This is a genomic window from Nonomuraea sp. NPDC049152 (assembly GCF_040648355.1).
Lineage (GTDB): Bacteria > Actinomycetota > Actinomycetes > Streptosporangiales > Streptosporangiaceae > Nonomuraea.
Window position 1 is genome coordinate 1 of sequence record NZ_JBEZDO010000036.1, and the last position, 57,157, is coordinate 57,157.

General features: G+C 70.9%; 48 protein-coding genes (1 of these 48 cut by a window edge). 37 read left to right on the plus strand and 11 right to left on the minus strand.

Annotation, left to right across the window (positions count from 1 at the left end):
* Positions 1-201 precede the first annotated feature (201 nt).
* Positions 202-816, minus strand: a complete 615-nt coding sequence (locus AB0B45_RS42705) for an aldo/keto reductase (RefSeq protein WP_358143289.1) — start codon at positions 814-816, stop codon at positions 202-204.
* 109 nt (positions 817-925) lie between these two features.
* Here AB0B45_RS42705 and AB0B45_RS42710 point away from each other — a divergent pair, with 109 nt between their 5' ends.
* A complete protein-coding gene (locus tag AB0B45_RS42710; RefSeq protein ID WP_358143291.1) occupies positions 926-2,002 on the plus strand; it encodes a class I SAM-dependent methyltransferase in 1,077 nt (358 codons plus the stop codon).
* Here the strand turns inward: AB0B45_RS42710 and AB0B45_RS42715 are convergent.
* Complete coding sequence (locus tag AB0B45_RS42715; protein WP_358143293.1) at positions 1,992-3,017, minus strand: zinc-dependent alcohol dehydrogenase family protein; 1,026 nt, start codon at positions 3,015-3,017, stop codon at positions 1,992-1,994. The genes AB0B45_RS42710 and AB0B45_RS42715 overlap by 11 nt on opposite strands.
* A gap of 1 nt (position 3,018) precedes the next feature.
* A complete protein-coding gene (locus AB0B45_RS42720; protein WP_358143294.1) occupies positions 3,019-3,849 on the minus strand; it encodes a helix-turn-helix transcriptional regulator in 831 nt (276 codons plus the stop codon).
* A 103-nt stretch (positions 3,850-3,952) separates the two neighbouring features.
* On the opposite strand from AB0B45_RS42720, the gene AB0B45_RS42725 reads away from it, so the two are divergent.
* The 7 genes from AB0B45_RS42725 (at position 3,953) to AB0B45_RS42755 (ending at position 15,194) form a co-directional block, all read left to right on the plus strand.
* A complete protein-coding gene (locus AB0B45_RS42725; protein WP_358143296.1) occupies positions 3,953-4,660 on the plus strand; it encodes an SDR family oxidoreductase in 708 nt (235 codons plus the stop codon).
* 35 nt (positions 4,661-4,695) lie between these two features.
* Positions 4,696-6,081 carry a glutamate--cysteine ligase gene (locus AB0B45_RS42730; RefSeq protein WP_358143298.1) on the plus strand — a complete coding sequence of 462 codons (1,386 nt, stop codon included), beginning with the start codon at positions 4,696-4,698 and terminating at the stop codon, positions 6,079-6,081.
* A gap of 69 nt (positions 6,082-6,150) precedes the next feature.
* Entirely contained in the window at positions 6,151-7,185 is a 1,035-nt protein-coding gene (locus AB0B45_RS42735; RefSeq protein WP_358143300.1) for a hypothetical protein, read from the plus strand.
* Between the two features lie 428 nt (positions 7,186-7,613).
* A complete protein-coding gene (gene lanKC, locus AB0B45_RS42740) occupies positions 7,614-10,181 on the plus strand; it encodes a class III lanthionine synthetase LanKC (RefSeq protein WP_358143302.1) in 2,568 nt (855 codons plus the stop codon).
* Positions 10,182-10,366: 185 nt separating this feature from the next.
* Entirely contained in the window at positions 10,367-12,961 is a 2,595-nt protein-coding gene (gene lanKC, locus AB0B45_RS42745) for a class III lanthionine synthetase LanKC (RefSeq protein ID WP_358143304.1), read from the plus strand.
* Positions 12,958-14,235 carry an MFS transporter gene (locus tag AB0B45_RS42750; protein ID WP_358143306.1) on the plus strand — a complete coding sequence of 426 codons (1,278 nt, stop codon included), beginning with the start codon at positions 12,958-12,960 and terminating at the stop codon, positions 14,233-14,235. Before lanKC (AB0B45_RS42745) ends, AB0B45_RS42750 begins: the two co-directional genes overlap by 4 nt.
* Positions 14,232-15,194, plus strand: coding sequence for an LLM class flavin-dependent oxidoreductase (locus AB0B45_RS42755; protein WP_358143308.1), 963 nt, complete (start codon positions 14,232-14,234; stop codon positions 15,192-15,194). The genes AB0B45_RS42750 and AB0B45_RS42755 overlap by 4 nt, the downstream gene beginning before the upstream one ends.
* A 78-nt stretch (positions 15,195-15,272) precedes the next feature.
* On the opposite strand, the gene AB0B45_RS42760 is transcribed toward AB0B45_RS42755, so the two are convergent.
* Positions 15,273-15,701, minus strand: a complete 429-nt coding sequence (locus tag AB0B45_RS42760) for a hypothetical protein (RefSeq protein ID WP_358143310.1) — start codon at positions 15,699-15,701, stop codon at positions 15,273-15,275.
* 103 nt (positions 15,702-15,804) lie between these two features.
* Positions 15,805-16,521: a PaaX family transcriptional regulator C-terminal domain-containing protein gene (locus AB0B45_RS42765; protein ID WP_358143312.1), complete on the minus strand. Its 717-nt coding sequence runs from the start codon at positions 16,519-16,521 to the stop codon at positions 15,805-15,807.
* A gap of 30 nt (positions 16,522-16,551) precedes the next feature.
* Here AB0B45_RS42765 and AB0B45_RS42770 point away from each other — a divergent pair, with 30 nt between their 5' ends.
* The 3 genes from AB0B45_RS42770 to ligD all read left to right on the plus strand — a co-directional run bounded on the left by AB0B45_RS42770 (position 16,552) and on the right by ligD (position 20,270).
* Positions 16,552-18,210, plus strand: a complete 1,659-nt coding sequence (locus AB0B45_RS42770; RefSeq protein ID WP_358143314.1) for an acyl-CoA dehydrogenase family protein — start codon at positions 16,552-16,554, stop codon at positions 18,208-18,210.
* Complete coding sequence (locus AB0B45_RS42775; RefSeq protein ID WP_358143316.1) at positions 18,207-18,953, plus strand: crotonase/enoyl-CoA hydratase family protein; 747 nt, start codon at positions 18,207-18,209, stop codon at positions 18,951-18,953. Before AB0B45_RS42770 ends, AB0B45_RS42775 begins: the two co-directional genes overlap by 4 nt.
* 147 nt (positions 18,954-19,100) lie before the next feature.
* Positions 19,101-20,270, plus strand: a complete 1,170-nt coding sequence (gene ligD, locus AB0B45_RS42780; protein ID WP_358143318.1) for a non-homologous end-joining DNA ligase — start codon at positions 19,101-19,103, stop codon at positions 20,268-20,270.
* 58 nt (positions 20,271-20,328) lie between these two features.
* Here the strand turns inward: ligD and AB0B45_RS42785 are convergent, their stop codons facing one another.
* Together AB0B45_RS42785 and AB0B45_RS42790 are read right to left on the minus strand one after the other, a co-directional pair.
* On the minus strand, positions 20,329-21,411 hold the full coding sequence (locus AB0B45_RS42785; RefSeq protein WP_358143320.1) for a hypothetical protein: 1,083 nt from the start codon (positions 21,409-21,411) through the stop codon (positions 20,329-20,331).
* Between the two features lie 67 nt (positions 21,412-21,478).
* A complete protein-coding gene (locus AB0B45_RS42790; RefSeq protein ID WP_358143322.1) occupies positions 21,479-21,922 on the minus strand; it encodes a nucleoside deaminase in 444 nt (147 codons plus the stop codon).
* 57 nt (positions 21,923-21,979) lie between these two features.
* Here AB0B45_RS42790 and AB0B45_RS42795 point away from each other — a divergent pair, with 57 nt between their 5' ends.
* Entirely contained in the window at positions 21,980-22,645 is a 666-nt protein-coding gene (locus AB0B45_RS42795; protein ID WP_358143324.1) for a hypothetical protein, read from the plus strand.
* Here AB0B45_RS42795 and AB0B45_RS42800 read toward each other — a convergent pair.
* Positions 22,630-22,965: a helix-turn-helix domain-containing protein gene (locus AB0B45_RS42800; protein ID WP_358143326.1), complete on the minus strand. Its 336-nt coding sequence runs from the start codon at positions 22,963-22,965 to the stop codon at positions 22,630-22,632. The genes AB0B45_RS42795 and AB0B45_RS42800 overlap by 16 nt on opposite strands.
* 39 nt (positions 22,966-23,004) lie before the next feature.
* Here AB0B45_RS42800 and AB0B45_RS42805 point away from each other — a divergent pair, with 39 nt between their 5' ends.
* From AB0B45_RS42805 to AB0B45_RS42850, 10 genes are all read left to right on the plus strand, one after another.
* Positions 23,005-24,465, plus strand: a complete 1,461-nt coding sequence (locus AB0B45_RS42805) for an LLM class flavin-dependent oxidoreductase (protein ID WP_358143328.1) — start codon at positions 23,005-23,007, stop codon at positions 24,463-24,465.
* A 3-nt stretch (positions 24,466-24,468) separates the two neighbouring features.
* Entirely contained in the window at positions 24,469-25,539 is a 1,071-nt protein-coding gene (locus AB0B45_RS42810) for a gamma-glutamyltransferase (RefSeq protein WP_358143330.1), read from the plus strand.
* A gap of 207 nt (positions 25,540-25,746) precedes the next feature.
* Positions 25,747-26,340: a DUF305 domain-containing protein gene (locus AB0B45_RS42815; RefSeq protein ID WP_358143332.1), complete on the plus strand. Its 594-nt coding sequence runs from the start codon at positions 25,747-25,749 to the stop codon at positions 26,338-26,340.
* A 74-nt stretch (positions 26,341-26,414) separates the two neighbouring features.
* Positions 26,415-27,683, plus strand: coding sequence for a Dyp-type peroxidase (locus AB0B45_RS42820; RefSeq protein WP_358143334.1), 1,269 nt, complete (start codon positions 26,415-26,417; stop codon positions 27,681-27,683).
* 66 nt (positions 27,684-27,749) lie between these two features.
* Positions 27,750-29,366 carry an FAD-binding protein gene (locus tag AB0B45_RS42825; RefSeq protein WP_358143336.1) on the plus strand — a complete coding sequence of 539 codons (1,617 nt, stop codon included), beginning with the start codon at positions 27,750-27,752 and terminating at the stop codon, positions 29,364-29,366.
* A gap of 120 nt (positions 29,367-29,486) precedes the next feature.
* Complete coding sequence (locus AB0B45_RS42830; protein ID WP_358143338.1) at positions 29,487-30,167, plus strand: EthD domain-containing protein; 681 nt, start codon at positions 29,487-29,489, stop codon at positions 30,165-30,167.
* Positions 30,167-31,660, plus strand: coding sequence for a GMC family oxidoreductase N-terminal domain-containing protein (locus AB0B45_RS42835; RefSeq protein WP_358143340.1), 1,494 nt, complete (start codon positions 30,167-30,169; stop codon positions 31,658-31,660). The genes AB0B45_RS42830 and AB0B45_RS42835 overlap by 1 nt, the downstream gene beginning before the upstream one ends.
* A gap of 11 nt (positions 31,661-31,671) precedes the next feature.
* Positions 31,672-33,252: a GMC family oxidoreductase N-terminal domain-containing protein gene (locus AB0B45_RS42840; RefSeq protein WP_358143342.1), complete on the plus strand. Its 1,581-nt coding sequence runs from the start codon at positions 31,672-31,674 to the stop codon at positions 33,250-33,252.
* A 133-nt stretch (positions 33,253-33,385) separates the two neighbouring features.
* A complete protein-coding gene (locus AB0B45_RS42845) occupies positions 33,386-34,441 on the plus strand; it encodes a transposase (protein WP_358143344.1) in 1,056 nt (351 codons plus the stop codon).
* The gene (locus AB0B45_RS42850; RefSeq protein WP_358143346.1) at positions 34,438-35,814 is read left to right on the plus strand and encodes an ATP-binding protein; all 1,377 of its coding nucleotides are present in this window, start codon (positions 34,438-34,440) and stop codon (positions 35,812-35,814) included. The genes AB0B45_RS42845 and AB0B45_RS42850 overlap by 4 nt, the downstream gene beginning before the upstream one ends.
* Here the strand turns inward: AB0B45_RS42850 and AB0B45_RS42855 are convergent.
* Positions 35,811-37,439, minus strand: a complete 1,629-nt coding sequence (locus tag AB0B45_RS42855; RefSeq protein WP_358143348.1) for an FAD-dependent oxidoreductase — start codon at positions 37,437-37,439, stop codon at positions 35,811-35,813. The two genes, AB0B45_RS42850 and AB0B45_RS42855, sit on opposite strands and share 4 nt — an antisense overlap.
* A gap of 163 nt (positions 37,440-37,602) precedes the next feature.
* Here AB0B45_RS42855 and AB0B45_RS42860 point away from each other — a divergent pair, with 163 nt between their 5' ends.
* Genes AB0B45_RS42860 through AB0B45_RS42895 form a run of 8 tightly spaced genes read left to right on the plus strand, consistent with a single transcriptional unit; the run spans position 37,603 to position 46,758 of the window.
* Positions 37,603-38,427, plus strand: coding sequence for a type 1 glutamine amidotransferase domain-containing protein (locus AB0B45_RS42860; RefSeq protein WP_358143350.1), 825 nt, complete (start codon positions 37,603-37,605; stop codon positions 38,425-38,427).
* Positions 38,428-38,429: 2 nt separating this feature from the next.
* On the plus strand, positions 38,430-40,016 hold the full coding sequence (locus AB0B45_RS42865; RefSeq protein WP_358143352.1) for a thiamine pyrophosphate-binding protein: 1,587 nt from the start codon (positions 38,430-38,432) through the stop codon (positions 40,014-40,016).
* A gap of 10 nt (positions 40,017-40,026) precedes the next feature.
* On the plus strand, positions 40,027-42,435 hold the full coding sequence (locus tag AB0B45_RS42870) for an AGE family epimerase/isomerase (protein ID WP_358143354.1): 2,409 nt from the start codon (positions 40,027-40,029) through the stop codon (positions 42,433-42,435).
* 2 nt (positions 42,436-42,437) lie between these two features.
* Complete coding sequence (locus AB0B45_RS42875) at positions 42,438-42,764, plus strand: STAS domain-containing protein (RefSeq protein ID WP_358143356.1); 327 nt, start codon at positions 42,438-42,440, stop codon at positions 42,762-42,764.
* A complete protein-coding gene (locus tag AB0B45_RS42880) occupies positions 42,761-44,791 on the plus strand; it encodes an alpha-amylase family glycosyl hydrolase (protein WP_358143358.1) in 2,031 nt (676 codons plus the stop codon). Before AB0B45_RS42875 ends, AB0B45_RS42880 begins: the two co-directional genes overlap by 4 nt.
* A complete protein-coding gene (locus AB0B45_RS42885; protein ID WP_358143360.1) occupies positions 44,788-45,093 on the plus strand; it encodes an anti-sigma factor antagonist in 306 nt (101 codons plus the stop codon). Before AB0B45_RS42880 ends, AB0B45_RS42885 begins: the two co-directional genes overlap by 4 nt.
* A complete protein-coding gene (locus AB0B45_RS42890) occupies positions 45,093-45,551 on the plus strand; it encodes an ATP-binding protein (RefSeq protein WP_358143463.1) in 459 nt (152 codons plus the stop codon). The genes AB0B45_RS42885 and AB0B45_RS42890 overlap by 1 nt, the downstream gene beginning before the upstream one ends.
* Positions 45,526-46,758: a SpoIIE family protein phosphatase gene (locus tag AB0B45_RS42895; RefSeq protein WP_358143362.1), complete on the plus strand. Its 1,233-nt coding sequence runs from the start codon at positions 45,526-45,528 to the stop codon at positions 46,756-46,758. The genes AB0B45_RS42890 and AB0B45_RS42895 overlap by 26 nt, the downstream gene beginning before the upstream one ends.
* Before the next feature lie 12 nt (positions 46,759-46,770).
* Here AB0B45_RS42895 and AB0B45_RS42900 read toward each other — a convergent pair whose 3' ends face one another.
* Entirely contained in the window at positions 46,771-48,108 is a 1,338-nt protein-coding gene (locus AB0B45_RS42900; protein WP_358143364.1) for an AAA family ATPase, read from the minus strand.
* A 189-nt stretch (positions 48,109-48,297) separates the two neighbouring features.
* On the opposite strand from AB0B45_RS42900, the gene AB0B45_RS42905 reads away from it, so the two are divergent.
* From AB0B45_RS42905 to AB0B45_RS42915, 3 genes are all read left to right on the plus strand, one after another.
* The gene (locus tag AB0B45_RS42905) at positions 48,298-49,101 is read left to right on the plus strand and encodes a helix-turn-helix transcriptional regulator (protein ID WP_358143366.1); all 804 of its coding nucleotides are present in this window, start codon (positions 48,298-48,300) and stop codon (positions 49,099-49,101) included.
* Positions 49,102-49,276: 175 nt separating this feature from the next.
* A complete protein-coding gene (locus AB0B45_RS42910) occupies positions 49,277-52,216 on the plus strand; it encodes an acyltransferase domain-containing protein (protein WP_358143368.1) in 2,940 nt (979 codons plus the stop codon).
* Between the two features lie 109 nt (positions 52,217-52,325).
* Positions 52,326-53,237, plus strand: coding sequence for a hypothetical protein (locus tag AB0B45_RS42915; RefSeq protein ID WP_358143370.1), 912 nt, complete (start codon positions 52,326-52,328; stop codon positions 53,235-53,237).
* On the opposite strand, the gene AB0B45_RS42920 is transcribed toward AB0B45_RS42915, so the two are convergent.
* Complete coding sequence (locus AB0B45_RS42920; protein WP_358143372.1) at positions 53,222-53,677, minus strand: group II truncated hemoglobin; 456 nt, start codon at positions 53,675-53,677, stop codon at positions 53,222-53,224. The genes AB0B45_RS42915 and AB0B45_RS42920 overlap by 16 nt on opposite strands.
* A gap of 143 nt (positions 53,678-53,820) precedes the next feature.
* Here AB0B45_RS42920 and AB0B45_RS42925 point away from each other — a divergent pair, with 143 nt between their 5' ends.
* From AB0B45_RS42925 to AB0B45_RS42940, 4 genes are all read left to right on the plus strand, one after another.
* Positions 53,821-54,819: an alcohol dehydrogenase catalytic domain-containing protein gene (locus AB0B45_RS42925; RefSeq protein WP_358143374.1), complete on the plus strand. Its 999-nt coding sequence runs from the start codon at positions 53,821-53,823 to the stop codon at positions 54,817-54,819.
* A 1-nt stretch (position 54,820) separates the two neighbouring features.
* A complete protein-coding gene (locus tag AB0B45_RS42930; RefSeq protein WP_358143376.1) occupies positions 54,821-56,101 on the plus strand; it encodes a ferritin-like protein in 1,281 nt (426 codons plus the stop codon).
* Between the two features lie 74 nt (positions 56,102-56,175).
* The gene (locus tag AB0B45_RS42935; protein WP_358143378.1) at positions 56,176-56,811 is read left to right on the plus strand and encodes a hypothetical protein; all 636 of its coding nucleotides are present in this window, start codon (positions 56,176-56,178) and stop codon (positions 56,809-56,811) included.
* Positions 56,808-57,157 carry the 5' portion of an NAD(P)-dependent alcohol dehydrogenase gene (locus AB0B45_RS42940; RefSeq protein WP_358143380.1) on the plus strand. It continues 757 nt past the right edge of the window, so 350 of the gene's 1,107 nt are visible here — the first part of the coding sequence; its start codon is at positions 56,808-56,810; the stop codon falls past the right edge of the window. The genes AB0B45_RS42935 and AB0B45_RS42940 overlap by 4 nt, the downstream gene beginning before the upstream one ends.

Sequence of the window (57,157 nt, forward strand, 5' to 3'; positions counted from 1 at the left end):
AGCCCACCGGCCCCGCAAGGCCGCCCTATGAGTTCAAGGGCGATCGTCAAGCATGTGGTGGGACGGAACCGTCAAGCATCACGTGGGTCTAGACACGTCGAAGCGAAGCAGCTATCGATCTTGAATGGAATACACGCGACTGGCAGACGTGACGGCAGAGATACAGGTCAATGGCCCTGTGCGGGCCGAATGGCGGCTCTTTCAGGCGGCAAGGGCGTACGAAGAATCTTCCCTGCATGAAGTGAACCGCTTGTTGTAGTGGTTCTGCATCGAGACGAACTTCGTCCAGCCGTTGGCCTCGGCGGTGTGCTGGGCCTTCGAGAACTGCCACGCCCACATGGACGAGGCGCCGATGTAGCGGGCCTTGCCGGCCTTGACCACGTCGTGCAGCGCCTCCATGGTCTCCTCGATGGGTGTCTCGTCGTCCCACCGGTGGATCTGGTACAGGTCCACGTAGTCGGTGCCGAGCCGCTCCAGCGAGGCGTCGATCGCCGCGTGGATGTGCTTGCGGGAAAGACCGCGGTCGTTGGCCGCCCTGCCGACGGGGAAGTAGACCTTCGTCGCGAGGACGTAGTCCTCACGCCGGGGGAAGATCTCGCGGAGCAGCCTGCCTGTCACGACCTCGCTGGCGCCCGAGGTGTAGACGTCGGCGGTGTCGAAGAAGGTGACGCCGGCCTCGGCCGCCCGCCGCACGATCGGTTCGGCCTGCTCCTGCGCGAGCACCCATTCCCACTCCTTGGGGTCGCCGTAGCTCATCATGCCCAGGCAGATCCTGGAGACCTTCAGCCCCGTCTTCCCAAGCCGCATGTAATCCATGGATGTCACTTTATGGGGGCTTGATGCCACGACTAGCGATCAGAACCAATTACCGGGAATGCACATCTAACCCGGAAACGACTCGGGGGCATACACAGGTGAGGTGTTCATGGTCTCGGTCAAGCGCGCAGCAGCCAGACTCCTGTTCGGATCCCGCTACGACAAGGTGCCATGGGGGCAGCGGGTCTACGTCCGACCTGGTGAGCGCCTCATCCGCGAAGCGCAGTGGCGCATCAGGATCGCGGGGGCGAAGACCGTGCCCCTCGCCGAATACCAGCGGAAGGTGCCGCTCGGGGAGATCGAGGAATTCCTCTCCTGCATGATGTGCGGCGAGTCGCACCAGCAGCCGATGTTCGAGCCGACGGGCGGAAATGGCTGGCGCTACCGAGTCGTCCGCTGCCCCTCGTGCGGCTTCCTCTACCGCAATCCCAACGTCAGGCCCGAACGGCTCGGCGACCTGTACGCCAACTCCTACAGCAGCTTCCTGACCGGCGCCTACGCCGCCAACAGGCAGCGCCGCTACCGCCTGACGATGGACGCCTTCTCCCCGGTGTTCGACGACGGCAAGGGCAGGCGGCTGCTCGACTTCGGCTGCGGCGCGGGACTGTTCCTCGAACTGGCCGAGCAGCGCGGCTTCGACGCCGTCGGCGTGGACCTGTCGCCCGACTCCGTCGAGCAGGCCAACGCCAGGCTGTCGCACGCCAAGGCCTACTTCGGCGCGCCCGAGGACGTGCCCGAGATCGCGGCGGGCGGGTTCGACGTGATCACGCTGTGGTCGGTGCTGGCGCACCTGCCCCGGCCGCTGGAGGACTTCGAGCGGTTCAGGAGCCTGCTGGCACCGGGAGGGGTGCTGCTGATCCTCACGGTGAACGCGGGCTCGCTGCTACTCAAGGCCTACGAGTCGGCGTGGAGCGGCTTCACCAAGAACCACCTCATGTTCTACTCCTCGCGCACACTGCCGACGCTGCTGCGCCGTACCGGCTTCGCGGGCGTGGCGTACGCGCCGCACTACGGCGACACGATAGAGGCGGGCACCACGCAGCTGCCCGAGGCGATGCGCGCCAGGCTGCGGCGCGCCGTGGAGAGCAGCGACGGCGGCAACATGATGCGGGCCCTGGCCTTCGCCGACGCCAAGGCGATCGAGAAGTGGGGCGGGCCGCTGGAGGTCCGCGGGCTCAAGGAGTGATCATCGTCATGCCCGGGACCGACCCGATCGAGGCCAGCGCCTTGCCCGCGTCGGCCAGGCCGATCGTGCGGGTGACGAGCTGGTCGGGGTGGAGGATCCCCGCCCTGATCAGCTCCAGCATCGGCCCGTAGGCGTGGGCCGCCATGCCGTGGCTGCCGAGCAGGCGCAGCTCGTGGGCGATCACTCTGCCCATCGGCAGCGGCGTGCGCTCGTCCGGCAGCAGGCCCACCTGCACGTGGCGGCCCCTGCGACGCAGGCTCTCGATCGAGGCGGCGGCCGCCGAGGGGCTGCCGAGCGCGTCGATGGACAGGTGAGCGCCGCCCCTGGTCAGCTCCATCACCTGGGCGGCGGCATCGCCTGAGGAGGCGTTGACGAAGTGGGTGGCGCCGGCGCGCTCGGCCAGGTGGAGCGCGTCGCCGCTGACGTCGACGGCCACGACTCTGGCCCCCGCCGCGGTGGCGATCATGATGGCCGACAGGCCCACGCCGCCGCAGCCGTGCACGGCCACCCACTCGCCCGGCTTGGCCTCGCCGACGTGCGCGACGGCGCGGAAGGCGGTGGCGAAGCGGCAGCCGAGGCTGGCCGCCGTGGTGAAGGCCATCTCCTCGGGCAGCGCGATGAGGTTGACGTCGGCGTGGTCGATGGCGACGTAGTCGGCGAAGGAGCCCCAGTGGGTGAAACCGGGCTGCGTCTGGCGCTCGCACACCTGCTGCTCGCCCGCGGCACAGGCCGCGCACGAGCCGCACGCGCAGATGAAGGGGACGGTGACCCTGTCACCCTCGTGCCACTCGCGCACGTCGGAGCCGACCGCCGCGACCACGCCCGCCAGCTCGTGTCCCGGCACGTGAGGGAGCGAGGTGATGTCGGGGTCATGGCCCTGCCAGCCGTGCCAATCACTCCTGCACAAGCCCGTCGCCGCCACCTCGATCACCACGCCGTGGGCAGAGGGGGAGGGGTCGGGCGCCTCCCGCAGGTCGAGATCGCCGCCGAACAGGTCGAACATCACCGCGCGCATCTCATGAGCTTAGAGTGACCTCCCGCAACCTGCGCAAGGCCTGGTGAGAGGCAGAACCGGGTTCGGTGGTGTACAGGACGAGCCGCAGGTCCTCACGGTCGGGAACCGGCAGGACCTGGCAGATCGCGTCGATCACGCCGACGACGGGGTGGGTGAACTGCTTGCGCTGCTCCCTTCGCACCCGCACCTCGTGCATCGCCCACAGCCGCGCGAACTCGGGGCTGAGCGCCAGCATCTCGGCGACCAGCGTCTGGATGGCCGTGTCGTCGGGATAGCGGCCCGCCGCCCAGCGCAGGTCGGCCACCGACGCTCGGGCGAAGCGGCTCTTCTCCTCGTCGCTCAGGTGCTCGGCCAGATCGGGGGAGCTGAAGACCCAGCGGATGACGTTCATGTTCTCGATCGGCTGGCTGTCGAGGTCGCCCATGAGCGTGCTGGCCAGCGGGTTCCACGCCAGGATGTCGTACCTGGCGTCGAGGACGTAGGCGGGCACCTCCTCGAGGAAGGCGATCAGGTGCATGATCGGCTGCGGCACGTCGCCGCGCCTGCGCGCGGGCTCCAGCGTCTGCCCCGTCAGGTGGAACAGGTGCGCGCGCTCGTCCGTCGACAGCATCAGCGCCCTGGCCAGCGCGTTGAGCACCTGCCGCGAGGGGTGCGGGCCCCTGCCCTGCTCCAGGCGGATGTAGTAGTCGATCGACATGCCCGCCAGTTGCGCCACCTCCTGCCTGCGTAGTCCGGGGGTACGGCGGCGCTCCCCGCCGGGCAGGCCCACCTCGCCCGGCGTCACCCGCTCCCTGCGGCTGCGAAGGAATCCGGCCAGCTCTTCACGGTTCATACCGGCCAGTCTTCATCAGGTCCGCGACGCGTGGGTGGTACCGCCGATCCCAGCCTCCTCAGGTCTCTCCCGCCCCGTCACCGATCGCGCGAGGGTGCAGGACATGACCACAGCACTCATCACAGGCGCCAACAAGGGCATCGGCTTCGAGATCGCCAAGCAGCTCGGCGAGCGCGGCATCACCGCGATCGTCGGAGCGCGCGACGAGGAGCTCGGCAGGGCCGCCGCCGAGCGGCTCGGCCAGCCGTACGTCAGGGTGGACGTCACCGACCCAGCCGGCGTGCAGACCGCCGCGAAGTGGATCGAGCAGGAGTACGGCGCGCTCGACATCCTCGTCAACAACGCGGGCATCACTGTCTGGCAGGAGGACGCCAGGCCCAGCGTCACCTCGGCCGACGTCCTCCGCCAGGTGTACGAGGTGAACGTGTTCGGCGTCGTCACCGTCACCAACGCGATGCTGCCGCTGCTGCGCCGTTCGGCGGCGGGCAGGATCGTCAACATGTCGAGCGAGCTCGGCTCGCTCACGATGGCCATGGACCCCGAGACTCCCTGGTGGCCCTTCAACCTGGTCGCCTACAACTCCTCCAAGACCGCGCTCAACATGGTCACCGTGTCGTACGCCAAGGAGCTGCTGGAGACCCCGATCAAGGTCAACGCGGCCAACCCCGGCTACTGCGCCACCGACCTCAACGCCAACACGGGATTCCGTACGCCGGCGCAGGGCGCGTCGATCGCCGTCCACCTGGCCACACTCGAGGCCGACGGGCCCAGCGGCACTTACCTGCAGGACGACGGCCCGATTCCCTGGTGAGGTGTGGACCCTTGCCGCTCGGACAGTAAGGGGGCATGGGACAAGAGGTTGACAAGGAGCGGTTCTCCGAGGCCGAGTACACGCGCTTCGGCGAACGCCTGACCGAGCAGCTCGCCGAGCTTCGCGAGAGGCTCAATAGACCGGGCTTCGGGGACGGACCCGCGACGATCGGAGCCGAGCTCGAACTCTTCCTGATCGACCGGCGCGGACTGCCGCTGCCGCGCAACGCCGAGGTGCTGGAGCTGCTCGGCGACGATCGGCTGACCGTGGAGCTCGGCCGCTACAACGTGGAGGCCAATCTCACACCGCTGCCGCTGGCCGGGCGCCCCTTCGAGCTGCTGGCGGCGGAGATGCAGGAGTTGACGAAGGCCGTCGACGGCGCGGTCGGCGAGCTGGACGGCGGGGGAGCGGTGCCGATCGGCATCCTGCCGACGCTCGGCACCGGCGACTTCACCCAGGCCGCCATCAGCGACGAGGCCCGCTACCGGGCGCTGGCCAGGGGGATGCGGCGGCTGCGGCTCGAGCCGTTCATCGTCAGGATCGACGAGCTGGAGCTGGAGGTGCAGGACGTCGTCCTGGAGGCGGCCAACACCTCCTGGCAGGTGCACCTGCGCACCCCCGCCTCCTCCTTCGCCAGGACCTACAACGGGGCCCAGCTCGCCATCGGCCCCGTGCTCGCCGCCTGCGGTAACTCGCCGTTCTTCCTCGGCAGGCGGCTGTGGGAGGAGACCAGGATCGCGCTGTTCGAGGGCGCGGCCGACGACAGGGACGTCGGCCGCCGCTTCCGCAGGGACGGCCGCGTCACCTTCGGCTCCGACTGGGTGCGTGAAGGGGCCTATGAGCTGTTCGAGTGGTACGTGCGCGACTACGACCCGGTGATCCCCTCGCTGTCGTCCGAGGGGGAGCTGGCCGAGCTCAGGCTCCACCTGGGCACGGTGTGGCAGTGGAACAGACCCGTGTTCGACCCCGTCGACGGCGGCCACCTGCGCATCGAGTTCCGCGCCCTGCCTGCCGGGCCCACCTGCGCCGACATGGCCGCCAACACCGCCTTCCTGCTGGGGCTCACGCTCGCGCTGGCCGAGAAGGACCTGACCGAGCTGCCGTTCGGCGACGCCTACCAGAACTTCTACCGGGCGGCCATGAACGGCCTGCAGGCCAAGCTCACCTGGGAAGGGCGCGAGGTGCTCGCCGCCGACCTGGTGCTGTCGCTGCTTCCCGAGGCCAAGGCGGCGCTGCTCAAGGCGGGCGTCCAGCCGTCCGACGCCGACCTCGACATCATCGCCCAGCGGGTACGGCTGGGCCGTACGGGAGCGGTGTGGCAGCGGGAGGCCATGGCCGAGCTGGGAGGTGACAGCGAGGCGATGGTGAGGCGGTACCGCGAGAACGCGCTAACCGGCCTTCCCGTGCACATGTGGCGTTAACCGAACCAGAGACCCCTTGCGTTCGTCAAACTATCCCAAAGGAATAGTAAAACGAGGGTCGAGGGGAACATGGCTTCCAAGGGGATGGTCCCGGCCGACAAGGCGCCTTTCACGCTGCGCAGGGCGACGGGGACCCTGGCAGAGGGCGCGGCCAAGCTGGCCGCCGACATCGGAGCCGCCGCGGTCGAGGCCGTGCTGGCGCAGGCCAACAGGAAGGCGGTGCGCAGGGGGGCGGCGGGCGCGCTCGGCACGATGCAGCCGAGGCCCGCCGACTGGTACGCCTTCGACGAGAAGGACAACGACACCACCGACTGGTATCCCCAGGGCCTGACCTGCGGGGAGGACTCGGGCTCCGCCGGGGTGCCGGTCTTCGTTGCCAGCTGGTACTTCAAGCCGGAGGCGCCGGTGCCCGAGCGGGGGATCAGGGTGACGTTCATGAGCCCCGTCACCCTGCGCTACCAGCACGCGCTGCTCGTGGAGGCCAAGCCCGACGGGTCGTACGGGCCCATCAACATCCACGCGGGCGGCGTCGCGTGGTACGGCGACCAGCTCTACGTCGCCGACACCACGCGGGGGCTGCGGGTCTTCGACCTGAACCACATCCTCGACCTGCGGACCGCGCAGAACGACCTCGGGGACGCCGCCCGCATCGGGCGGGCCGGCGGGAAGTTCCACGCCTTCGGGTACCGGTACGTGATCCCCCAGACGGACTTCTGGCGGGTGGTGTCGCAGGGGGCGCACTTCTCGTTCGTCGCCGTCGACCGCAGCACCACCCCGCACGCGCTGGTGTCCGGCGAGTACGTCGAGGACGCGCCCACCGGCAAGGTCGCCAGGTGGGACCTCCCGCTGACGGACGGGGTGCCGAGGGACGCCTTCGCCATGCCGCACGCCAAGATCCAGGGGGCGGTGTCGTCCGGCGGGAAGTGGTACCTCAGCCAGGCGGCCGACGCACGCACCAACGGCAAGCTCATCGTGGACGCGGGCGGGACGGTGACGGTCCGGCCGTTCCCCATCGGGCCGGAGGACCTGACGGTGTCGGGCGGGCGCGTCTGGAGCGTCACCGAGTTCAGAAACCGCCGCGTCATCTTCGGCGTCCCCCTCTAAGGCTGCGACGTCCCAGGCGTCATCGACCGGTCCTCGTATAGGCAGCCTCTCACGCCCCCTGTCTAGCTGCGGGAATGCCACAGATGACGGCTGTTGGGGCCGACCTTGCCGACAGGCCGGCGCGGGTCGGTCGCACTACCAGCGATCTGCCCGGGGGTGGCACCCGCTTCCTGGCGCATGGCGACAGCTCCTGGCCGCCCACATGAAGGGGCTGTCGTCGCTGTGAACTCCTCGACGAGCTCCGCGGCCCGGGAGCGAGCGCGGCGCGCGGCCGTCGCCGGCAGGCCTGGCTCGGCCAGGTGCCGGGACCGTGGTGTGCCTGCGCCGGACGATGTCTATCCCGAAGCTTGGGGATACCCCCGCGTCCGCCGCCTTCGCCATTCTCAGGGAGCGGCCGAGAGGCACCGCGGCGAGGGCGAGGGATTTCTGTGAAGCACATCAATGACTACGACCGGTTCTATGTCGCCGATCCGGATTTTTTCGAGGCCCCGGACAGGATTCCGGATGGGGACACCCGTCTCCCTTTCTTCTCGGCGGATGTGCCCGCGGGCTGGCGGCGTGAGGAGAACGGGTGGTGGGTTCGGCTGAATCCGTCCACCGAGGCAGGTCCCGAACAGGGGTGGATGATTCATGTTTCGGTCGCCGAGCATCTGGTCGAGCGCACGGTCGAGATCGTGGGCGGGTACTGCCTGAAGCGCTCGATCGGATTCGAGGGCATCCGCAGCCGCCGGGCCGCCCGCGCGCTGAACGCCAAGCGCGCCGACCGCAGGCGAAGCGGCCGGCTGATGACGCTCTTCCCGGCGGACGAAGCGCGGTTCACGACCGCACTGCTCGACCTGGACGCCCTTTTGAAAGGACAGCCGGGCCCCTATGTGCTGGGCGCGCTGCGGCACGGCTCCGGCCCGCTCTATTGCCGATACGGCTCGTTCGCCCCGGCCACCGAAACCGACGAGCACGGCGAACCGGTGAGCAGACTGCGCTGCCCGGATGGCCGGTCGGTCGTGGAGGACAGCGCTCCGGTGTTCCGTCCACCCGACTGGATCTCCGTCCCGGAGGTGCTGGACGCGGATCTGCGAGCGATGCGCGAAACCGTCCAAGGCGGGCTCCCGTACCGCATCGAGCGCGCCCTGGCGATCACCAACGCGGGCGGCACGTATGTGGGCGCGGATCGCCTGACCGGCGCGCGGGTCGTCCTGCGTGAGGCACGGCCGCACGCGGGTCTCGACGAGCACGGCGAGGACGCGGCGACCCGGCTCGACCGGCATCGCGCGGCGCTGGAGCGGGCCGCGGGCCTGGAATGCGTGCCGGAACTGCTCGACTACCGCACGTTCGGCGAACACCGGTTCCTGATCGAGGAGTTCGTCGAAGGCGTGCCGCTGAACCTCGCGGTGCTCGCCGGCCTGCCGTTGCTCACTCACCAGGAGGCCGTACGCGAGTCCGGGGACGTCGCCACGTACACGGAATGGGCGATGGACGTCTTAGACAAGCTGCGGGACGCGGTGGACGGACTGCTCGGCCGCGGGATTCGCCTGGGCGAGCTCGATCCCGAGAACGTCGTGATCCGTCCGGACGGGCGCGTCGCACTGGTCGATCTCGAATCGGCGACATCGCTCGGCGATGACCGTGCTCCGGCGGCCGACGACCCGCAGTTCTGCGTCCCCGCAGGTGTCCGTGGAGCCGCGGCGCACGGACATCTGATCGACAGGCTGCGGCTGTGGCTGTTCCTCCCACTGCCGTATCACGAGCGGGCCAAGGTGCGGACGCTGTCCGAGGCCGTCACTCGGCATTACCCGGTGCCGCCCGATTTCGGCGCGAACCTGGTGCGCGTACTGGGGTGCTCCGAGCGCGACTCCGCAGGGGACGCGCTGGACCGGCCAGAGGCGAACTGGCCGAGGATCCGGGACTCTCTCGTCCGCGGCATCCATGCGGTCGCGAGCCCGCATCGGCGGGACCGGCTGTTCCCTGGGACGCCGACGACTCCCACGACGATCGGCGGCTACCCGCTCGGGTACGGGGCGGCGGGGGTTCTCTACGCCCTTGGCCAGGCGGGTGCCGAGATTCCGGAGGAGTACGTCGAGTGGCTGGCGAAGGCGGCCCTCGACGATCCCGCTCCCCTGCCGGGCCTCTACGACGGGCTGCATGGTGTGGCGTTCGTCCTCGACCACCTCGGTCACCGCGAGACGGCACTCACCGTGATCGACCGTTCCCGGCCGCTGGATGAGGCGGCGCGCTCGGCGGATCTCAACGGCGGCCTGGCGGGCATCGCGCTGAACCTTCTCCACTTCGCCCGGGTGACCGGCGACGAGGAGCTGCGGGCCCGCGCCGTACGCCTGGGCGACGACCTCGCCGAACGCGTCCGGGACGGGCTCCCTGCGACCCCGGGCAGGCCGGAGCCGTTCGGCCTGCTGCACGGCCCGACCGGGCCTGCCCTGCTCTTCCAGCATCTGCACGCGCATACCGGCGACCCCCGCTACCTGGACCTGGCCGACGTGGCCCTGCGGCACGACCTCGACCGGTGCGTGACCCGTCCCGACGGCACGGTGCATCTGTTCGACGGCATCCGCTACCTGACGTACCTGCACGGCGGGAGCAACGGCCTGGCCTTCGTCCTGCGGAACCAGCTCCGGCACCGTCCGGCGCCCGACCTGCGAGCGGCGCTCGAAGGCATCAGGCGCGCGTGCCAGCCGGCCTGCGTCCACAACGCGGGACTGTTCCGCGGCCGCGCCGGCATGATCGCGACGCTGGCCGAGCTCGGCTTCGCCGAGGACGGCCAGGCCATCAGGGACCAGGTTCGCCGGCTCGCCTGGCACGCCCGGCGGCACCGCGGACACCTGGCCTTCCCCGGCTTCCGCATGCGCCGGTTGGCCATGGATCTGGCGACCGGATCCGCGGGCGTTCTGCTCGCCCTCAACGCCGCGTTCGGGGAACGTACGGGGATCCTTCCCCACCTCGATTCGCGGACGGCCACAACCGACACCACGGAGGGAGGGAGGTGAGAACCGTGGACCAGATCCTTGCCCTGCAGGAGATGGAGGAGGACTTCGTCTCCGTGCCGTCGAACTGCGTGAGCTGGACGTCGAGCAACACGGCCTTCTGACGCCAGGCGTCGGAAGCGTCCCCGGTGCCGGCCGGTCCTTTCACCGCGGCCGGCCGGCACCGGCCCATCACCTTCGGAGGGGAAATGCTGGCCGAACTGTTTCTTGCGGCGGATCCGTTGTTCGCCGACACCGTGGAGAACGTCGACGATGGCGGGACCAGGTTCCAGCCACCCATGCGAGCCGGATGGACACGGGTGGAAAGCGGCGGCTGGGTGCAACTGGCCAAGCGGGGTACGACCCTGCCGGACCAGGGATGGAAGATTCACGTCTCGGCCACCTCGACCGACGCGGCCAAAGTGATCGACACGGTCTGCGGCTACTGCTTCGAGCACGGATTGAGCCTGAAGTTCCTGCGCAGCAGGCAGATCATGCAGATCGTCAACAGTAAGGTGGCCGCACGCGGGTCCAGCGGAAAGCTGATCACCGTCTACCCGCCCGAACACCTCCTCGAACGGGCCCTGAACGACCTTTCCGAGCTGCTCGCCGGCACCGAGGGTCCGTACGTGCTGAGCGACCTGCGGTGGGATGCCGGACCACTGTACGTCCGCTATGGCGGGTTCAAACCCCGGACCTGCCTTTCCGCCGAGGGCGAGCACGTGCCCGCCATCCGGGACCCGGCCGGGCGCCTGACGCCCGACCTTCGCGGCCCCACGTTCCGGCCGCCGTCCTGGGCACCGGTTCCCCCTTTCATCGAGACGAGGATCGAGGCGAGGCGCGGGAAAGCCCCGGAGCCGTTCCCCTACCGGGTCGAGAAGGCCTTGCGCCTGTCGAACGCCGGCGGCGTCTACCGCGCGACGCAGCCGGAATCCGGCCGTACCGTGGTGCTCCGTGAGGCTCGGCCGCACGCCGGGCTGGACGACGCGGGCGACGACGCGGTCACCCGCCTGCTACGCGCGCGGGCCGTCCTGCAACGGCTGCACGACGTCGACGTGGTCCCCAAGGTCCTCGCTTACCGCGTGCACTGGGAACACCACTTCCTCGTGGAGGAGTTCGTCGAGGGCGAGAGCCTGCTGGACGCCGTCGCCCGGCGGCACCCGCTGCGCCGTCCGGGTCACACCACGGCGAGCCGGGCCGAGTACGCATGCTGGGCGCTGACCATCCTGGAGCGCGTCGAGTCGGCCCTGGCCTGCCTGCACGAAAGGGGGATCGTCTTCGGCGACCTCCAGCCCGGCAACGTGATCGTCCGCCCCGACGGCCGGGTGTGCCTGGTCGACTTCGAGACGGCGCACGAGCTCTCGGATGACCCCGCGTCGGGCCTGGCCACCGCGGGCTTCGCCGCCTCGTGGGCACGATCCGGGTTCGATCCCGACGACTACGCTCTGCAATGCCTGCGCCTGGCCCTGTTCCTCCCCATCACCCAGCTCATCCGGTTGGATCCGGCCAAGATCGGAATCCTGGTGGACGCCGCCGAGGAGCTGTTCCCCGTGCCTGAAGGCTTCGGACGCCGCTTGCGGGAACGTCTCGCCCCGCCTCCGGAGTTCGCGGCTCGCGTGCGGCCCGCGTCCCGGCATCGCGCCTGCGCCCGGCCGCCGCGTCTCCCCGCCCCGTCCTGGCCGGCCACCCGGGACGCCCCTGCGTGGCCGACGATATTGGACGCGATGCGAGACGCGATCGTCTGCAGTGCGACGCCGGGGCGCGATGACCGGCTCTTCCCCGGAGATCCCCGCCAGTTCGAGGGGCAGGGAGCCACCCTCGCCTTCGGCGCCGCGGGTGTTCTCTACGCGCTGCACGCCACGGCACGTACCGGCTACCCCGGTTTCGAGGAACACGTCGACTGGCTGATCCGCGCGAACAGGCGCATCGAGACGCCGCGCGCGGGGCTCTGCGACGGGCTGACCGGAATCGCGTACGTTCTCGCCGAGCTGGGCCGGCACGACGAAGCCCTCGACGCGCTGAGCCGTCTGCGTGGCCTCGACCTTCGCGGGAGCGCGGCCGGTCTGTTCGGTGGTCTCGCCGGGATCGGCCTCGGCCTCCTGCACCTCCGCGACCGGCTCGGCGGGCCGAACGAGGAGGCGGTCCGGATCGCAGAACGGCTGACTCGCGTGATCGACGGAGACGTGAGCGACGTCGCCACCGTGACCCGCCCCGGCCTCATGCACGGCTGGTCGGGCGTCGCACTGCTGCTCATCCGCCTGTACGAGGTAACCGGGCAGGTGCGCTACCTCGACGCCGCCTCGACCGCGTTGGCCAGGGACATCGCCCACTGCGGCGTCCCGGCCGACGGATGCCTCCAAGTACGAGAGGGGACCGACTGGCGCCTGAGCCTCACGCGAGGAAGCGCCGGCATCGCGGTCGCGCTCCGGGAATACCTCGCGTACCGGGCGGATGACGATCACTACCGCCACGTCCTCGATGCCCTCCGCGCCGGGCTGGGGACGGATCTGATGCTGTCCGCCGGGCTTCTCGAGGGGCGTTCGGGAGTCCTGGCCGCCCTGGCACATCTGTCCGGCGCCGACGGCGATCCCGCCGTCGACACGCACCTTCGTCACCTCGGCTGGCACGCGGTCCGCTTCCACCGGCACCTCGCCTTCCCATCGGGTGACCTCAACCGGCTGTCCATGGACCTGGGCACCGGAACGGCAGGGGTGCTTCTCGCCGTCCACGGCGCGCTCGGACTGGGCGGCGCCCCGCTGGCCTGGGCCGGTACGGCCCCCCTGACGACGAGCCCGGCCCGTTGACCCGGCCGCTGACGTCGAGGCGCCCGGCAGGCGGCGCGGACGGGCGGCTGTCCTGCAACCGCGACTTCCTGGTCATGTCGATGGGGAACGGCCTGTCGCAGGTGGGCACGGGCGCGGCGGGCATGGTGCTGCCGCTGGTAGTCCTGCGCTCGACCGGCTCGACGCTGTGGGTCGGCGTGGTCGAGGCCGTCTGGATGGCGTCCGTCGGCCTTGCATGTGTGCCGGCCGGTCCGATCGTGGACCGCTTCGACCGGCGTACCGTCCTGCTGATCTGCGATGCGGGACGCGCACTGGCCAGTGCCGCGCTGGCCCTTGCCTCGCTCGATGGCCGCCCACCGGTCTGGATCCTCTTGAGTGCGGGCGTCGTCCTGGGCTTCCTGGGCGCACCGTCCAACGCCGCGTTCCTCGCCTCGCTCCGCCGGCTCGTTCCCGGGTCACGGCTGTCCACGGCCGTGTCGGTGACGCTGGGGCGTATCCAGGCCGCGAATCTGATCGGCCCGATCGTCGGCGGCTTCCTGTTCAGCGTGTCGCCCAGCGCCCCGTTCTGGTTCGACGCCTGCTCGTTCGTCATATCCGGGGTGTGCGTGTTCGCGGTGCGCAGGTCTTTGCGCGCCACCCCGGCCGCCGGATCCCGGTTCATGAGCGACCTCACCGCCGGATTCCGATTCGTGTGGAGGGAGAGGCTTCTACGGACCTGCCTGCTGACGACCGTGGCGCTCGGCCTGATCCTCCAGGGCATCCTGCTGCTCGTCATCATGGTCAACGCTCAGCGCGGCGCGAGCGGGCCATCGGTCGGCTTCATCGTGTCCGCCGCCACCGGAGGAGCCCTGGTCGGCACCGTGCTCGCCCCCGTCGCCGGAGGCAGGTTCCCGCCCGTACGACTCGTCATGGGCGCCACCGCGGTCACTGGTTGCCTGGTACTCGTCATGGCCACCGCCCGCGACCGGATCGCCATGGCCGCCCTGCTCGCCCTGGCCATGGTCGTCATGTCCATCGCCGGGAGCGTGCTGACCACGACCCGGCTGCTGCGGACACCCGACGGCTTCCAGGGACGGGTGAACAGCGTCTTCAACCTCACTCAGTTCGCCGCGGCACTCGGCCCGACCATGGCCGGCCTGATGCTCGACCGCCTGTCCGGCGGCGCGAGCCTGCTGATCTTCGCCGGGCTGCTGTGGGCCCTGACGCTCCTGCTGACCCTGCTGAAGGTCCCGGCGCCGGAGGCGGCGGCCGGGTCCCCCGATCCCGACGCGCCGGCCCCCGGAGGTCGCGCATGACCGCCTACTCCATCATGATGCCGTTCGCCCCCGCGCGTTCCCAGCAGATCCTGCCCTACGCCGCGCTCACGCAATGGAGCAAGGCGCACCGCCTGTGGCAGGGGCAGGCGGACATCAGCGACCCGAACCAGACCTTCGTGTTCGCGGCGGCGTCGGGTTTCCGCGTCCCGGTCGGGACGGGCGTGCTGCTCATGCCGAACCGCCATCCCGCCACCGCGGCGCAACTCGCTCAGACGCTGGCAATGACCATGGGCCACCCGGTCGTCGCCGGTTACGGTCCGGGTGCCGAGGCCCTCCAGCGCGCCTTACTCGGCATGCCGTATCGGAGCCCTCTGACCGCCACGCGCGAGTACCTGACCATCATGCGCGGGCTGCTGGCCGGGGAGAGGGTCGAGCACGAGGGGGAGTACTTCTCGTGCCGCTTCGCCCTGAGGCCCGTCCCGAGCCCGCCGGTCGAGATCGGCGTGGGGGTGCTCGGACCGGCCATGGCACGGGTCGCCGGCGAACTGGCCGACGTGGCCATCACCTGGCTGGTCCCCGCCGCCCGCCTCCGGGACGTGATCGTCCCCGCGCTTCGCGAGGGCGCCGAGGCGGCCGGACGTCCGGTACCCCGCCTGGTGTCCCTCGTCCCTGTGGCGCTCGACACGGACGGACGCGACCTGCCCGATCTGGTGATCGCCGGGCATTCCGGCCACCTCCGCCTGCCGCACTACGCCACGATGCTGCGAAGGTGCGGTATCGACATCGACACCGCCGACCCGCGCGCCGCCGCGACGGCGTTGATCAAGGGCGGCGCGTTCGTCGGCGGCGGTCTCGCCGACGTCCGCGAGCAACTGCGCCATCATGCCGACGCCGGCGCCGACGAGATCGCTTTGAATCTCTCCGGCGTGTATGTGCGCAACGGCGAGGCGACGGCGTTGCGTGAACTCCACATGATCTTGGAGGAGGTCGCCGCATGAGAGCATCGCCTGATCGGGGAGCCGCGCCCCCTCGGCGGCTCTTCGTTTACGGCACCCCATCCTGGGGGCGACTGACCGTCAGCGCGGCGTGAGGGTGAAGTCGGCCCGGTAGTCGCCGGCGCTCGGGGCGGCGCCCGATCTGGGGTACGGCTTGAGATCGACGAGCCGCAGCTCGTGCCCGGCGACGGTGATCGCCGTCTCGAACCTGCCGCTGGTGTGCAGCTCATGATCGGCGGGCGGTGCCGTCCCGGCGACGATCCGCACCTTCACCACCGCATCGCCCTCCCACACGCACTGCACGCCAGTGGGGCAGCGGCTGTCCTGGCCCACGCCCGTCAACGTCACCGCGAGCTCCTCCCCCGTGAGGCGGGCGGTGTCGCCGGGCGCGAGCGTGAAGACCTTCCCAGGCTCGGCGGCGACCTCACCGCCCGATCCCGCCGTCGCGGAGCCACAGCTCAGCAGCGACAACGGCACGGCCAGCGCAAGAGCCACCATTCCTGATCTCACACGGATCAGTATAGAGACCAGGTGGTTTCGCATGATCGTATGCACGGAGCCCGCCGGGGTTCACGCGTGGAGGCACCGGTGCGGCGCCCTGCGAGAAGGGGGTTCAGGCGTCGAGGTGCCGGTGCAGCGCCCGCCGGTAGTCGCGGTCGAAGTCGTCGTAACGCGCCCGCAGCTCGGCGCCGGGCCATCCCTCGGGCAGCAGTTCGGCCGGCAACAGCGGATCGGCCAGCAGCTGCCGCAGCACCGCCGCCGACACCAGGAACCCCTCGGCCAGCCCCTCCGCCCTGTCGAGCGCCTTCAGCAGGCGCCGCGACTCGACGGCCCAGCCCTCCAGATCCCACAACAACCCCGTCGGGTCCTCGCGCGGCGTGCCGTCCACGAGCGTGCACTGCGCGGCGACGATCTCCGGGAGCCGCCTGATCAGGTTCGCCGGACGTAGCCAGGTGCCCTCACGCAGCTCGGCCAGGCGAAGCGCGGTCATCGTGTGCCGCAGCGCCGCCCTGTCGGCGGGCGCGCGCCGCTCGGCGGTGACGATCGCGATCTCCCACGTGCCGTCCCACGCCCTGGTGTGCGGGGAGCGGCTCTCGTCCTGCCTGGCCTGCCGTTCGCGCAGCCGCTCCGACAGCGCGTATCGCCCGTCCTCCTGCACCAGGTCGCCCGCCGCCACCATCCGCGACAGGGCCGCCCGCACGGTGCCCTCCGCGATGCCGAACACCTCGCCGATGCGCACCAGCGCCCTGCTCGGCAGCCGGGGCGGGTGGCTGCCGAGCAGCGCGCTCAGCACGGCGGAGCGGGCGGTCAGCGTATTACGGTCTTCCATCGCGTGTTGATTATATGTAACACTCCGAGAATGGCGAGCTATCTGATCGAACCCGTCGACCGCCCAGGCGGCCGCTACGACACCTCGCGCTACCAGGGAGCGGCCGGACGCAACTGGTGGTCCTGCGACCCCTCGCTCCAGCTGCTGATGCGCCGCCATCTCGGCGAAGGGTACGGCTGGGCCGAACCCCATCTGTCCCGCCTCGGCGCGCTCATGGGCGGACCGATCGCCGCACACGCGGAGGAGACTGACCGCAACCCACCCCGCCTGGAGAAGTACGACAAGTGGGGGCGTGACATCAGCCAGGTCGTCATGCCGCCGTCGTTCACCGCGGCCCGCGAGGCGCTGATGGCCGACAACTTCACCTCGCCGGAGTTCGCCGCGACCGCCACGCGGAACGGCGCCGCCCCCGCCGCCCTGGCCGCGGCCTGGACGTACCTGCTCGACCAGGCGGACATCGGGATGGGCTGCGCGCTCGGCACCGGCGGGGACATGGTGGTGTCCCTCGCCGAGAAGCACGCGCCCGCCGACGTTCGCGATCGGGTCCGCTCGATCTTCGCCAACGGCTTCTACTCCGGCGAGGCCGCTCAGATGTTCACCGAGCGGACGGGCGGCTCCGACCTGGCCGCGCTGGAGGCCGCCGCCGAGCCGGACGGGGAGGCGTGGAGCCTGACCGGCCTGAAGTGGTTCGCCTCCAATGCCAACGGCTCCGCCTTCGTGGTCCTGGGCAGGCTGCCCACGGGTGACGTGGCGCCGTTCCTGGTGCTGTGGGAGCGGCGCGACGGGTCCCGCAACGCCGTACGGATCAGGAGACTCAAGGACAAGCTCGGCACCCGGTCGGTCGCCTCCGCCGAGGTGGAGTTCACCGGCGCCGAGGCGTTCCTGCTGGCGGGCTCGGGGTCCGGCTCCGGCCTCGGCACGATGATGAAGCTCACCAACGCCTCACGGCTCGGCGTCGCCATGATGGGCGTCGGCGTCGCCCGCCGCGCCCTCGTCGAGTCGATCTGCTACGCCTCAGCGCGCGAGGCCTTCGGCCGTCCGCTCATCGAGCAGCCGCTCATGCGCCGCAAGCTCGCCGAGCTCGTCGTCGAGGTCGAGGCCGCGCAGGCGCTGGTCTTCGACGGCCACCTCGGCCCGCGCCTCCGCCTGGCCCCCGCCCTCGTCAAGCTCCGCACCGCCAGGCTCGGCGTCACCGCGGCCAGCGACGCCATCGAGATCCACGGCGGCAACGGCTACATCGAGCAGTGGCCCGTCGCCCGCCTCCTGCGCGACGCGCAGGTCAACCCGATCTGGGAAGGCGGCGACAACATCCTCTGCCTGGACGTGCGCAGGGCGATGCTGAAGGAGCAGGCCCACCTCCCCTTCCTGGACCGGCTGCGGTCGGCGGCGACGTCGACGCTGGTGCACTCGCGCGCCGACGACCTGGAGAAGGCGATCACCGCGTGGCAGTCGCTCGACCCCGCGCTCGCCGAGGCGAGGCTGTATCCGCTGGCGCAGTTCATGGCGGACGTCTACGCGGCCGCGCTGCTGGAGGAGCAGGCGTCGTGGGGGCTCGACGACGGGCGCAAGAGCGTGGTCGCCCGCCGCTACGCCGAGGCCCACCTGGCCGATCGCGGGCCGCTGCGCGGGATCGACGCCCCTGACACGGACGACTTCGACGCGCTCGTCGCGGGGGCGTTCGTCCGATGACCGTGCGATCAGAGCGGGACGGCCCCGTCACCACGGTGGTGCTCTCCAGGCCCGAGGCCCGCAACGCCGTCGACCGCAAGACCGCCGACGCGCTGGTCGAGGCGTTCACCGAGTTCGAGGCCTCCGACGCCGCCGTCGCCGTCCTGTGGGGTGAGGGCGGCACGTTCTGCGCGGGCGCCGACCTCAAACGCCTCGACAACCACGTCGGCGAGGAGGGCGGCGGCCCCATGGGCCCCACCAGGATGCGGCTGACCAAGCCGGTCATCGCCGCCGTCGCCGGACACGCGGTCGCGGGCGGCCTCGAACTCGCTCTCTGGTGCGACCTGCGGGTGGCCGAGGAGGACGCGGTCTTCGGCGTCTTCTGCCGCCGCTGGGGCGTCCCCCTGATCGACGGCGGCACGGTACGGCTCCCGCGCCTCATCGGCCAGTCCCAGGCCATGGACCTGATCCTCACCGGCAGGCCCGTTCACGCCGACGAGGCGCTGCGCATGGGCCTGGCCAACAGGGTCGTCCCCCCTGGCCAGGCCCGCCAGGCCGCCGAGCGGCTGGCCCACGACCTGGCCCGCTTCCCCCAGACGTGCCTGCGCGGCGACCGCATGTCGGCACTGGAGCAGGAGGGGATGAGCGAGGAGGACGCGATCGTCAACGAGCTCCGCCACGGCATCGCCGCCCTGGGCGAGGCGGCCGAGGGCGCCGCCCGCTTCGCCTCCGGCGCGGGCCGCCACGGAGACTTCCCCGGATGAGCGACGGCGTCCACCGAGGGCCGGCCGCCCGCCTGAACGCCCCGGTCACCGCGGCGCCCCGCGTCACGAAAGAGGGCCGCGGGCAGATCGTCCGCGAGCCCGGGGAACCGCCCCGATCTTGTCGGTGCGCTCACGTATGGTGAGTCCATGCCGGACATCGACGGTGTGACGATCACGAGCCCGGACAAGGTGGTCTTCCCGCAGGGCGGGCGGACCAAGCTCGACCTGGTCCGCTACTACCAGGCGGTCGCGGAGGGGGCGCTGCGCGGCGTCTCGGGGCGGCCCATGATCCTCAAGCGGTTCGTGCACGGCATCGAGCAGGAGGCGTTCTTCCAGAAGCGCGCCCCCGCCAAGCGCCCCGCCTGGATCGAGGTCGCCGAGCTGCGTTACAGGTCGGGGCGGAGTGCCGAGGAGGTCGTCGTCACCGACGCCCGCCAGCTGCTGTGGGTGGTGAACCTGGGCTGCGTCGACCTCAACCCGCATCCCGTGCGGGCCGCCGACCTCGCTCATCCCGACGAACTGCGCATCGACCTCGACCCGGTGCCGGGCGTGCCGTGGGGACAGGTGCTGGAGACGGCGCAGGTGGCGCGCGAGGTGCTCGCCGACCACGGGCTGGTCGCGTGGCCGAAGACCTCGGGTTCGCGCGGCTTCCACGTCTACGCCCGCATCACGCCCGACTGGGACTTCTCGCAGGTACGGCAGGCGGCGGAGGCCGTCGCCCGCGAGGTCGAGCGGCGCGCGCCCGACCTGGCGACCAGCCGGTGGTGGAAGGAGGAGCGGCAGGGCGTCTTCGTCGACTACAACCAGAACGCCTACGACCGGACCGTCGCCTCCGCCTACTCCGTCAGGCCGGTTCAGGACGCCCGCGTGTCCACGCCGCTGACGTGGGACGAGGTGCCGGGGTGCCGTCCTGAGGAGTTCACCATCGACACCGTGCCCAAGAGGTTCGCCGCTCTGGGGGACCCGTGGGAGGACATGGACCTGCACGCGGGCTCGCTCACCTCGCTGCTGGAGCTGGCCGAGGCGCAGGGCCCGCCGCCGGAGCGCACCGAGCTGCCGCTCGTCGAGATCGCCAGGGCCCAGCACAAGGACGAGGCGCTGGCGGGCCTCGCAGCGTGGAAGGCCCGCCATGCCGCCGTCGTGGAGTTCCTCGAGCCCGCCGACGTGCTGGTGGACGGGATGAGGGGTCGCAGCAGCGTGTGGTACCGCATCAGGGTCAACCTGCGGCACGTGCCCGAGAGCATGCGTCCCGAGCAGGAGGCGCTGGAGGTGGACTACAACCCGTGGCCCGCCGACTGGCGCCCGCCCGAGCCCTGAGAACTGGCGACCCGTGCCCTGAGAACCGGCCCGTGCCCGAGCCAGGGAAACCTGCGCCCTAGACCAGGCCCGCCTCCAGGGCGTGGTCCAGCTCGGCGATCACTCCGGTGACGGGGGTGCAGGCCGGCAGGCGCGGGGCGGCGAAGTAGCCGGGCTTGTGCGCCCTCAGCAGCGCCTCGCCGTCCAGCCGCCAGGTGAAGCCGCGCCGCCCCAGCAGGGTCGCGAACACCTCGCCCGCCCGCTCGTCGTCGCGTGCCGCCAGGTGCCTGATCGGCACGGGGGAGACGGCGTCCCCCCTGAGGTAGCGGCTGACGGCGTCGCGGTACCGCCCCCTGGTGACCAGGGATGGGTCGGCGAAGGCCGCCTCGACCGCGCCGAAGTCGGTGTAGTAGCCGAGCCCGTCGCGCTCGTCGAAGATCAGCGCGACGCTCTCCTCCTCGTGGAGATGGTCGGGGAACTCCAGCGACGTGAACTCCCGCATCCGCGCCGCGACCTCGTCACCGCGCAGGACGACCAGGTCGGAGCCGAAGTGCTCGACGAACTGCCGTCGCTGCGCCGCCTGGATCTGCCACGCCTCGGCCAGCAGGGCGGGGTTGCGGAACACCATGGCCGGATCGCGCAGCGCGGCCTCGGCCGCCGCCCGCACGAGCCGCGGCCGCAGTTCGGCGGTGTAGACGGCGGGCGTGGCGCTGATCATCCAGTCGTCCAGGGTGACGGGGATGAGCCGCCCGACCATGAACATCCCCGGATCGAGCACGTCGAAGGCCGCCTCGCCCAGATCGGAGTGAGCGGTGTAGGTCAGCTCGTCGATCATGTTGAACAGGATGATCGCCGAGCCCGCGACGGTGCGGACCTCGAAGACGCCCTCCACCACGTCCTTCCAGCCGAGCACCATGGCCCGTTCGGCCTCGTGCAGCTCGGGGCGCTCGGCCACGAACCTGTCGATCAGCAGGTCGCCGCCGGGCAGGCGGTACTCCAGCGCGAAGTGGTCGAGGGCGAGCGCTGAGGTGGCCTCGTCGGTGATCACCCCGTCGGGGAAGAAACGGCCGTACGCCAGGCCGAGCTCCCTGGTGAACCTTCCTGACACCGCGAACTCCAGCAGCTCTGGTTTCAGCTCCGCGGCACGCGCGAGTAGATCCATGGGCCGACCTTAGCCGCGAGCCTTACCGGCTTGAGGTGATTTTCGGTAACCGGAAAGGGACAGTCTGTTACTCCGGCGGCTGCCCGATGTCCTCGTTCCACACCCGGGGCCACCGCTCGATGAACGCGGCCATCAGCGCGCGGCATTCGGCCGAGTCGACCACCACGACCTCCACGCCGTGGGCGATCAGGAGGTCCTCGCGGCCCATGAACGTCCGGTTCTCACCGATCACCACGCGCGGGATCTCGTAGAGCAGGATCGCGCCCGTGCACATCGCGCACGGCGACAGCGTCGTGTACATGGTCGAGCGCCGGTAGACGTGCGCGCTCCTGCGGCCCGCCCGCTCCAGCGCGTCGGTCTCGCCGTGGCGGATGACGCTGCCCTCCTGCACCCTGCGGTTACGGCCCGCGCCGAGCACCTCGCCGTCGGCCACCAGTGCCGCCCCCACGGGCACCCCGCCCTCGGCCAGCCCAGCGCGGGCCTGTTCGACGGCGATCTCCAGGAAGTCCATGGGCTCACCCTAGGGCGTTGCAACCGGCGTGCAAGGATCACGCCCTACCTTCGGGGCATGTCAAGCCGATGGCTGTTCGGAGTGGCCGCCGCCGCGGCGGCCGCCTCCCTCACGCTCCCCGTCACCGCGGCGCAGGCCGCGGCCCCCGCCGGCGCCCAGCCCACCGCCCCCAAGCCCCTCATCGCGGCCGGCAAGCCGGCTCCGAAGGCCGCCACGACGGCCAACAGGCTGTTCCGCGCGTGGCTGCGCGACGACAGGAGCGCCGCCACCAAGGTCGCCACCCCCGCCGCGGTCGACACGCTGTTCGCCTACGTCTTCCGCGCCCCCGACGAGTTCGCCGGCTGCGTCGCGAACGCCTGCGCGTTCAAGCACACGAGCGTCCGCGTGCCCGGCGAGCTCAACGGCGTCCTGATGGTCGTCTCCGGCGGCAAGGTGACCAAGGTCTACCAGTCGCGCCGCTACTCGAAGGAGAAGGTGGCCAAGCACCTGCTCAACGCGTGGCACAAGGGCGACCGCAACCAGGGCGCGGAGGTCGCCACCACGGCGGCGCTGAAGACGCTGTTCAAGGTCAAGTGGGACCCCCACGGCGTGCCGTACACCTTCCAGGGGTGCGAGAAGAGCGTCTGCTTCTGGTCCTACGAGGGTGGCGCGATGCTGATGCACGTCGCGGGCTCGAAGGCACGCGGGTACGAGGTCAGGTCGATCAGCTACATCGCGGACTGATCGGCCCACCTGTCGGCCCACTGCATGAGCGGGCGCATGGCCTCGACCAGCGCCGTGCCGCTCTCGGTGAGCGAGTAGCGGATCTGCACCGGCGTGGTCGGCCGCACCTCGCGCGCCACCACGCCCGACGACTCCAGCTCGCGCAGCCGCTGCGCGAGCAGGCGTTCGGACAGGCCGGGGACCGCGTCGCGCAGCTCGCCGTACCGCGTCGCGCCTCTGGCGAGCGCCAGCAGGATGACGCCGTTCCACCTGCGGCCCACCAACTCGATCGCGACCTGGAAGTGCGGGCAGTGCCGCAGGAGCGCCTCGGGAGAGGACATCACTTACCTTCCGTAAGTCAGTTATGTACTGTAAGGGCCATGACCGATCTTATGCACGATCTGTGGTTCGGCGCCTTCCTCACCCCCGCCGCCAACGACGCGCACCAGCTCATGCGCCAAGCCGTGCTCGCCGAGGACGCCGGCCTCGACATCATCGGCGTGCAGGACCATCCTTACCAGCCGTCCTTCCTTGACACGTGGACCCTTCTGTCGGTGCTCGCGGCGCGCACCCAGCACATCAGGTTCTTCCCCGACGTGGCCAGCATCCCCCTGCGACCGCCCGCCGTTCTGGCCAGGGCCGCGGCCAGCCTCGACATCCTGAGCGGCGGCAGGGTGGAGCTCGGCGTGGGCTCCGGAGCCTTCTGGGACGGCGTCGCCTCGATGGGCGGGCCCCGCCGTACCCCTGGCGAGGCGGTGGCCGCGCTCGCGGAAGGGATCGAGGTGATGCGCGCGCTGTGGACGCCCGGCGGCCCTGTCTCCTTCGACGGCGAGCACTACCGGCTGGACGGCGCCGCGCCTGGGCCCTTCCCTCCGCACCGCATCGGCGTGTGGATCGGCGCCTACAAGCGCCGCATGCTGGAGCTGACCGGGCGCACCGCGGACGGCTGGGTGCCCTCCTCCAGCTACGCCGAGCCGGAGGAACTGGCCGCGATGAGCGCGATCGTGGACCGAGCGGCGCAGGACGCGGGCCGCGACCCCGCGCTGATCCGCCGCGTCTACAACGTCAACGGCCGTTTCTCGCGGCTGCCCGGCACCGGCTTCCTCGACGGGCCGCCCGCGCTGTGGGCCGACCAGCTCGCCGAACTGGTCCACGCGTACGGCATGAGCGTCTTCGTCATGGCCCCCACCGAGGAGCGCGACCTCAAGATCTTCGCTGAGGAGGTCGCGCCCGCCGTCAGGGAGGCCGTCGGCCGTGAGCAGCGGCAGACGGCGGAGCCGAGGGCGACCACCAGGGCTTCGCTCGACGAGTCGACCAGGCCGCGCCTGCCCAAGCGCGACCTGGCCGAGCTCCCGCCCGCCCAGCGCGAACGCGGCCTGCACCTGGTGAGGATCCACGACGACCTGCGCGAGGAACTGGCCGAGATCCGCGAAGGCGTGGAGCAGGTCGCGGCGGGCCGGGGCGACGTGGCCGAGCTCCGCTCGCTGATCAACCAGCTCACGATGCGGCAGAACTACTGGACGCTCGGCAGCTTCTGCGCCTCCTACTGCAGGATCGTGACCACGCACCACACGATCGAGGACGAGCACATGTTCCCCGCGCTGAGGGCAGCGCAGGCGTCGCTCGCGCCCGTCATCGACCGGCTCGAACAGGAGCACGAGGTCATCGCCGGCCTGCTGACCGGTCTCGACGTCGCGCTCGTCGCCATGATCGAGGACGTCGACGCCATCGACGGCGTTCGCGACGCGCTCGACGCGCTGGCCTCGGCCCTGTTGTCGCACCTCGAGTACGAGGAACAGGAGCTGGTTGAGCCCATCGCCCGGCTCGACCTGGACCTGTGACCCATGACCTACACCTGCGCCATCGCGACCCCCCACGCCCTGGCCACGGCCGCCGCCTCCGAGGCGGTCGCCGACGGCGGCAACGCGCTCGACGCCGCCCTTGCCGCGGCGGCCACCCTCGCCGTCGTCTACCCCCACAACACCTCGGTCGGCGGTGACCTGGTCGCCCTCGTCCGCACCCCCGACGGGCGCGTCAGCTGCGTGAACGCCAGCGGGCCCGCGCAGGCCGACGCCGACAGGGCGGCCGACGAGCTGATCGCCGCCGACCCCGGCATGCGCGAGATCTTCCGCCCCGGCGGCAGGCCGCTGACCACCGGCGACACACTGCGACAGGACGCGCTCGCCACCACCCTCGCGGAGCTGGCCGCCCACGGCCCCGCCACCCTGTACGGCGGGCCGCTCGGCGCGCGCCTGTCGGGCGTCCTCGGCCTGGACGACCTGGCGCGGTTCGAGGTCGAGCGCACGGCGCCGCTCAGCCGTGCCTTCCGCGGCCACGAGGTGCACACCAGCCCGCCGAACACCCACGGCTTCCTGCTGCTGCAGGCGCTGGGCGCGCGCGGGCCGCTCGCCGCGGTCTTCCACAGGGGCATCGCCGACAGGGCCGCGTACCTGGCCGACCCGCGCTTCGTCCCTGTGGACGTGGACGCCCTCCTGGATCCGGCCAGGCAGGACCTCCCCGAGCCCGCGCCCGCGGTCAGCGGCAGGGCGAGCGGCGACACCGTGGCGGTCGTGACCGCCGACAGCGACGGGCTGGCCGTCTCGCTGATCCAGAGCCTGTTCCACGGCTTCGGCTCCGGCGTGCTCGACCCGTCCACCGGCGTCCTGCTGCACAACCGCGGCTCGTTCTTCTCCCTCGATCCCGCCTCGCCCAACGTCATCGCGCCTGGCAAACGGCCCGCGCACACGCTCATGCCCGTCATGGTCACCAAGGGCGGGCTGCTGACCTGGGTCGCGGGAACGATGGGCGGCAAGGCGCAGCCGCAGATCCTCACCCAGGTGCTGCTGCGCCTGTTCGAAGGGGCAGGTCCTGCCGACCCCCGCAGCGACGGATCGGCGGTCGTGGTTCACATGTGATCAGCGGGGTAGTCGTACTACGCCCCCTAGTACCTGTGCGCGGGGGTGATCATGACGGAGGTCCTGGCCGTCCTCGGCCTGCTCTGTAGCTGGTCTCGTTGTGCGTCCCCACCGCCAGGGTCATGCTCTTCCTTGCCTACTATGATCTATCGTAGATACAGGACATGAGGTTCCCCTGTCCAGGGACAACGTCAACTATGGAGAGTCATGGTCAAGATCCGATTGCTGCCCGCCGCCGGTGCGCTGGCGCTGCTCACCGCCTGCGGCCCCACGACGGGCCACGACTCCGCGACGGGACACGAGACGGCGGCCGCACCCAGCGCCGCCGCGCCCGCCATCACGGCGAGCGCCTTCAACGAGGCGGACGTGACGTTCGCGCGGATGATGATCCCGCACCACCGGCAGGCCGTCGAGATGGCCGGGCTCGCGGGGACGCGCGCCGTCGACCCCGAGATCAAGGAGCTGGCCGCGCAGATCAAGGCGGCCCAGGATCCAGAGATCAAGATCATGACGGACTGGCTGAGGGCATGGGACAGGCCCGTTCCCTCCGGTGGCATGGGCCACTCGATGCCCGGCATCATGTCCGAGGAGCAGATGAAGGAGCTCGAGGAGGCCAAGGGGGCGGCCTTCGACAGGCGCTTCGCCGAGCTGATGATCGCCCACCACGAAGGCGCGATCGAGATGGCCCGCACCGAGAAGGCCACCGGCGCCGATCCCGTGGTCAAGGAGCTGGCCGAGACGATCGAGACCGCCCAGCGGGCCGAGGTCGGCCGGCTCCGCCGGTTCCTCGACCGCCTCTGAGTCATCGCTGACATAACGGACTCCAGGTGGATTCTGTGCTCCAACCGGCCCGCCGAGCACACCATTGACGGGTGATGTCAAGAGACGAACGCCAGAGCAGGCCGTCCAGGCGGGCGTTCCTGACCGGCGCGGCGGTCGGCGGCGCGGGCCTGGCGGTGGGGGCCGCGGGCGCGACGGCACTGGCGAGCACCGTGCAGCAGGACCCCGCCCCGCAGGGACCGCTTTCGCCGGCGCAGGGCAACGGCAGGGTGGCACAGGCCACGTTCAGGGCGGCGCACCAGCCGGGCATCCTGACCGGCCCCGCCTCGGCGTGCCTGCTGGCCGCCTTCCGCTGCCTCGGCCCCGACCGGCGAACCCTCACCGGCACCCTGCGCGCGCTGTCGGCCGAGCTCGACACGCTCATGGCCGGCCGCGCCCCCGCGCCGGCCGCCGCCGACCAGCCGCCTTCCGACAGCGCGCTCCTGCTCGGCCAGGGCCGCCAGCACGTGCTGGCCACCCTCAGCGTCGGGGCGTCGCTGTTCGACCCCAGGTACGGCCTGGCCGCGGCCAAACCCGCCGAGCTGGTTCCGATGGGCGTGCTCGCCAACGACGTCCTCGATCCCGCCCGCACCCACGGCGACCTGCTCCTGCTGTTGCAGGGCGACCACCCCGACGTCTGCGTGCACGCCCTGCGCAGAGCCGTCAGGGCGACCAGGGGCGGCCTGGCGCTGGCCTGGTCGCAGGCCGGGTTCGCCAGGCCCGACGCCAACGCGAGGGCGGGCGCCACCGGCATGCGCAACCTGCTCGGCTTCAAGGACGGCACCGGCAACCCTGACTCGGGCGACCCCGCAGTGATGGACAAGGCCGTTTGGGTCGGCGCCGGCGACGGCGAGCCCGCGTGGGCCGTGGGCGGCAGCTACGTCGCCGTCCGCCTGATCCGGCTGTTCGTCGAGAAATGGGACGGCATCTCGCTCACCCGGCAGGAACGGGTCATAGGCAGGCGCAAGATCAGCGGCGCGCCGCTGGACGGCGTCAAGGAGACCGACATCCCCCGCTACCGCGACGACCCCGACGGCAGGCTCACCCCGCTCGACGCGCACATCCGCCTGGCCAACCCGCGCACCGCCGGCCCGGAGAAGGGGATGCTGCGCAGGGGCTTCAACTATGCCCACGGCCTCGACGACCAGGGCCTCGCCTTCGTCAGCTACCAGCGCAGGCTGGCCAACTTCCTGCAGTCGCAGGCCAGGCTGAAGGGCGAGCCGATGGAGAGGTTCACCCGTCCGGAGGGCGGCGGCTTCTACTTCGCGCTGCCCGGCCTGACCGGCGACGATGACTATCTGGGGCAGCGGCTGGTCGAGAGCTGATCGAAAGCCGGTGACTCCGTTAGCTGCCCAGAGCCTTGGCTGAGCCGTTCGTCAATCATGAGCCTCATGATGGGAATGACGAGGCGAGGCTTACTCGGCGCCGCTCCCCTCGCCGCCGTGGCGGGAGCGGGCATCAGCGGGTACGAGTTCGGCGGCCAGACGTGCGCCCCCGTGACGGCGGCGGTGAACATCTTCCCCGACGACCCCCGGTACCAGGAACTCACCGTCGGCTACAACCAGCGCTGGGTCGGCTCGCCCGACTACGTCCGCCTGGTCAGCTCCACCGACCAGGTCGTGCGCGCCGTCCAGGAGGCGGTCGACAGGGGCAAGCGGCTGTCGGTGGTCTCGGGCGGCCACTGCCTGGCCCCGTTCGTGTTCAACTCCGAGGTCGACGTCGTCATCGACCTGTCGGGCCTCGGCGGCGTCTACTTCGACCCGCGCCGCCAGGCCTTCGCCGTCGAGGGCGGCGCCCGGCTGTCCGGCGTCTACGAGACGCTGTTCAAGAAGTGGGGCGTCACGCTTCCCGGCGGCATGTGTCCCACGGTCGGAATCGGCGGCCACACCACGGGCGGCGGCTACGGCTTCCTGTCCAGGCAGTTCGGCGCGGTGATCGACCATCTGGAGGCGGTCGAGATCGTCGTGGTCGACCGCTCGGGCACCGCCAGGGCGGTGGTGGCGAGCAGGAACCCCGCCGACCCGCATCACGACCTGTGGTGGGCCAGCGCGGGCGGCGGCGGAGGCAACTTCGGCATCATCACCCGCTTCTGGTTCCGCACGCAGGGGACGACGGGCACCGATCCCAGCGGGCTGCTGGTCAGGCCGCCCAAGGACGTGCTGCTCAGCGCGGTCGGCATCCCCTGGAGCGCGCTGGACGAGGCCAAGTTCACCCGGCTGGTCACCAACTGGGGCGCCTGGTACGAGCAGCACGCCGCGCCCACCTCGCCCGCCAAGGTGCTGTCGGGCGTGGCCTCGCTGGCCCACCGCTCCGCCCAGAACATCTTCCTGCTGACGCAGGTCGACGCAACCGCGCCGGGGGCGGGGGGACTGCTGAGCGGCTACCTGGGCGCGCTCACCGAGGGGTTGGGCGTGGACGCGGTGGTCGCCGCCCAGCCCGCGCAGAAGCTGCCATGGCTGCACGCCGTACGGCTGATCGCCGCCAGCATCCCCTCCTTCATCAACCCGACACTGCGCGGCTCGTCGAAGTCTGCCTACCTGCGCACCGGCTACACCCCGGCCCAGGCGGCGGCGATGTACCGGGCGCTGACCCGTACCGACTTCGCCAACCCGGCGGGCGCGGTGACGCTGGCGGGCTTCAGCGGCGGGGCCGTCAACGCCGTCCCCGCGAACAGGACCGCGCTCGTCCATCGCGGCGCCGCGTTCTGGACCCTGTTCGAGACCCAGTGGCAGGACCCGGCGGCCGACGCCGCCAACATCGGCTGGCTGCGCGACCTGTACGGGTCGGTGTGGTCGGCCACCGGCGGCTACCCGGCGCCCAACGCGCAGGCCGACGGCTGCTACATCAACAACCCCGACCCCGACATCACCGACCCCGCCTTCAACAGGTCGGGCGTCCCGTGGCAGACGCTCTACTACAAGGACAACTACCCGAGGCTCCAGCGGATCAAGGCCGCCTACGACCCGCGCGATGTCTTCAGGCACGCGCAGTCGATCGCCCTGCCCTGACGCGGCGGCGCAGCGCACGGAGTGTCGGGGCCGACTTGACCAGGTCTCCACGGCGTCCTTCCGGTGCGCGGACCCCGCTCCCTAACGTCGGTTCCACCTACGCAGTGACGGAGGATTGCGGTGATTCATCAACTCATCTTCGCGGCGCCCAAGCCCGGGATGTCAGAGGAGGACTTCCAGCGCTACTGGGTCGAGGTGCACGCCGTCAAATACGCCAGCAAGATCCCGCAGATCAGGAAGTACCTGATCGACACCACGATCCCCTTCGAGAACGAGCTGTGGAGCGGTGTCGCGGAGATCTGGCTGCGCGACGAGAAGGAGCAGCTCGAGTCGCTCCAGACGCCCGAGTTCCTGGAGGGCGCGCGCAAGGACGAGCCCACGTGGGCGGCCTTCTGGCGCACGGTCGTCCTCGACACCGACGCCCACGAGATCGTCAAGGGCGACGAGCTCGCGCCGGAGGAAGGCGTGAAGCTCATCGTGCTGGTCAAGCGCAGGGAAGGCCTGCCGCTGCGCGACTTCAGGACCCATAGCCTCGGCGAGCACGCCGACCTGATGAGCAGGGTGCCAGGGCTGCGCCGCTACCTGCAGTGCCACACCAGGGACGGCTACTACGGCATCGGCGAGGCCGTGCTCGACGCCGCCTACCTGCTGTCGTTCCCCGACCGGCGGACGCTGGACGCCGCGCTGGCCTCGGCCGAGTTCGCCAAGGCGCAGGCCGACCTGGAGTCGTTCGTCGAACCCAGGTACATCCACCGGCTCCTCACCAGGGAGCACTGGATCATCGGACCTGAGAGCCGCTGATGGCCGGCTACGACTACGTCGTCGTGGGCGCCGGCGCGGCCGGCGCCGCGCTGGCCGCCAGACTGGTCGAGCGCACGGGCGCGAGCGTCCTGTTGCTCGAGGCGGGAGGACCCGCCGACCGCGACGAGATCCGCAGAACCGACATCCCCTCCATGGCCTCGCTGTGGGGGAACCCCGAGGTCACCTGGCAGCACCTCACCGAGCCCCAGCAGGGGCTGAACGGCCGCCGTATCGCGCTGCCGCAGGGCAAGGCGCTGGGCGGCGGCACCTCGGTCAACGCCATGCTGTACGTCAGGGGCAACCGTCGCGACTTCGATCACTGGGCCCAGCTGGGCAACGAGGGCTGGGCCTACGACGACGTGCTGCCGTTCTTCAGGCGGGCCGAGGACTACGAGGAGGGCGCCGACCGGCACAGGGGGGCGGGAGGGCCACTCCAGGTCGTCCGCTTCGCCAGGCCGTCGCCCGTCTCGCGGGCGTTCGTCACCGGCGCGGCCGAGCTCGGCTTCCCCGGTGGCGACGACTGGGACTACAACGGCGCCGAGCAGGAGGGCGCGTTCTTCTACCAGTCGACGAGGACGAAGGACAACGAGCGGGTCAGCACCGCGGCCGCCTACCTCCAACCGCTGCTGGGCCACCCCCGCTTCACCGTCGTGACCGGCGCGCAGGCCACCCGCGTGCTGCTGGACGGCACGACGGCCACGGGAGTGGAGTACGTGCGGGACGGCGTGACGCACCGCGCCGAGGCCGCCGCCGAGGTGATCGTCTCGTGCGGCGCGCTGACCTCGCCCCAGCTGCTCATGCTCTCGGGGATCGGGCCGGCCGGTCATCTGCGCGAGCACGGCATCACCCCGGTCGTCGACCTGCAGGGCGTCGGCGCGAACCTGCAGGACCACCTGATCCTCGGGGTCGCCTACGCCGCCTCGGCCGATCTGCCGATGCCCGAGCTGCTGGCCGAGGCGGGCCTGTTCCCGCCCGACGACCCCGACCTGCAGCTGCTGTTCGGGCCCGTGCAGTTCGTCGAGGACGCCTACAGGATCGACGGCCCCGTCTACACCTTCGCCCCTGTCCTGGTGCAGCCGCGCAGCAGAGGCGCGGTCACCCTGCGCTCCGGCTCGCCCGGCGACCTGCCGGTCGTCGATCCCCGCTACCTCGACAACGAGGCCGACCTTCAGGCGCTGGTGCGCGGGATCGAACTGTCGAGGGAGCTGGCGCACACCACGGCGATGACCCCGTTCCGCGACAGGGAGAGCGCCCCCGGCCGCGCGGCCGACTTGCGCGCCTACGTGCGGGAGACGGCCACCACGGTCTGGCACCCCGCGGGCACCTGCCGGATGGGACGCGACCCCATGGCGGTGGTCGACCCCGCGCTGCGCGTGCACGGCGTGGACCGGCTGAGGGTCGCCGACGCCTCGATCATGCCGACCATCCCCGCAGGCAACACCGCCGCCGCCACGAACATGATCGGCGAGCGGGCGGCCGACCTGATCGTGTGAAGGAGCCGACCGTGGCAGACAGCTACACCTACATCGTCATCGGCGCGGGCGCGGCGGGCTCCGTGCTGGCCGCACGGCTCAGCGCCGACCCCGGCACGACCGTGCTCCTGCTGGAGGCGGGCGAGGCGCGGGTCACGCCCGCTGTCAGAAGCCCGCACAGGTGGAACGAGGTGCTGCTGACCGAGCTCGACTGGGCCTACATGAGCGAGCCCCAGCCCGGGCTCGGCGGCACCCAGGTCTACTCCGCCGCAGGCAGGGGCCTGGGCGGCACCTCGAACATCTACCACATGATGCACACCAGGGGCAGGCCGCAGGACTACGACAGCTGGGCCTACCACGGCTGCCCCGGCTGGTCGTTCGACGACGTCCTGCCGTACCTCCAGCGGCTTGAGGACCAGCTCGACGAGCACAACCCGCTGGCCGGCAAGGGCGGCCCGATGACGGTCGCCGACGCGGCGCAGACGGGCAACCCGATCTCGCGGACGTTCATCGACGCCTGCGCGGAGCTCGGCCACCCGCGCCTGGACGACTTCAACGCGGGGCTGTTCGGCGCGGGCTGGCACCACGTCAACATCAGGGACGGCGTGCGGTGGGGCGCCCGCGAGGCCTATCTCGACCCCGCGCTCGACCGGCCGAACCTGACCGCGCTGGCCGGAGCGCCCGCGGGAAGGCTGCTGTTCGAGGGCGACAGGTGCGTCGGCGTGGAGTACCTGCGCGATGGCCGCACGCAGGTCGCCAGGGCGGAGGCCGAGGTCGTGCTGTGCGCGGGCGCCATCCAGTCGCCCAAGCTGCTCATGCTGTCGGGGCTCGGAGCGCCTGAGCAGCTGGCCGAGTTCGGCATCGGCGTCCAGGCCGACCTGCCGGGCGTGGGAGCCAACTTCCACGACCATCCGCTGGTCATCGGCCCGATCGGCTACATGGCCAAGCCGGGCGACGACCCGCGGGGACAGGTCACGGAGGCCGCGCTGTTCTGCGGCTCACAGAACGGCGTGCCGGTGCCCGATCTGGAGATCAGCCTGGTGCACCGGGCCCCGTTCGGCGAGAAGTTCTTCGCCAACGTCATCAGGCGCGTCCAGACCGGGCAGCCGGTCGCCGACGTGAAGGAGCTGGTCGACCCGCACGTGATCCTGAGCCTGTCCGGCGTCGTCCGGCCGGTCTCCCGCGGGTGGGTACGGCTGGCGAGCTCCGACCCCTGCGCCCATCCCAGGATCAACGCCAACTACTTCGGCGACCCCGTCGACCTCGACCGCACGGTCACCGTCGTCGAGATCGCCAGGGACATCTACAGGACCAGGGCCTTCACCGACGAGTGGGGCCTCACGGAGGTCGCGCCGGGGCCCGACGTCGCCACCCGCGACCAGCTCAGGGAGTGGGTGAAGGCCAACACGGGCTCCTACTACCACTTCGCGGGCTCCTGCAGGATGGGCACCGACCAGGACGCGGTCGTCGACCCGCAGCTGCGGGTGCGGGGCGTGGAGGGGCTCAGGGTGGCCGACGCCTCGGTCATGCCGTCGCTGGTGACGGCCCATCCGCATACCACGGTTGTCATGATCGCCGAAAGGGCGGCGGACTTCCTGCTCGCCGCGAATTAACCTCCGTGTCATAGATAGAACTGGCGATGCCACCATAAAGGGCTTCTGTCAGAAAGCCTCTGATTTTTCAATAATTACTACGTAAGGGGAGAGTTCGAATATTAGGGGCGGCCACATGGCCATATACACGAATGTGAAATCGCGGGGGACCTGGCTCACACCTTTCTGCGAAGACGTCTTCTCCACCTTCCTGCGGTCCGACCAGCGCCGGTGGGGCGAGGTCTACGTACAGGGCCTGGTGTCGGTGCCGGGGCGCAAGTCGATCCGCAGGATCTCCGACCACGTGGTGGGCAGGCCGGTCGACCAGTGCCTGCAGCAGTTCGTCAACCAGAGCCCGTGGGACTGGGCCCCGGTACGGCAGCGCCTGGCGCAGCTCCTGGTCGAGGCGATCAGGCCCAAGGCGTGGGTGCTCGAGGAAGTCGTGTTCCCCAAGAACGGCGCCAACTCCGTCGGGGTGGCCCGCCAGTTCGTCCACTCGGCGGGCCGCCTGGTCAACTGCCAGGTCGGGCTGGCCCTGGTGCTGGTGGGGGAGCACGGCGGCTGCCCGGTCAACTGGCGGCTGCTGCTTCCCCGCTCGTGGGACGAGGACCCCGACAGGCGCGGCAGGACCCGGCTGCCGCACCACGAGCGCAGCAAGCCGCGCTGGCGGCACCTCCTGGAGGCCATCGACGAGATGGTGATCGACTGGGGGCTGCCGCCTGCGCCGATCGTGCTCGACGCCAGGGCGACGCCCAGGGCGGACCCGCTGCTGGCCGGGCTCGCCGAGCGGGGCCTGCCGTACCTGGTGCGCGTCACGCCCGGCACGCTGGCCTCGATCGGTCCGGGGATCGCGGCCAGGCCGCTGCTCGAACCCGTCAGGCCCAGGCTGCACGCCGTGGCGGGCCGGCCGTACGAGGGCAACAGGTGGCAGGCAGGTCCGGGCGCCAGGCCGATCTGGCTGGCCGACGGCAGGTCCAGGCTGCCCGACCTGGCCGGGCTCGTCGGCCTGCGCAACAGGGCGGCGGCCGAGCTGACCAGGGCGTCGGCCGAATCCGGGCTGCAGCACTTCGAGGGCAGGTCCTTCCCCGGCTGGCACCACCATGTGACACTCGTGTCCGTCGCGCACGGCTACCGGCTGCTGCGCGGACTCGAAGGCGACGTCCTCGACGGGAAGGGCTCGGAGGAGCTGTGCCTGCGCCCCCACGGATGACCGACCGCCTCGCCGAGATCGAGCTGTTCGCCGGGCTCTCCGGCGAACAGCTCGACTGGCTGGCCGAGGCCGGCGTGTTCAAGGAACTGGCCGACGGGGAGATGATCTTCCAGGAGGGCCAGGTGGCCGAGGCCTTCTTCGTGCTGCTCGACGGCGAGCTGGTGATCAGCAAGGACGTCGGCGGCAGGGAGGAGGTGCTGGCCAGGCATCTCGGCGGCGGGATGGAGCACCAGTTCACCGGGGAGCTGCCGCTGCTGACGGGCGGCGACTACCTCGCCTCGGCGGTCGCCGTGGGCTCGGCCCAGGTCATGGTCTACGACAAGGCCGCCTTCTTCGACATGATGGAGCGCTGCCCGCAGGTGTGCAGGGTGCTGCTGCCCGTGCTCGCCATGCGCATCAACGGCATGGAGCGGCAGGCGGGGCACAGCCACATGCTCCAGGGGCTCGGGATGCTGGCCGCCGGCCTGGCGCACGAGCTCAACAATCCCGCGGCCGCCTCCGTACGGGCGACGGGCGAGCTGAGGTCGGCGCTGCCCGACCTGGAGGGCGCCGCGATGGTCTGGGGCGAGCTGTCGGCCGAGCCGGAGCGCCGGCTGGTCGAGCAGGCGCGCTCCGCGCACGCGCGGCGCGAGCCGCAGGACGCGCTGGCCGCCGCCGACGCCGTCGACGACGTCGAGACCTGGCTCGACGAGCACGACCTGCTCGGCGGGAAGGGCGACGAGTTCGGCGTCGTCCTGGCCGAGCACGGCGTGAGCCGGGCCGTCCTCGACGAGCTGGCCGCGGGCGTGCGGCCGGAGGCGCTGGGCCCCGCCGTCGCCTACCTCGCCATGGCGTTGCAGGCGGGCGCGCTGGCCGAGGACGCGGCCGAGGCGGGCCGGCGGGTCGTCGAGCTGGTCCGGCGCACCGCCTCCTACACCAACCTGGACAGGGCGCCCGAGCGCGAGGTGGATCTGCGCGAGGGCCTCGAGGCCACGCTCGCCCTCATGGCGCCCAGGCTGCGCGGCATCAGCGTGCGTCTCGACTACGGCTGCGTGCCCTCGCTGAAGGTGTTCCCCGGCGACCTCAACCAGGTGTGGACCAACCTCATCGACAACGCCGTCGACGCCATGGCCGGCGCGGGCGAGCTGACGATCAGCACCAGGTGTGAGGGCGGCCACGCGGCGGTGGAGATCCGCGACACCGGTCAAGGCATCCCCGCCGACGTGTTGCCCCGCGTCTTCCAGCCGTTCTTCACCACCAAGGACGTCGGCAAGGGCACCGGCCTCGGCCTGCACCTCAGCATGGACATCGTCACCCGCAGGCACGGCGGCACCATGGAGGTGACCTCCGTGCCAGGCGACACCCGCTTCGTCGTCCGGCTGCCGCTCGGCTAGCTCTCGGCCCGGTAGCGGTGGATCATCGCGACCGCCATCGCGCCCTCGCCCACGCTGGAGGCCAGCCGCTTCACCGAGTTCGCCCGCGCGTCGCCCGCCGCGAACACGCCTGGCACGCTCGTCTCCAGCAGCAGCGGCGAGCGCGGCAGGTCCCACTCCGGCAGCGCCGCCGCGGGCCCGAGATCGGGCCCGGTCAGCAGGAATCCGTGCTCGTCCCTGCTGACCATGCCGTCCAGCCACTCGGTGCGCGGCCTGGCCCCGATGAAGGTGAAGACGTACTCGGCCTCCTCGGTGCTCTTCGCGCCGCTTTCCGCGTCGTGCAGCGTGATGCGCTCCAGCCGCTCGCCGCCCTCGGCCGAGACCACGGTCGTGTACGGCCTGACCGTGATGTTGGCGGTCGCCTCGATCTCGTCGACCAGGTAGGCCGACATGCCGCTGGACAGGCACCCGGCCCGCACCACCATGGTGACGTGCCTGGCGTTCCTGGCGAAGTGGAGCGCGGCCTGCCCTGCCGAGTTGGCGCCGCCCACGATCCAGACGTGCCTGCCGGCGCACGACTCGGTCTCCGAGGTCGTCGCGCCGTAGTAGATGCCCGCGCCCTCGAAGCGCTCGGCGCCGTCGGCGGCGAGACTGCGGTAGGACAGGCCCGTCGACAGCAGCACCGTGGCGGCGGTGACCTCCTTGCCGTCCGACAGGCTCAGCAGGCACGCCCTGCCCGCCCTGCGCAGCCCCACCGCCTCGACGGGGGCCAGCACGTCGACGCCGAACCTGAGCGCCTGTGTCACCGCCCTGCCCGTGAGGTCCACCCCCGAGATGCCGGAGGGGAAGCCGAGATAGTTCTCGATCCTGCTGGAGGTGCCCGCCTGACCGCCCGGCACGTACGCCTCCACCAGCAGTGTGGCCATCCCCTCGGAGGAGGCGTAGACCGCCGCGGCCAGGCCCGCCGGCCCGCCGCCGACGATCGCCACGTCGTAGTGCGGATGGCTGAGCTCGGCCGCCAGGCCGAGCGCCGTGACCAGCTCGCCGTGGCTCGGCCTGACCAGGCGCTCGCCCTCGGGCAGCACCACCACCGGCAGGTCGGCGTCCTGCGAGCCCGCCTCCTCGAACCTGAACGGCAGGCGATGCCGGGTGAGCAGGTCACGCAGCCGGTGCGTGGCCGGCGCGAACCGGTGCCCGAGGATGCGGATCCCCTGGTACGGCGGCTCGTAACCGGACTCCCAGTCGGCCAGCAGCTCGTCGAGCACGGGATACAGCCGCTCCTGCGGCGGCTCCCACGGCTTGGTCAGGTAGTGGTCGAGCCGCACCTCGTTGATCGCCGCGATGGCGACACCGGTGTCGGCGTAGGCGGTCAGCAGGACCCGTTTGGCGGAGGGGAAGCGACGGGCGGCCTCGGCCAGGAACTCGATGCCCGTCATCTCGGGCATCCGCTGGTCGGCCAGGATCAGCGCCGGCTGCTCGTCACGCTGGAGCAGCGTGTCGAGGAGCTGGATCGCCTCCAGCGGCGACCCCGACGCGAGGACTCGGAAACGCTCCCGGTAGGCGCGCGCCAGGTCGCGCCTGACCGCGCGGAGCACGTGGTCGTCGTCGTCCACGGCCAGAAGGACCGGGCGGTGCGGCTCGTGCATGTTTCGCATTCTGCACACGAATTCCGCACAACCACGGCGCCACCTGACGAAGTGCCGGATGAATTCGCTGACTTGACGGAATGGGACCCGGCGCCTTGCCGGTGAATAGCCGCGCTTGTTTGACTCCGAACGCGGACGATTCACCTAACAACGGGAGTGATCGATGTCGCGCACCATTCTCATTGTTCTCTCCGAGTTCGGATATTGGGGCGAGGAGCTGGTCGGCCCGCTGACCGCCTTCGACAAGCAGGGCTACCAGAGCGTCATCGCCACGCCCACGGGCAAGCGCGCGCACGCCCTGCCCCCAAGCCTCGACCCGGGCTACGTCGACCCGCCGCTGGGCCGCTCGGTGACCACTCCCGAAGTGGCCGTGGAAGCCAGGCGCGTCGACGAGTCGAACAGGCTCGACGACCCGCTCAGCCTCGCCGACTGGATTCCCGAGCGCCCCTACAACAGCGCCGACGGCTACCTCAGGAAGGTCGAGGCCTACTACAGGGAACTCGGCAGGGTCGCCGACGACATCGCGCGCTACGACGCGCTCGTCATCGTCGGCGGCAGCGGCCCGATCGTGGACCTGGCCAACAACGGCAGGGTGCACGACCTCGTCCTCGCCTTCGTGCGCGCGGACAAGCCGATCCTGGCCGAGTGCTACGGCATCGCCTGCCTGGCCTTCGCCCGCGACTGGGAGGACAGGGCCAGCATCCTCTGGGGCAAGCACGTCACGGGGCACTGCAAGGAGTACGACTACAAGGACGGCACCGGCTTCTTCGGCGTGGACTTCAACATGGGGCCGCCGCCGTACCCGCTGGAGTACATCCTGCGTGACGCGACGGGCCCCGACGGGCGCTACCACGGCAACGTGGGCAAGGAGACGTCGGTGATCGTGGACTACCCGTTCGTCACCGCCCGCTCGACGCCCGACTCCTACCCGGCGGGCGCGAAGCTGGTCGAGGTGCTCGAGTCCGGCCTGCGGCGTTACGGCTGGTGACCATGACCGCGCGCCCAGCGAAGAACGCGATCTTCGAGCAGTTCGCGGCCGACGGCATCTCGCTGATGTTCGGCAACCCCGGCACCGTGGAGCAGGGCTTCCTCGACGTGCTGGAGGAGACGCAGGCCATGGGCTACATCCTGGCGCTGCAGGAGGCGGCCGCCGTCGGCATCGCCGACGGCTACGCCAGGGCCGGCGCGCGGCCCGCGCTGGTCCAGCTGCACACCGGGGTCGGCCTCGGCAACGCCGTCGGCATGCTCTACCAGGCCAAGCGCGGCCACTCGCCGCTCGTGGTGATCGCGGGCGAGGCGGGCGTGCGCTACGAGTCGATGGACTCGCAGATGGCCGCCGACCTGGTGGCCATGGCCAGGCCCGTGACCAAGTACGCCACCAGGGTCACCCACCCTGGCTCGGTGCTGAGGGTGCTGCGCCGCGCGGTCAAGACGGCGATGACGCCGCCGCGCGGCCCCGTCTTCGTCTCGCTGCCGATGGACGTCCTCGACGAGCTGACCACCGAGCCGGCCGTGCCCAGCACGATCCCGAGCAAGGCCACACTGCCCGTGCCAGGGGAACTGGAGCGGGCGGTGGCCGCGCTGCGCGGCGCCCGCAGGCCGGTCGTCCTCATGGGCGACGGGGTGTCGGTCTCCGACGCCCAGGCCGAACTGGCCGCGGTCGCCGAGGCGCTCGGCGCGCCCGTGTGGGGCGTCGACTCCTCCGAGCTGAACATCGACACCACCCACCCGCTCTACAAGGGGCAGCTCGGCCACATGTTCGGCGAGCACAGCGCGGCCGCGCTCGAGGGCGCCGACGCGGTCCTCATCGTCGGGACCTACGTCTTCCCCGAGGTGTTCCCGCTGCTGGACAGCCCCTTCCCGCAGGGCTGCGCGATCGTGCACATCGACCTCGACGACTACGAGATCGCCAAGAACTTCCCCGTGGACGTCGCGCTCGTCGCCGACCCCAAAGCCACGCTCGCCGCGCTGGCCGAGCGGCTCGGCCCGGGGGAGCCGCTCGAGGAGCGGCCGGCCGAGCCGTACGGGGACACGATGATGGACCTGTTCGCCGCGGAGCTGGCCAGGCGCGCGCCGGAGGGCCTCGTCGTCTTCGACGAGGCGCTGACCTCCTCGCCCGCCCTGCTCAGGCACCTGCCGCCGCGCCTGCCGGGCAGCTACTTCCTCACCAGGGGCGGCTCGCTCGGCGTCGGCATCCCGGGGGCGATCGGGATCAAGCTGGCCAGGCCCGAGGCCGAGGTGGTCGCCTTCACGGGGGACGGCGGCAGCATGTACACCTTCCAGGCGCTGTGGACCGCCGTCAGGTACGGCGTGGCCGCCCGCTTCGTCATCTGCGACAACCGCCGCTACCAGCTGCTCGACGACAACCTGGAGCAGTACTGGCGCGAGCGCGGGGTCGCCTCGCACCCCCACCCCGAGGGTTTCGACCTGTCCCACCCCGAGATCGACTTCGTCAGGCTGGCCAAGGGTCTCGGAGTACCGGCCGTCAAGGTCGCCAAGCCGGCCCAGGTGGAGTCGGCTGTCGCCCGCATGCTCGCCGAGCAGGGCCCGTTCCTAGTCGATCTCGTGACGACCTGAGAGGTGCACCGTGAGTGAGAAGCGACTGGCAGGACGCACGGTCGCGATCCTGATGGAGAGCGACTACGTCGAGCCCGAGCTGCACTACTACCAGCGCCGCTTCACCGAGGAGGGGGCGCGGGTGGAGTTCCTCACCCGCCTGTGGGGCCAGGACTCGATCACCTTCAAGGGGCACGAGTACCAGCTGCCGTTCACCGTGACGGGGGACCTGGAGAGCGCCGACCTGAGCGCGATCGACGTGCTCATCGTGCCGTCGGGCATGGTGTCCGATCGGCTGCGCTACAGCGAGGACGTGCGTGAACTCGCGCCCGCGGTGAAGCTGCTGAGGGATGCCTTCGCCGACCCCGGCGTGGTCAAGGGCATCATCTGCCACGGGATGTGGCTCGTCTCGCCGATCCCCGAGGTCGTGAGGGACCGCAGGGTGACCTGCCACAACAACCTGGTCGGCGACGTGCGCAACATGGGCGCCACCTACACCGACCAGGACATCGTGGTCGACCGTGACCTGGTGACGGCCCGCAGCGCCGACCACTGCCACGAGTTCGCCCGCATGATCATCGACCTCGTGGCCGCGGAGAAGCCCGCCGAGCAGCCGGCGGAGACGGGCTACCGGCCCGACTTCACCTTCTCCGACCTCGTCGCCGGCTACGTCACCGACTTCGAGTCGGGCCTGATCGGCCTCAGGACCAACGACGGCAGGCGGGTCCAGGTGCGGCTCACGTCCACCACGACCGCGCAGTACCTGCGCAACCTGGCCGAGCCGTACCTCGACGCCTCCGGCCACCTGGACCAGTTGCTCACGCCGGGCAGCTACCTGTTCGCCCACGGGATCTTCTATCCCGAGCACGGCTCCTACACCGTCGAGGCCAAATCGCTGACCTTCCTCGGCAAGGCCTCGGGCGACTACACCTTCGAGCAGCCCGACTGGTGGGTGCGCCAGATCCGCGAGCTCGGCAGGTTCTACCGCAGGGCGCAGTTCGGCACCGAGGGCCCGATCGACTACGCCTCCTACCGCACCATGCTGCGGCTCGGCGGCGACAAGGTCGACCACCACGTGCAGGAGACCGACACGATCTCCCGCATGATCTACGGCATGTCCTCCGCCTACATGCTCACAGGCGACGAGGACTTCCTGGAGGTCGCCGAGCACGGCGCAGCCTACCTGCGCGAGCACATGCGCTTCGTGGACCGCGACGAGGACGTCGTCTACTGGTACCACGGCATCGACCTGCGCGACGGCGGCGAGCGCAAGCTGTTCACCTCCGAGTTCGGCGACGACTACGACGCCATCCCGATGTACGAGCAGATCTACGCCCTGGCAGGGCCCACCCAGCTCTACCGCCTGACCGGCGACCCGCGCATCGCCTCCGACGTCGAAGGCACGCTGCGGCTGTTCGCCAAGTTCTTCCACGACCCGGACAAGGGCGGCTACTACTCCCACATCGACCCGATCCTGCTCAGCCCGCACCACGAGTCGCTCGGCCCCAACAGGTCCAGGAAGAACTGGAACTCCGTCGGCGACCACGCCCCCGCCTACCTGATCAACCTGTTCCTCGCCACCGGCGACGAGCGGCACGCCGCCATGCTGGAGGAGACCTTCGACCTGATCGTCGAGCACATGCCCAGGCAGGACAGCCCCTACGTCCAGGAGCGCTTCCACGCCGACTGGTCGCCCGACACCAGCTGGCACTGGCAGCAGAACAGGGCGGTCGTCGGCCACAACCTCAAGATCGCCTGGAACCTGATGCGGATGATGTCGATCCGGCCGAAGGAGCGCTACCAGCGGCTGGCCACCGGCATCGGCCAGAAGATGCCGGGCTACGGCAGCGACCCGCAGCGCGGCGGCTGGTACGACGTGGTCGAGCGCACGCTCGAGCCAGGCCAGAGCATCCACCGTTTCACCTGGCACGACCGTAAGGCCTGGTGGCAGCAGGAGCAGGCGATCCTCGCCTACCAGATCCTGGCGGGCCTCACCGGCGAGGGCGAGTTCCTGCGCAGGGCGAGGGAGTCGGCGGCCTTCTACAACGCCTTCTTCCTCGACCACGACGAGGGCGGCGTCTACTTCAACGTGCTCGCCGACGGTCACCCGTACCTGCTGGGCACCGAGCGGTTCAAGGGCAGCCACTCGATGAGCATGTGCCACGCCGCCGAGCTGTGCTTCCTGGCCACCGTCTACCAGCGGCTGCTGCTGGACGGGGAGCCGCTCACGCTGTGGTTCAAGCCGCGGCCCGACGGGTTCACCGACAGGGTGCTGAGGGTCGCGCCGGACGCGCTGCCGCCCGGCAGGGTCAGGCTCGAGTGGGTCGAGGTCGACGGCGCGCCGTACCAGCTGTTCGACGCCGCCGCGATGACCGTGAAGCTGCCCGACACCTCGGTGCCCGTGACGGTGCGCGCGCACCTGGCGCCGGTCGAGGAGTAGAGATGGACGTTCGCAAACACCTCGTGGGCGAGGTCACCGTCATCACCATGGACGGCACGCTCGACAGCGCGACCGCGCCCAAGGTGCAGCAGGACCTCGAGGCGGTCTTCCCCGACGAGGGCCTGGTGGTGCTCGACATGAGCCGCACCACCTACATGTCCAGCGCCGGGCTGCGAGTGCTGCTGCTCATCTACCGGCGCGCGCAGGGGAGCGCGGCAAGGCTGGCGCTGACCGGGCTGCCGTCCGACGTCCGCGCGGTCATGGACGCGACGGGGTTCCTCGGCTTCTTCACCGTGGTCGAGTCCTTGGAGGAGGCGCTGGCGGTATGAGGGCGCTGGAGCCGATCGACGCCTACCCCACCCATCGGATCGCCGGCTTCCCCGTGCGCGCGGGACGGTCGCTGCCCTTCGGCGCCACCAGGGTGCCGGGCGGCGTCAACTTCTCCGTCTACTCCAACCACGCCACGTCCATCTCGCTGGTGCTCTACAAGGCGGGCGAGCCCGAGCCGATGGCCGAGCTGCCCTTTCCCGAGGCGTTCAGGATCGGCGGCGTCCACTCGATGACCGTCTTCGACCTCGACCCCGAGGACATCGAGTACGGCTACCGCGCGGACGGCCCCCACGAACCGCACAGGGGCCACCGCTTCGACACCTCCCAGGTCCTGGCCGACCCCTACGCCAGGATGAGCACCGGCATCGACCCCTACCGGCACAGGTCGCGCGTCGCCCTCGACGACTTCGACTGGGAGGGCGACCGCTCGCCGCTGCTGCCGCACGAGGACCTGGTGATCTACGAGCTGCACGTGCGCGGCTTCACGATGGACCCCTCCTCGGGCGTCTCGGCGCCCGGCACCTACGCCGGCCTGGTCGAGAAGATCCCCTACCTGCGGCGGCTCGGCGTGAACTGCGTCGAGCTGATGCCGGTCTTCGAGTTCGACGAGACCGACAACATCTTCACCGGCGTCAACTACTGGGGTTACAACCCCCTCGGCTTCTTCGCGCCCAAGGCCTCCTACGCCGCAACGGGCCGCCACCACATGCAGGTCGACGAGTTCAAGCACATGGTGAAGGAGCTGCACAAGGCGGGCATCGAGGTGCTCCTCGACGTGGTCTTCAACCACACGGGCGAGGGCGACGAGCGCGGCCCCTCCATCACGCTCAAGGGCCTGGACAACGCCACCTACTACATGCTCACCCCCGACGGGCACTACTACAACTTCAGCGGCACCGGGAACACGCTCAACTGCAACCATCCGGTGGTGCGCGGCTTCGTGCTCGACTGCCTGCGCTACTGGGCCGCGGAGTTCCACATCGACGGGTTCAGGTTCGACCTGGCGGCCATCCTCGGCAGGGGCGCCGACGGCGAGCTGCTGCACAACCCGCCGCTGCTGGAGTCCCTGGCCTACGACCCGGTGCTGCGCGACTGCAAGCTCATCGCCGAGGCGTGGGACGCGGCGGGCCTCTACCAGGTGGGCAGCTTTCCCGACTACTTCAGGTGGTCGGAGTGGAACGGCCGCTACCGCGACACCCTGCGCAGGTTTCTCAAGGGCGACCTCGGCGTCACGGGCGAGATGGCCACCAGACTGGTCGGCTCGCCCGACATGTACAGCCGCAGGGGCACCTCGGCCACCGTCAACTTCATCACCTCCCACGACGGCTTCACCCTGCGCGACCTGGTGTCCTACAACCACAAGCACAACGACGCCAACGGCGAGCACAACAGGGACGGCGACAACAACGACCTGTCGTGGAACTGCGGTGTCGAGGGCGAGACCGACGATCCCGGGGTCCTGTCCACCAGGGGCCGCCAGACCCGCAACGCCCTGCTGCTCCTGCTGGCCAGCAGGGGCGTCCCGATGCTGCTCGCCGGCGACGAGGCGGGCCGTACCCAGCTGGGCAACAACAACGCCTACTGCCACGACAGCCCACTGACGTGGTTCGACTGGGGGCTGGTCGAGGACAACGCCGACCTGTTCGCCTTCGTCAGGAGGGTCATCGCCTTCAGGCGGGCCCACCCCGTGCTCAGGAGCGGCAGCCCCGAGCAGGTCACCTGGCACGGCGTGCGGGCTTGGGCGCCCGACTGGTCCACCCACTGCAGGCTGATGGCCGCGATGTTCGACGGCGGCGGCGACGACTGCGTCTACGTCGCCGCCAACTCCTACTGGGAGGGCCACACGCTCGACCTGCCGGCGCCACCGCGCGGCATGGCCTGGCACCTGTTCGCCGACACCGCGGCGGCGTCCCCGTGGGACGCCCACGAGCCGGGGGCGGAACCGCCGCTCGCCGACCAGTCCCAAGTGGAGATCGGCCCGCGGAGCGTCCTCGTTCTGGTCACGCACGAGAGGGAAGATCAATGAGTTTCCAGGTGAAAATGAACGTCGAAGGGGACACCGCGACGATAAGGCTGTCCGGCGAGCTCGACGGGCGGTCGGCGCCCGAGCTGAACCAGCTCGTGGGCGAGGCCGTCGAGCAGCGGGTCGGCAAGCTGGTGCTCCTGCTCGACGAGCTGACCTACATGTCGTCGGCCGGGGTGCGCTGCCTGGTCTTCGCCCACCAGAAGCTGCCGCGCGGCTCGGAGATCACGCTGATCGGCACGCAGCCCGAGGTCGCCGAGACCATCAGGCTCACCGGCTTCGACCGCAGCATCGTGATGACGTGATGCTCGCCTATCGCCTCAGGATTGACGGGTCGAACACGTCGATGCCAGGGGTGGTGGCCGACTTCGTCGAGGCGCTGGCCGACGAGGCGGGCCTCACCACCCACCAGACCTACTGGCTGCGGCTGGCGGCCGACGAGATCACCACGAACATCGCCCACCACGGCTACCGCGGCTGCGGGGGAGTGGTGGACATCGCGGGTGAGATCGAGCGCGACCGGCTGCGCGTGTGGATCGAGGACGACGCGCCGCCCTTCGATCCCACGCTCTACGATCCGGCGCCCAGGCTGGCCGTACCGCCCTGCGAGCGTGAGGAGGGCGGCTACGGCCTGCTGCTGGCGCTGAAGAAGGTGGACGAGTTCAGTTACGAGTTCGTCGAGGGACGCAACCGCAACATTCTCGTCATGCGGCTGCTCGGACGGGATGGAGAAGCCGATGCCGAATGCCCTCGTGATCGCTGAGACCGCCGACGCCGCCTCGGAGGCGGTGCTCGAGCTGGACGGCGCGCTGAGAAAGGAAGGCTTCGACGTACGGCACGCCGCCCCCGACGACCTGGCCACGCACCACGCCTGGCCGCACCCTGACCTGCTGCTGGTGTCGGCCTCCGTCGGGCTGCACCGGATGGCGCTGGTCAGCCGGCGCTTCGTCGTCGAAGGCCGCACCCCCACCATCGTGGCCTTCCCCGGCGAGGACCTGGCCGCGCTCGAAGAGTGCGTGCGCGGCGGCTTCGACTACCTGACCAGGCCGTTCCTGCCCAGCCTGCTGCGCAGCAGGGTCAACTCCTGCTGGGAGCGCTGGCAGCTCAGCAGCACGGTCGAGGAGATGGCGGCGCTGGCCAGCCTGCGCGAGTACGAGCGTGAGCTGAGCATCGCCCGCGAGATCCAGGCGGGGTTCCTGCCCGAGTCGATGCCCGCGATGGACGGATGGGAGATCGCGGCCAGCTTCCGCCCCGCCAGGCAGGTGGCGGGCGACTTCTACGACATCTTCACCCTCGTCAACGGGCGCAGGGTGGCCTTCGTCGTGGCCGACGTCTGCGACAAGGGCGTCGGGGCGGCGCTGTTCATGGCGCTGATCAGGACCCTGCTGCGGCACACCGCCGAGCACACCGGCCTGGCCCACGGCGTCAGCGACGACCTGGCCGTGGCGGTGAACGGCGCGTCGAACGACGGCACGCTGCCGCTGCTGTCGCTCGGCGCGGGACCGCTCATCCAGGCCGTCGTGGGGACCAACCAGTACATGGCTCGTAACCACCTGAAACAGGGTTACTTCGCCACGATGTTCTTCGGCGTGCTGAACCCGCGCTCCGGCGACCTGCTGTACATCAACGGCGGGCACAACCCGCCCATCGTGCTGCACGCCGACGGCCGCCGCACCATGCTGCCGCCGACGGGACCCGCGGTGGGCATGCTCGCCGACAGCTCCTACACGCTCGGCCACGTCCACCTCGCCCCGGGCGACTCGCTGTTCGCCTACACCGACGGGGTGGTCGAGGCGCGCGACCTCGATCACCGGCTGTTCGGCACCGACAGGCTGATCGAGACGCTCGGCGGGCCGGGCCCGGCGGCGGGGCTGCTCGACACCGTCGACCACGCCGTGCGCCGCTTCGTCGGGACCGCGGAGCAGTCGGATGACATCACCACCCTCGCGCTCCGCAGGGTCCCGCTCTGACTCGGGGCCGGCTCAGGCAGCGGGTGACTCAGCCGCGGTCGCCGTCGTCACCATCGAGACGGCGACCGCGACGTCCCATCCCGACCTCGCCTCCCCGCCGTGGAACCCGGTGGCCAGCAGCGTCGCCTCCGCGCTCCTGCCGGCCAGCAGCAGCGCGTCGATCAGGCAGGCCGTCAGGTGCGGCGTCAGCCACGGCGGACCGGCTCCCATGCCACCCGCCAGCAGCGCCAGCGCCCTGCGCAGGTGGAAGACCGCTTCCTGCGGCCTGACGCGCAGCGTCACCATCGCCTGCGCCGCGTGCGCGAACAGGGCGCTCTCCCTGTCGCCCCTCTCGATCCTGGCGGCGCCGTCCGTGCCGCCGCCGGTCAGCGCCATGACCCACGCCCGGTAGGCGTCGTACATGGGCCGCGAGGGCGAGCCGGCCCGCCGCAGGAAGTCCGCCGCGGCCGCGGGGCTGCCCAGCCCGCAGGCCAGGTTGATCGCCCTGGCCAGCGCCAGGTGCGGGGTGTTCTCCACCACCCCCGCGGGCAGCGAGTCCAGGAACCTCATGCTGTCGTACGGCCTGCCGCGCAGCAGCAGCAGGTGCGCGAGCGGCACCGCGACCAGGTGGCCCATCCCACACCACGCGGCCGCCTTGCACAGCTCGTAGGCCCGGTCGAAGCACAGCGCCGACCACGCCTGCCAGGTCGCCTCCACCAGGTGCAGGGGCGGCCCGACCGTGCCGGGCCTGGCGCGCCACTCGGTGACCGCCTGCATCTCCCACCCGCCGTGGGCGCGGCTGAGCCGGGCGCCGAGCCCGCGCCCGACGAGCAGCTCGCGCAGCAGCGCGGCGTTTCCCCTCGTCGCCGCGTGCAGCGCGTCGGCCGTGGCCTGCTTGACGTGCCCGCCCGCGAGCGAGGACAGCAGGGCCGCCACCTCCCCGACCGTGAACGGCGGCAGCGCCAGGCTGCGCGTGCCCGGCTCGAAGCGCAGGCAGTCGGTGGGGTCGGGGCGCCTGGCCTGCTCCCCCGACAGGGCGGTGACCAGGACGGTGCCGATCTTCCTGCGGCCGAGCTCGCGCAGCGCCAGCAGGCTGTCGTGCCCGCTCAGGTGCGCGTCGTCGACGACCAGGAGCAGTGGTTTGACGGGGTCGCTGGGAACGCGGCCCGCGATGCCGTCCGCCGTGACGGTGGCGTCCAGGCGGACCACGTCGTAGCCCGCCGCCTCCGGTGAGCGCAACGCCTGTTCGACCAGCGAACTGCGCCCGCTGCCTCGTTCCCCCGTGATGACGATCGACCCAGGTCTGGCCGCGCGCAGCGCCGCCCTGATCGAGGTGAGCTGCTGACTTCGGCCCACGAAATGCCACTCCATGCCGTCCCCCTGTCAAATGATCGCTATGGAAATGCTTGGGGGAGGCACGGCAACGGGTCAATGTCAATGTGACGAAATGGATTGTCGTATCGGTCTACGGACCGATGACAGCTCGGGTCAGGCCTTCTACACTCGGGTCGGACTTTGCATGGTTATTGTTCACGCGGTGGGGGTCGTACAGGGGGTCCAGTGTCAGGTGACGACTGGAATCGTCAGGAACTGGCCAGGTTCTTACGCAGCAGGAGGGGCCGGGTCAGCCCCGATCAGGTGGGCCTGCCCACGGGGGGGCATCGGCGCACCAAGGGACTGAGAAGAGAGGAGGTGGCGGTTCTCGCGGGGCTCAGCCCCACCTGGTACACCTACCTGGAGCAGGGCAGGGACATCAGGCCCTCGACCCAGGTGCTCGACAGCCTGGCCAGGGTGCTCGGCCTCACCGAGGACGAGCGCCGCTACATGCACACGCTGGCGCACGGGCAGGTGGCCAACCCCCAGCCGCTGGAGCCCGAACTGGCGGCGGGAGAGGTGATGCGGGGGCTCGTCGAGCTGATGCGGCGGCACGAGTACCCGGTCTACGCGACCAACATCTACTGTGACGTGCTCGCGTGGAACCCGGCGGCCGCCGAGTGGTACGACGACTGGGGCGCGATGCCGCAGGAGCAGCGCAACTTCCTGCGCTGGGTGCTGCTCTCGCCGCTGGCGCGCGACCGGCTGCCCGACTGGGAGGAGGACACCCGAGACCTGGTGGCCCGGTGGCGCTCGGAGGTGGCCAGGTGGCCGGGCGACGAGCGCATGCAGGCCAGGATCGCCGAGTTCGCCAAGGCGAGCCAGGCCTTCACGCGCTTCTGGCGCGAGCACGACGTGCAGGAGCACCGCGCGCTCACCCGCGTCGTCAACCATCCGCGACTCGGCACGCGCAAGCTCCGGATCATCCTTCTGTTGTCTCCCGACGAGCCGAAAGTCGGCGCGGTTATCCATTATCCAATGGATGCGTAAACCGAAATCACCAGGAAATGCAATTGCCGCAACATGTCGTCTCCCGATATTTCGTCAGCTGTTAATTGACAGTCCTGCCCTCGCGCCAGACCTTGGGTGATGTCGTGAACCATCAATACGGGTGCGCGATCGCCGCGAATTCACCGGCGACCCGCGCGCAGACGGGAATGGGACCATGCACGAGAACAATGGGCGAGATCCCGTCGCCATCGTCGGTGCCAGCTGCAGGTTGCCCGGTGCGCAGGACCTGGGCCAGCTATGGGAGGTCCTCACCGAGGGCAGAGACGTCATCGGCACCATTCCGCACGACAGGTTCGACATCGAGACCAACCACGGCAGGCGGCGCGACGTCCTGCGCGGCGCCGGCGGCTATCTGGACGACATCACCGGTTTCGACGCGCGTTTCTTCGGCGTCTCGCCCTTCGAGGCGGTCAGGCTCGACCCGCAGCAGCGCGTGCTGCTGGAGGTCACGTGGGAGGCGCTCGCCGACGCAGGCATCCCCGCAGAGAGCCTGGCGGGCACCAACACCGCCGTCTATACGAGCCTGCTGTCGTCGGGCTACTGGGACCTGCTGCGCGGAGTCGGCCTCTACGACATGCACGCCGCGCTCGGCGCCGCCGTCAGCGGCATCTTCCCCGGACGCGTCTCCACCCTGCTCGACCTGCGCGGCCCCAGCATGGGAGTGGAGGCGGCGTGCGCCACGTCGCTGCTGGCCGTCCACGTGGCGTGCAGGGCGCTGTGGTCCGGCGAGACCGACCTGGCCATCGTCGGCGGCGCGAACCTGCAGATCGTGCCCGACCTCTACTTCTCCCTCGCCGACGCGGGCGTGCTGTCCAGTTCGGGCAAGTGCATGTTCGGCGACGTCCGCGGCGACGGCTATGTGCGCAGCGAGGGCGTGGCCAGCGTGATCCTCAAGCCGCTGTCGCACGCGCTGCGCGACGGCGACCGCGTCTACGCCACCATCCTGGGCTCCTCCTGCACCCATGACGGCCGCACCGGCGGGTCCATGGTCGCGCCGGGCCTGGAGGGGCACCGGCAGATGCTGCGCTCGGCCTACCTCGACGCCGGCGTCTCCCCCCGCGACGTCGGCTACGTCGAGGCGCACGGCCCCGGCACCCGCGCGGGCGACCCGACCGAGCTGGCCGCCCTCGACGCGGTCCTCAGGGAGGGACGCGAAGAGGGGAACAGGTGCCTGGTCGGCTCGGTCAAGTCCAACATCGGCCACACCGAGTTCGTGGCGGGGCTGGCGGGCCTGCTCAAGACCGCCCTCGCCGTACGGCACCGCACGATCCCCGCGACCCTGCACGTCGAGGAGCCGCACGAGGTGCTGCGGGAGCCGTACCGGGCGGTGGAACTGGCCGCCGCCACCCAGGAGTGGCCGCGGCCCGACCAGCCCGCCGTGGCGGGCGTGAGCTCCTTCGGCATGTCGGGCACCAACATCCACCTGGTGCTCTCCGAGGCGCCCCAGCCGGACGAGCGCCCCGCGGCGCGGCCGAGGCCCGTCTACGTGCTGCCGCTGTCGGCGCGTGACCCGCAGGCGCTGCGCGAGCTGGCCGCCGACTACGCCGACCTGCTGGAGGGCGAACCCGAGCTGGAGGACGTGTGCTTCAGCGCCGGCGCCCGCAGGTCCCAGCTCGACCGCAGGCTGGCCGCCGTCGGGCCCGACGCCAAGTCCCTGGCCGCCTCGCTGCGCGCGTTCAGCGAGAGCGGGCTCGACGACGGCAGGTCGCTCGTCGCGGGCGAGAACCGCGTGGCCAGGCAGCCCAGGGTGGTGTTCGTCTTCCCCGGACAGGGCGCCCAGTGGGCGGGGATGGGCAGGGACCTGCTGGCCCGCGAACCGATCTTCGCCTGGCACTTCCACGAGTGCGCCAAGGCGGTGGAGGCCGAGCTCGGCTACTCGCCGGTCGACGTGCTGCTCGGCGAGCACCCGATGACGGCCGTCGACGAGATCCAGCCGACGCTGTGGGCGATGCAGGTCGCCCTGGCCACGGTCTGGCGCGAGTGGGGCATCGAACCCGACATGCTCATCGGCCACAGCATGGGCGAGATCGCCGCGGCGGTCGTCTCGGGCTCGCTGAGTGTCGCCGACGGCGCCGCCGTCGCGTGCAGACGCGCCCGACTGCTGCGCGACACGGGCGGGTCGGCGGGCGCCATGTGGGCCGTGGCGCTCGGCGAGGACGACGCCTACCAGGCCATCGGCGAGCACGCCGGACAGGTGTGCGTGGGCGTGGTCAACAGCAGGTACGCCACCGTGCTGTCGGGCGAGGCCACGGCACTCGAGCACGTCGTCGGGCCGCTGAGGCGGCGCGGCGTGTTCTGCCGCAGGGTCGACGTCGACTACGCCTCGCACGCCCCCCAGGTGGAGCCGCTGCGCGACGCGCTGCTCGACACGCTGTCCGGGCTCAAGCCCGCGCAGGGCACCGTCCCGCTGCACTCCAGCGTGTGGGGCAGGGTCGTCGAGGGTGAGGAGCTGGACGCCCGCTACTGGTTCGAGAACCTGCGGCTGCCGGTCCGCTTCGCCGACGCCGCGCAGGCCGTCATGGACGGCGGCAGGCCCACCGTCTTCATCGAGATGAGCCCCCACCCCCTGCTGCAGTCCTCCCTCGAGGAGGAGATCCAGGCCAGCGGAGCCAGGGGCGCGGTCGTCTCCTCACTGGAGCGGGCCGAGCCGGAAGCCGACGTCCTGGCCACGGCGCTGGCCAGGGCCTTCGCGCTCGGCTGCAGACCCGCGTGGGAGCGGCTGCACCCCGAGGGCGGGTTCGTCCCCCTGCCCGCCTACCGCTGGCAGCGGCGGCGTTTCTGGCCCGACTCGGCCAAGAGCGCGCAGCCGCCTGAGCCCGCGCCCGCCGCCTCTTCCTCGCGGCCCGACCTCGCGGGGCTGTCGGAGGCCGAGCTCGCCGCCTCCGTCGCCCGCCTGGCCGCGCAGGTCCTGGCCGTGCCTGGACACGAGGTCGGCGTCGACACCCCGCTCGCGCACCTCGGGCTCGACTCGGTGCTGGCCACCAGGTTCAGGGACAGGATGCGCCGCGACCTGGGCGTGGACGTGCCGATCCGCAACCTGCTCGGCCCCGGCACGCTGCTCGAACTGGCCACCGAACTGCGAGCCTCGGCCTGACCGCCTCGGGAGGAGGGCCCGCCTCGGGAGCCTCCTCCCGGGTGGCAGTCGGACTGCCAGTATCAAGCGGCTCTGGGACATGTCCGCCGCAGACCCGAAGATGGGTGCCATGGTGATCGCCGTGATGACCGCGCTGGTCGGCGGTGCGCTGGTGTCAGGGGTCTGGGTGAGCGTCCTGCTCACGATCTTCACCCCAAGGGGAAGACCGTCCAGGCTGGTCCGCGGCACGCTGCGGACCCTCGCCTCCGTCCTCGTCGCGGTCGCGGGACGGCTGCCGCGCCGGGTGCGCGAGCCGCTGCTCGACCTGTGCGCGCCACTGGCCGTCTTCTCGGTGGCCGCGATCTGGCTCGGCGTGTCGTCCGCGGGGTTCGCCCTCCTGGACGGCACGCCGCTGCGGGAGGCCGAGTGGGCCTCGAGGGGACTGCTGCTCGCGGCCGTCACCGCCTACCTGCTCCGCTTCCTGCACGCATACGGCAGGCGCGAACGCCTCGTCGCCAGGCTGGCGGGCAGCGTCTGCAACCCACGCGACGCCGACGCGCTGCTGGCCGCCTACCTCAGGACCGGCTCACGCGACCATCTCGACACCCTGTTCGCCGAGTGGACGGGCTGGATGACCGAGGTCGAGAGCACCCACATCGCCCACCCCACCCTCACATTCCGCAGGCCCGCAGGCGACCTGGACTGGCTGAAGGCGGCGGTCATCGTGCTCGACGTGGCCGCGCTCACCGAGGCGCTGGCCCCCAGCTGGGCTCCCGCCCACACCCGCGCCCTGCTCGACACCGGCACGCGCTGCATGCAGCGCCTGGCCGCCGAGCTGTGCATCAGGCTCCCGACCGTGCCCGTCAGCCTGCAGGGCCGCGAGGAGAGCAACTTCTCCGACACCCTGCGCACCGCCCACGACGCCGGCCTGCCCGCCGAGTGCGACGCGCAGGCCGCGTGGGTCGTCTTCCAGCACCGGCGCACCGGCTACGCGCCGCACGCCTACGCCATCGAGGCGCGGCTGCACTACGAGCTGGACTGATCGGACTCCTGCCAGGTCCACTTCGGGACCGCGCGCAGCGGGTGGAGCTCGTCGTCCGTGGCGGCGCGGGAGTTCTGCTGGGCGACCCGCGAGCCGAACTCCAGGTGCTCGCGCACCGCCTCGCGGAACGGCTCGTCGCCGGGCAGCCCCGCCTCGTCGAAGGCCTCCATGTACAGCGCCACGAAACGCTCGCGCTGCTCGTCGGTGATGTCGAGGTGGCGGTGCACCTGGATGAGGTAGTCGAAGCCGAGCTCACGGGTGAAGCGGTCGGGGCCGCCGAAGGACTCGGCCGTGAACCAGGTCAGGTGATCGACGTGGGTGGCGCGACGCTCGGGAAACAGCTGCTTGAGCAGGGGATCCTCGAGGACCTTCGCGTAGAAGATCTCCTCGAGCCTGTGCAGCGCCTCATCGCCGCCTGCGTGCGAGTACAGACTGGTCATGCACCCACCTTCATGGTCACCCGCGAGGTTGTCCAGCGCGTTCGCCCTCAAGGAAACCCGTCGAGCTGCGTTAAGTCAGCCTGTCCGCCGCGCTCGGGCCGTCCTTACCGTGGTCCTCCGGATCGCAGGCGGAGGAGGAGATCGTGCGCGCAGCCGTGATCACGCAACTGAACTCACCGTGGGAATTCAAGGAGCTCGCCGACCCCGTGGCGGGACCCGGCCAGGTCGTCGTCCGCATTCACGCATGTGGCATGTGCTTCAGCGACGTCCTCGTCCACCGCGGGCACTGGCCCGTCCAGCTGCCCATCGTGCCCGGCCACGAGCCGGTCGGCGAGGTCGTCGAGCTCGGCCCCGGCGTCACCACGCTACGGGTGGGCGACAGGGTCGGCGTCTCGTGGATGCAGCGCGGCGAGGGCCGCTGCGTCCACTGCCAGAGCGGCAGGCCGGTGCGCTGCGAGCACACCCAGACCTGGATGGACCTCGGCGGCGGCTACGCCGACCTGATGCTGGCGTGGGAGAGCGGCTGCACGCTGCTGCCCGAGGGGCTGTCCTACAGCGATGCGGCGGTCGCCTTCTGCGCCGGGTTCACCTCGATGAGCGGCCTGCGCAACGCCGACCCCCGCCCCGGCGAGCGGGTCTGCGTGCTCGGCGTCGGCGGCCTCGGCCACATGGCCGTCCAGCTGGCCGCCGCCATCGGCCTGGAGACCGTCGTGCTCACCACCTCGCCCGACAAGGCCGAGTACGCCAGGCAGCTGGGCGCCACCGAGGGCGTCGTCGTCGACGGCGACCCGGGCAAGGCGCTGACCGAGGCGGGCGGCGCCGACATCATCCTGGCCACCACCACCTCGGCCGAACAGGTCGCCAAGGTGCTGTCGGGCCTGCGGTACGGCGGGCGCCTGGTCACCATGGGAGTCACCGGACCGCTCCAGGTCGAGGACATGATGACGCTGCTGTTCAAGCAGTGCTCCATCAAGGGCAGCACCCACAACAACCGCTCCGACCTGGTCGAGGTGCTCGACCTCATGGCGCAGGGCAAGGTCGTCCCCCGCGTCGAGAAGTACCCCATGGCCGAGATCAACGAGGTGCTCAAGCGCGTCGAGGCGGGTCAGGTGCGCTACCGCGCCGTGCTGGAGCACGACTGACATGCCCGAACCCAGCATCGTGGTGGCCAACAGGGAGCACCTGTGGTGGCTGCTCATCGAGGCCTCCCAGCTCGAACACATGATCATGTGCCAGTACCTGTACGCCGAGTTCAGCCTGAAGGAGGCGGACGAGCTCACCGCCGAGCAGGCGGAGGCGGTCGGCAGATGGCGCACGACGCTCCACGGCATCGCGGTCGAGGAGATGCTGCACCTGGCCCTCGTCGCCAACCTGATGGCGGCCATCGGCGCGGCGCCCACCTTCGGCAGGCCGAACTTCCCCCAGCGCTCGGGGTACTTCCCCTCGGGCTTCCAGCTCGACCTGCTGCCCTTCGGCGAGCAGGCGCTGCGGCACTTCCTGTTCCTCGAACGGCCCGAGGGCATGCCGATCGAGGACGCCCACGAGTTCGTTCCCGCCGCGCCGAGCCGCACCACGCTCGTGCCCGAGGAGCTCATGCCGCGCGGGCAGGAGTACACCACCATCGGGCACCTGTATCGCGGCCTCGAGGAGGGCCTGCGCGCGCTGTGCGACAGGCTGGGCGAGCAGGCGGTCTTCGTCGGCTCGCCGCGCGCCCAGGCCACGCCCGAGCTGTTCCGCTGGCCGCAGCTGATCGCCGTCACCGACCTGAAGTCGGCGCTCGCCGCCATCGACATGATCATCGAGCAGGGCGAGGGGTCGCGCGGCGACTGGCGCGAGGCCCACTACGGGCGCTTCCTGGCCATGTGGGAGGAGTACCGCAGCCTGTGTGAAGCCGACCCGGCCTTCGAGCCGGCCAGACCGGTCTCGCCCGGATACCTGCGCCAGCCGTACGACATCGGGAAGCCGGTGCCGCTGCTCACCGCCACTGACGCGCGCGGTGTCGCCGAACTCGCGGTCGTCGCGTACGAGCTGATCCTGCACGTCCTCACGAGGTTCTTCACCCACACCGACGAGAGCGACGAGCAGCTCGGACTGCTGGTGGGCACGGCGATCGGGCTGATGGCCCAGGTGCTGAGGCCGCTGGCGACCGCCATGACCAGGCTGCCCTCAGGTCAGGAGGGACGCACGGCGGGGTTCGCGTTCGAGATGTACTACGCGATGACCAACTCCGTGCCGTGGCGCGAACCCTCGTGGGCGCTGCTGCACGAGCGGACGCTCGTGCTGGTCGACCGCTGCGCGGAGATCGAGCGCGCCGGCGGCGCGCCCGCCGAGGTGGTCGCCGCTGGACGGCGGGCCGCCGAGGTCGCCGAACGGCTGGCCGCGCACGTGCCGCCGCACCTGCGGCCGACCTCACGAACTGCGTGAGCGACTTGCCGAGGTACGAACCGGTTCTTTGACCGCCGTCGCGCAGCCGTAAAAGCATTTCCGCAGGAGGCAGTATGAAAACCAGCGCCGACATCACGCCCGAGCTCCTGGACGGCCGGTGGCGCAGCCCGTTCGCGGCCGAGGTCTTTCCCGGGATCTACGGCATCGACGACTTCTGGCTGCGCAGCCCCTTCTGGGCCATCCACTTCAACTCCTACAAGGACCCCGACTGCCGGGAGCGGCTCTTCGAGCTGATCATCACCGGCTTCTTCGACGTGCTCGGCCCGAGCGCGGTCACCGAGGGCGCCAGGGAGGTCGACTTCTCCCGCACCAAGACGTGCCTGCGGCTGTTCGACGACGCTCTCATCACGGCGGCCGAGGGGGTGAAGTCGGGCAGCGGCCACTGGGAGAAGGGCGAGTGGCAGGACGTCTCGCTCGGCGGCTGCTCGCCGATCGACCTGCCGGGCGTGGACGAGTGCCCGCTGGAGTACGACCTGCTGGGCATCGCGGGCGACCGGCTCTACTTCGGCCAGCGCCACCACGACGAGGCGGGTTCGATCTGGACGCGCCGCTCACCCGGCCTGCTCGACTACTACGTCGTGCGCGTGACGGGCGAGCCGCCGCAGGTCGGCCACGGGGCGGAGTGGGGCCCGCCGGAGTGGTTCCGCCTCACCAGCTCCCACCCGACCAGAAGTGGAGACAAGCTGTGACCACCACACAGGCAGCGGTCGTAGAGGGGCCAGGGGCGCCCTTCACGCTGCGCGACGTCGAACTCGACGACCCCAGGCAGGGCGAGGTCCTCGTCAGGATGAAGGCGGCGGGCATCTGCCACACCGACCTCACCGTCGCCGCCGGGCTCATCCCCTTCCCGCTGCCGGGAGTGCTCGGTCACGAAGGCGCCGGCGTGGTCGAAGAGGTCGGCCCCGGGGTGACCAAGGTGCGTCCCGGCGACCACGTCGTGCTCACCTTCACCTCCTGCGGCGCCTGCGCGTCCTGCAGGCTGGGCCACCCCGCCTACTGCACCACGTGGATCCCGCAGAACCTCATCGGCGGCAA

What these genes read in the sequence shown, in the direction of transcription:
- AB0B45_RS42720 (WP_358143294.1), bottom strand. Translation starts at nt 3,849, where the DNA reads ATGAACCGTGAAGAGCTGGCCGGATTCCTTCGCAGCCGCAGGGAGCGG.
- AB0B45_RS42805 (WP_358143328.1), top strand. Translation starts at nt 23,005, where the DNA reads ATGACCGATCTTATGCACGATCTGTGGTTCGGCGCCTTCCTCACCCCC.
- AB0B45_RS42735 (WP_358143300.1), top strand. Translation starts at nt 6,151, where the DNA reads ATGGCTTCCAAGGGGATGGTCCCGGCCGACAAGGCGCCTTTCACGCTG.
- AB0B45_RS42910 (WP_358143368.1), top strand. Translation starts at nt 49,277, where the DNA reads ATGCACGAGAACAATGGGCGAGATCCCGTCGCCATCGTCGGTGCCAGC.
- AB0B45_RS42705 (WP_358143289.1), bottom strand. Translation starts at nt 816, where the DNA reads ATGGATTACATGCGGCTTGGGAAGACGGGGCTGAAGGTCTCCAGGATC.
- AB0B45_RS42855 (WP_358143348.1), bottom strand. Translation starts at nt 37,439, where the DNA reads ATGCACGAGCCGCACCGCCCGGTCCTTCTGGCCGTGGACGACGACGAC.
- AB0B45_RS42915 (WP_358143370.1), top strand. Translation starts at nt 52,326, where the DNA reads ATGGTGATCGCCGTGATGACCGCGCTGGTCGGCGGTGCGCTGGTGTCA.
- AB0B45_RS42810 (WP_358143330.1), top strand. Translation starts at nt 24,469, where the DNA reads ATGACCTACACCTGCGCCATCGCGACCCCCCACGCCCTGGCCACGGCC.
- lanKC (WP_358143304.1), top strand. Translation starts at nt 10,367, where the DNA reads ATGCTGGCCGAACTGTTTCTTGCGGCGGATCCGTTGTTCGCCGACACC.
- AB0B45_RS42770 (WP_358143314.1), top strand. Translation starts at nt 16,552, where the DNA reads ATGGCGAGCTATCTGATCGAACCCGTCGACCGCCCAGGCGGCCGCTAC.
- AB0B45_RS42775 (WP_358143316.1), top strand. Translation starts at nt 18,207, where the DNA reads ATGACCGTGCGATCAGAGCGGGACGGCCCCGTCACCACGGTGGTGCTC.
- AB0B45_RS42785 (WP_358143320.1), bottom strand. Translation starts at nt 21,411, where the DNA reads ATGGATCTACTCGCGCGTGCCGCGGAGCTGAAACCAGAGCTGCTGGAG.
- AB0B45_RS42850 (WP_358143346.1), top strand. Translation starts at nt 34,438, where the DNA reads ATGACCGACCGCCTCGCCGAGATCGAGCTGTTCGCCGGGCTCTCCGGC.
- ligD (WP_358143318.1), top strand. Translation starts at nt 19,101, where the DNA reads ATGCCGGACATCGACGGTGTGACGATCACGAGCCCGGACAAGGTGGTC.
- AB0B45_RS42900 (WP_358143364.1), bottom strand. Translation starts at nt 48,108, where the DNA reads ATGGAGTGGCATTTCGTGGGCCGAAGTCAGCAGCTCACCTCGATCAGG.
- AB0B45_RS42765 (WP_358143312.1), bottom strand. Translation starts at nt 16,521, where the DNA reads ATGGAAGACCGTAATACGCTGACCGCCCGCTCCGCCGTGCTGAGCGCG.
- AB0B45_RS42835 (WP_358143340.1), top strand. Translation starts at nt 30,167, where the DNA reads ATGGCCGGCTACGACTACGTCGTCGTGGGCGCCGGCGCGGCCGGCGCC.
- AB0B45_RS42725 (WP_358143296.1), top strand. Translation starts at nt 3,953, where the DNA reads ATGACCACAGCACTCATCACAGGCGCCAACAAGGGCATCGGCTTCGAG.
- AB0B45_RS42790 (WP_358143322.1), bottom strand. Translation starts at nt 21,922, where the DNA reads ATGGACTTCCTGGAGATCGCCGTCGAACAGGCCCGCGCTGGGCTGGCC.
- AB0B45_RS42795 (WP_358143324.1), top strand. Translation starts at nt 21,980, where the DNA reads ATGTCAAGCCGATGGCTGTTCGGAGTGGCCGCCGCCGCGGCGGCCGCC.
- AB0B45_RS42865 (WP_358143352.1), top strand. Translation starts at nt 38,430, where the DNA reads ATGACCGCGCGCCCAGCGAAGAACGCGATCTTCGAGCAGTTCGCGGCC.
- AB0B45_RS42815 (WP_358143332.1), top strand. Translation starts at nt 25,747, where the DNA reads ATGGTCAAGATCCGATTGCTGCCCGCCGCCGGTGCGCTGGCGCTGCTC.
- AB0B45_RS42730 (WP_358143298.1), top strand. Translation starts at nt 4,696, where the DNA reads ATGGGACAAGAGGTTGACAAGGAGCGGTTCTCCGAGGCCGAGTACACG.
- AB0B45_RS42820 (WP_358143334.1), top strand. Translation starts at nt 26,415, where the DNA reads ATGTCAAGAGACGAACGCCAGAGCAGGCCGTCCAGGCGGGCGTTCCTG.
- AB0B45_RS42715 (WP_358143293.1), bottom strand. Translation starts at nt 3,017, where the DNA reads ATGCGCGCGGTGATGTTCGACCTGTTCGGCGGCGATCTCGACCTGCGG.
- AB0B45_RS42710 (WP_358143291.1), top strand. Translation starts at nt 926, where the DNA reads ATGGTCTCGGTCAAGCGCGCAGCAGCCAGACTCCTGTTCGGATCCCGC.
- AB0B45_RS42860 (WP_358143350.1), top strand. Translation starts at nt 37,603, where the DNA reads ATGTCGCGCACCATTCTCATTGTTCTCTCCGAGTTCGGATATTGGGGC.
- AB0B45_RS42890 (WP_358143463.1), top strand. Translation starts at nt 45,093, where the DNA reads ATGCTCGCCTATCGCCTCAGGATTGACGGGTCGAACACGTCGATGCCA.
- AB0B45_RS42800 (WP_358143326.1), bottom strand. Translation starts at nt 22,965, where the DNA reads ATGTCCTCTCCCGAGGCGCTCCTGCGGCACTGCCCGCACTTCCAGGTC.
- AB0B45_RS42895 (WP_358143362.1), top strand. Translation starts at nt 45,526, where the DNA reads ATGCCGAATGCCCTCGTGATCGCTGAGACCGCCGACGCCGCCTCGGAG.
- AB0B45_RS42930 (WP_358143376.1), top strand. Translation starts at nt 54,821, where the DNA reads ATGCCCGAACCCAGCATCGTGGTGGCCAACAGGGAGCACCTGTGGTGG.
- AB0B45_RS42935 (WP_358143378.1), top strand. Translation starts at nt 56,176, where the DNA reads ATGAAAACCAGCGCCGACATCACGCCCGAGCTCCTGGACGGCCGGTGG.
- AB0B45_RS42885 (WP_358143360.1), top strand. Translation starts at nt 44,788, where the DNA reads ATGAGTTTCCAGGTGAAAATGAACGTCGAAGGGGACACCGCGACGATA.
- AB0B45_RS42920 (WP_358143372.1), bottom strand. Translation starts at nt 53,677, where the DNA reads ATGACCAGTCTGTACTCGCACGCAGGCGGCGATGAGGCGCTGCACAGG.
- AB0B45_RS42825 (WP_358143336.1), top strand. Translation starts at nt 27,750, where the DNA reads ATGATGGGAATGACGAGGCGAGGCTTACTCGGCGCCGCTCCCCTCGCC.
- AB0B45_RS42875 (WP_358143356.1), top strand. Translation starts at nt 42,438, where the DNA reads ATGGACGTTCGCAAACACCTCGTGGGCGAGGTCACCGTCATCACCATG.
- AB0B45_RS42880 (WP_358143358.1), top strand. Translation starts at nt 42,761, where the DNA reads ATGAGGGCGCTGGAGCCGATCGACGCCTACCCCACCCATCGGATCGCC.
- AB0B45_RS42755 (WP_358143308.1), top strand. Translation starts at nt 14,232, where the DNA reads ATGACCGCCTACTCCATCATGATGCCGTTCGCCCCCGCGCGTTCCCAG.